Below are 54,901 nucleotides of genomic sequence, written 5' to 3'. Positions count from 1 at the left end.
CGTGGCCAAGCGTGAACTGCTCGAGACCATCCGCGAAACCCTGCTCGCCCCGCGCGGGCTCGACTACAAGGTGCAGTTCCCCGGCCCCACGGGCGCCAACGCGGTCGAGGCGGCGCTGAAGCTGGCCCGCAAGGTCACCGGCCGCAAGACGATCCTGAGCTTCACCAACGCCTTCCACGGCATGACGCTGGGCGCGCTGTCGGTCACCGGCAACGCGGCCAAGCGGGCGGGCGCCGGCGTGCCGCTCGAGCACGCCACCCCGATGCCCTACGACGGCTACTTCGACAACACCATCGAGGACTTCGGCTGGATGCAGCGGGTGCTCGACGACAGCTCCTCGGGTTTCGACCGCCCCGCGGCGGTGATCGTGGAGACCGTGCAGGGTGAGGGCGGTGTGAACCTGGCCCGCGCCGAGTGGCTGCGCCACCTGGCCGGCCTGTGCGCCGCGCGCGACATCCTGCTCATCGTCGACGACGTGCAGATGGGTTGCGGCCGCACCGGCCCGTTCTTCTCCTTCGAGATCGCGGGCATCACCCCCGACATCGTCACCCTGTCCAAGTCGATCGGTGGCTACGGCCTGCCGATGGCGCTGGTCCTGCTCAAGCCCGAGCACGACCAGTGGGCTCCCGGTGAGCACAACGGCACCTTCCGCGGCAACAACCCCGCCTTCGTCACCGCGACCGCCGCGCTGCGCGAGTACTGGTCCGACGACAAGCTGGCCCGGCTCACCGCCGCCAACGGCGAATACATCGGCCGCACGCTCTCGGCCGTGGCCGAGCGGCACGAGGGCATCACCACCCGCGGTCGCGGCATGGTGCACGGCATCGTGTTCGACGACCCGTCGCAGGCGGGCAAGGTCTGCCGTACCGCGTTCGAGCAGGGTCTGCTGGTGGAGACCTCGGGCTCGATGGACGAGGTCGTGAAACTGCTGCCGCCGCTGACTCTGCGCAGCGACGAGCTCGACCGTGGTCTTTCGGTGCTGTCGGACAGCATCGACACCGTCTGTGGTGGTGCCGCATGATCGTGCGCACCACCGCCGAGATCACCGGAACCGACCGCGATGTGGCCGGTCCCGGGTGGCGAAGCAAACGTATCGTGCTCGCGGGCGACAAGGTCGGGTTCTCGTTCCACGAGACCACGATCCAAGCAGGCACCGTGCACCGGTTCCACTACCAGAACCATGTGGAGGCGGTCTGGCTGGTCGAGGGCGAGGGTGAACTGCTCGACCTCGAGGACCAGACCGTGTACCCGCTCGGTCCCGGCTCGATGTACCTGCTCGACGGCCACGAACGTCATCAGGTCACCGCCCGCACCACGCTGCGGATGTTGTGTGTGTTCAATCCGCCGGTCACCGGCCGCGAGGTACACGACGAGAACGGGGTGTATCCGCTGATTATCGAGGAGGATGCCAGTGTCTGATCGGTCCGACCGCTACCCCACGCGGTTGTCCGAGCCCGCCCCCCACATCGAGCGCACCGATCCGACGGTGTGGGGGCAGGTGAGTACACCCGAGCTGGCCGAGTTCGACGCGAACGGTTTCGCGACGATCCCGGATCTGCTCAGCGCGGACGAGGTGGCGGCCTTCGGGGCCGAGATAGGGCACCTGGCGGCCGACCCGGTGCTCTACGGCGACGAGCGAGTGATCGTGGAACCCGTTGCCGGACAGGTCCGTTCGGTGTTCCAGGTGCACCGGCTGAGCAAGCCGATCGCGGAGCTGCTCGCCGAGTCGCGCATCGTCGGGCTCGCCGAGCAGATCCTCGGTTCGCCGGTGTATCTGCATCAGAGCCGGGTGAACTACATGCCGGGTTTCGGTGGCAGCGGGTTCGGCTGGCACTCCGATTTCGAGACCTGGCACGCCGAGGACGGGATGCCGACTCCGCGCGCGGTGAGTCTGTCGATCGCGTTGACCGACAACTACCCGTTCAACGGGTCGCTGATGGTGATGCCGGGCTCGCACCGCACGTTCGTGCCGTGCCTGGGTGAGACGCCGGAGGGTCATTACCGGGAGTCGTTGCGCGAGCAGCGCATCGGCATCCCGACCAACGACGACATCACCTTCCTCGCCGCGCGCTACGGCATCACCCAGTTCACCGGCAAGGCAGGTTCGGCGCTGCTGTTCGATTCCAACCTGATGCACGGGTCGTCGAACAACATCACGCCGTATGCCAGGTCGAACATCTTCCTGGTGTTCAGCAGTGTCGAGAACGCCCTGGTCGAGCCGTTCGCGGCGCCGCGGCGCAGGCCGGAGCACATCGCCGCACGTGATTTCACGCCCGTGCGGTCGTTACCCGCCGAGCGGCACCTGGTGGATCAGGTGCGCTGAGGCAGCTCGGCCAGGCAGGCCGCGGCCCGGGGATCCTCGTGGGCCGCGGCCTGCCACCAGGTGCGGGCGGCGCCGATATCGCCGACGTGCAGGGCGAGCAGGCCGAGGTCGTAGGCGGCGGCGCTGCATCCGGCCTCGGCGGCTTGGGCCCAGAGCACACGAGCCGAGTCGTGTTCTCCCCGTGCGAACATGGCCGAGCCCAGGTCGTGCAGCGCGCGTCCGACGTTCTGCTCCGCGTATGGCTGCGCGGTCGGTTGGGCGGCTACGGCCGACTGGGCACGCGCGGTCGGCCGGGCGTACAGGGACGGCTCGGCCCGTACGAGTGGCTGGGCGCCCACCCGTGGCAGCTGATCGGTCGGTGCGGGGTCCGCGTCGGCCCGGGTGAGTTCGACGACGAGTTCGTTGAAGTCGGGGGTACCCGGGCCGGTGCTGCACCACAGCGTCGACGCGCCGTCGGGCAGCAGGTCGACGACCATGCCGTAGTTGCCGGTCCACGACTGCTGCGGGCCCGCACCGGCCACCCAGACGGGCGTGAGGGTGAACAGGGCCTCGGGCGCCTCGGCGGTGACGGTGATGTCGATGCCCGCCGCGAGCGCGTCGGACCAGATGTCCACGCCGCCTAGGGTTCGCCCGCCCAGATTCACATGGCCGTCTGTGACGGTGAGCCCCAGACCGAGACCCGACACGTCGGCGGGCGGCATCACCGACAGCGCACGCAGCCGTAGCGCGGTCGTCCCGGTCGGTAGTGCCTCGGTGTACATCGGGTACACGTCGGCGCCGCACCAGTCGATGGGATCGGCCCCGGTATAGCGGTGCTCGAGCGGCACGTCACCGGGGCGCTGTGCGCCAGAACGATTCATCGGTGCAGCCCACCCTTTCCGACGTAGTACCCCCTGCATCGGTCGCGCGCTACACCGTACCCGCGTCCCACCCCGAACGCGGCCCGATTCATGACACGGAATCGGTCATCGCACCTCCTCGTGATCCGTTATGGCGCGCACGTCACCCGACTCAGACGGCGGCCGATTCGCCGATCTCCTCCTCGACCGCCCGCTCGCTGACCGGCGCAGGGGCATGCCGGGCCTCGTACTTCCCCGCGACGGCGACGAGCAGCGCGCCGACCGCCAGCCACACGAACAGACCGCCGAGGCGTGCGCCGAAACCGGCGCCGCCGTCGAAGTACAGCAGGCTGCGCAGACCTTCGACGAAATCGGCACCGTTCCAGAACGAATGCAGCGCACCGAAGAATCCGTTCTGCAGTTCCGGCCGGTAGACACCGCCGGAGGTGGTGAAGTTGAGCATCACGAACAGGGTGATCAGGGCGAGCGTGGTCCAGCGCTTCAGGAAGGTGTGCAGGCCGATACCGATCAGGATGATGCCCGCGGCATACAGCCAGGCGATGCCGAACACGCTCGCGAAGTCGCGGTCGATCACACCGAACACCGGGCCCGCCACCACGACACCGATCAGGCTCACCACCAGGGCAGTCACCACGCCGATCGCCGCGCGCACCCGCATCCGCAGCATCGCGCCAGCGGCGCCGATCACCGCGACACTGCCGTAGGAGCCGACACTCAACGCCACCAGCAGGAAGAACAGGCCCTGCCCGGTCGGATCGCCCTCGGCCTTGCTCGTCACGTCGGTGACCACCAGCGGCACGCCCTGATGGTCGGCGACCGATCGGAACGCCACTTCGGCGGCCATCGCGCTGGTGTCCGAACCGGCGGTGGCCACGAGCAGTTCCGGGCGCGCGGCATCGGGCACGTAGGCGCCGACGAGGTCGCGCTCGTGCAGCAGGTCCGTCGCGGCCTCGCGGGTGGGCACGGTGATGACGTCCACGCCGGCGCCACCCCGGTCCTTCATCGTCTGGGCGAGCACCATCGACTGGGGAGAATCACCGACCACCGCCAGCGCCAGATGGTTCGGCGTGGGTTGATGGAACGCGCCGAGATAGGCCAGGGCCATGCCGAGACACATCAGCAGGGGAGTGAGCAGGTGGGCGGCGACGTGTCGCAGCTGGGTGCCGGTCATCGAGGGAAGACTCCAAGAAAGTTGGTAAATACAACTATAATTGTTGTATCGTACAACCATGAGTGAGCCAGAGGCAAGGGACGATGCCGTCGATGTCATCCAGCGGGAGCTGACCGCCTTCTCTCGCCGCGCCCGTGGCCGCGCCGCCGAACTGCACCCGGAATTGAGCCTGGTCGCCTACAGCATCCTCGACCTGGTCCTCGAACGCGACGGCTGCCAGGCCGCCGACGTGGCCGCACAGTTCCTGCTCGACAAGTCGACCGTCAGCAGACAGGTCGGCGCGCTCGAGCAACTCGGTTACCTAGCACGCGAGATCGACCCCGCCAACCGGCGCAACCACATCCTGCGCGCCACCCCCGAGGGCCGCGCTGTCGCACGCGAGGCCGAACGCACCCGCCGAGCCGCCTTCACCGCCCGTTTCGCCGACTGGTCCGACGAGGATGTCCGCACCCTGGCTCGCCTGCTGGTCCGCTACAACCAAGGCTGAACGGGGTGTCGTGCGCGTCACTGCCGCCGAAGGTCGGTGCCCCGACTCGGGCGCTCGGTCGGTATAGTCGCCGCGGATGAGTAGTGACACCACCCACCCCGCGCAACCGACCCCACGCCCGATCAATCGAGCCTGGTGGCTGGTGCCGGTGTTGCTCGGTGTCGTCGCGGTGGTGTGCATGCGGACCCCGCTGTGGCCGTTCGAACCGTACTCCGGCGCCTTCATCGACCTGCAGGTGTATCGCCTCGGGATCGAGGCCATGCGCGACGGCGCGGACATGTACGGCCAGCTCCCCAAGACCAGTGTGGGGATCGGACTGCCGTTCATCTATCCGCCGTTCGCCGCGATCGCGCTCGCGCCGTTCGCATTGCTGCCGTGGGGTGCGGCCAAAACCCTCTACGTCGCGGTGTCGGTCGCCGCGCTGGCCTGGACCCTGTACCTGGTCGCCCGCCGCTACAACCCCGAGCGCAAGCAGGTCGCCCTGCTGGTCACCGCCTGTGCGCTACCGGTCGCGATGCTGCTCGAACCGGTGCGCGCCACCATCGACTTCGGGCAGGTGAACCTGCTGCTCATGGTCCTGGTGGCCACCGACTGCCTGCTGCCCAAGACCCGCTACCCGCGCGGCATGCTCATCGGCCTGGCCGCCGCCGTGAAGCTCACGCCCGCCGCGTTCGTGCTGTTCTTCCTCGTCCGCAAGGACTACAAGGCCGCCGCCACCGCGGCCGCGACCGGTGCGATCGCCACGCTCGCCTCGTTCGCGATCCTGCCGACGGAGTCCGTGCGCTACTGGTTCGGCGGCCTGGGCAATGTCTCGGGCCTGAGCGGTTCGGCCTTCCACACGAACCAGTCGATTCAGGCGGTACTGGCCCGTCTGCACGTCACGGGTCTGCCGTTCGACGCCCTGTGGTTGTTCTTCGGCGCCCTGCTGCTCGCCCTCGTCGTGGTCGCCATGCGCAAGGCCGCCGACGCTCCCGCGATCGCCCTCGCCCTGAACGCCGTCTTCACCCTGCTGCTGTCGCCGATCTCGTGGTCGCACCACTGGGTGTGGATCGCACCCGCGCTGCTGGCCATCGTCTGCCACGCCCGCACCCTGCCCGCCGCGAGCGCACGCGGCTGGTACGCCACGGCCGTCGTGGTCGCCGCCGTCTTCGTCATCGCCCCGCACAGTTTCCTGCCCGACGGCGAACACCGGGAAACGTCGTGGACCTGGGATCAGCACCTCATCGGCGATACCTATGTGTGGTTGGCGGTGGCGCTGGTTGTGCTGTTCCTCGTCACCGGCAGACGCGCGGACCGCAAGTCCGTCGCGGTGGAGCCCGCCCGTCCGGAAGTCATCCCCGCCGCCTGAGGACCCGCCCTGTTTGAGGCCGGTCCGCCCGGGTATTTCGGCAGCCGTTCGAGGAAACTGACGCAGGTCGCTTCGGCGCCCGGAAAGGTTCCGTGATGGTGACTACCGATGTGCAGCGGGTCGAGCGAGCGTTGTCGGAGGTGGATTTCCCGGCGAACAAGGACGACCTGGTGCGGTGCGCGACCGACGCGAAAGCCGACGAGGACACGGTGCGCGCCCTGCGCGCCATCCCACCGGTGGCCTACGCCAACATGACCGAGGTCCTGCAGTCGGTGACCCTCGACGACGGACGAACCGAGGCACAGCGAATGGCGCAGAGCCGCGATCACGCGCACCCCGGTGTCGCCGAGCGGGACCGCGAGGTACCGCCGAACCCGATCGTGGCGGAACTGGGGGAGAACCGGGACAGCTGACGGCACTCTCGGCCAGGGCTATTTCGCGGCCGGGATCCGCGAGGTATCCGCCAGCCCGGTTCCCGTCACCAGCGGGAGGTCGAGCGTGGTGCGGATGCCCGCCGGTGCGGCGACGACGGCGGGGATGGCGTTGACCAGGCGCATCGCGGTGCCGACGAGGCTGGCGTGATTGTGGTCGCCGTGGTCGCTGAACATGGCCAGATCCAGGGTGTAGTTCGGCTCGCCGGTGACCTCCACCCGGTAGGAACCGCCGGTCCGGGCGGGCTGAGGCCAGTCGGGTGCGAGATCGGCGCGCAACCGGGTGACGTGCTCGAGCACCGTGACGGCGCGATCACCCACCATGCCGCGCACTTCGAACCGCAGTGCCGCCGCCGTACCCGCCTCGACGGTGCCGGAGTCGATGTCGAAGGTCTCCGGGGCGGGCAACCGCTGGTACTCCTGGGTGACGGCATCGAGTTCGATGCCGAGTCCGGCCGCGAGCTGACGCACGACGCTGCCCCAGGCCAGCGACAGCACCCCCGGCTGCAACAACAGCGGCGTCTCGGTCATCGGCTTGCCGAACCCCATGATGTCGAACATGACCGCCGGATTGTCGTAGGTCGAGTAGTCGACGATCTCGAGGCAGCGCACCTGCTCGACGTACCGGCAGGTGCCGAGCAGGGCGAGGGGGAGCAGATCATTGGCGAACCCGGGGTCGATCCCGTTCACGAACAGCGACGAATCACCCTGTGCCGCAGCCTGTTCGATGGGATCGAGCAGCTCCGTCGGAAGCACACCCCACGGGTACTGCAGGAACACCGGTGCGCTGGCCACCACATCGATGCCCGCGGCGAGCAGTCTGCGCAGGTCTTCGAGCGCCTCGGGTAGCCGGTTGTCGGTCATCGCGGTGTAGACGACACAGTCGGGACGGCGCGCCAGCACCTCTTCGATGCCGGTGGTGGCCAGCACGCCGGACGGGGTGGCGAGTCCGGCCAGTTCGGCCGCGTCGAGGCCGACCTTGTCAGGTCCGGAAACATGGACCCCGACCAGCTCGAACCGTGGGTCGGCGAGCACACCCGCCAACGCGTGCCTTCCGACATTGCCGGTGCCCCAGTGGATTACGCGAACAGTCATGATGTGGTCCTCACAGATCGGGAAGCGGAATCGTCAGATTGGGCGCGATCAGGCCGCCGTCGACCTCGAGCACCTTGCCGGTGAGAAACGACCCGGCGGGCGAGGCGAGATACACCGCCGCCGCCGCGATATCGGTGGGCTCACCGAGGCGGCGCAGTGGCGTCGCCTGTTCCATCTGGCCGCGCATCTGCTCGTTGCCCGCGACGACCGCCAGCGCCGAGGTGAGGATCGAACCGGGTGCGATGGCGTTGACCCGCACCCGCGGGCTCAGATCGGCCGCGGCGGTGCGCGTGTAGTGGGCAAGCGCCGCCTTGGCCGTCGCGTACGCGGCGAACGCGCGGCCGGGCAACCGGCCCATGGTGGAGGTGATGTTGATGATCGAACCGCCCTCGGCCGTGGCGAGCATCCTCGGCACCGCGGCCCGCACCAGGGCATGCGCGGTGCCGACATTGAAGGTGAAGGCCTCGGCCAGGTCCTCGGGAGTGGTGTCCAGCAACGGTTTCGGCAGCGCCCCACCGACATTGTTGACGGCGATGTCGAGGCGCCCGAACCGCTCGACCGCCACCTCGGCGAGCGCGGCGGCGGCCGCCGGGTCGGCGAGGTCGGCGACGACGACCTCCGCCCGCCGGCCGGTGGCCGCCACCTGCTCGGCCACCGCACGCAGATCCGACTCGGTCCGCGCCGCTATCACCACATCGGCGCCCGCCTCGGCGAAACCGACGGCGATCGCGGCCCCGAGTCCGCGTCCTGCCCCGGTGACGACGGCGACGCGGTCGTCGAGCCGGAAGTGATCGAGAATCATGAAAGCCCCTCAGGCGTCGAATATTCGACTAATGTGTGGCGAATAGTCGAAGCAGTGTAGGGCGGGGCGACCCCGCGGACAAGGGGTTGTCATGGCGCAGTCGGCATCGCCGCCGACCCGGCGGGTCGTCGAGGTGATGGAGTTGCTCGCGAGCACGGGCAAGCCGCTCACGGCCTCGGAGGTCGCGACGGCACTGTCACTGGCGCGCGCCACGGTCACCGCCGTACTCACCGAACTCGCCGCGGCCGGATGGGTGCGCCGCGACGGGGAACGCCGCTTCCGGCCCGGCCCGGCCTTGGCGGCCCTGTCCCCGGTGGAATCCGAACTGCCCGAAGCGGCCGTACGGGCCGAACTGCGGGCGCTCGCGGTCGCGGCGGGCTGCGGGGTGACGCTGAGCAGAATCGAACGCGCCACCCTGACCGTGGTCGCCAAGGAGTACGCACCGGATGCCCGTGTGGTGCCGGGACTCGCTGTGGGTCAATCGATTCCGCTGGCCTACCCGGCGGGCGCGGCCGTCATGCCGTGGCGCGCGGAGGCCGAGCGTGCCGCCTGGTCGAAGACCGCTCCCGGCGAGGCCGCGGCACTGCTGGAATTCGTGCGGGCCAACGGGTGCGCGGTCTTCCGTCCCGACTCCGACGACGCGGGCGTTGTCGACGTGCTCGCCGACCTGCTCGGCGCCCTCGGCGCGGAACTCCTGCGACCCGACCTGCGCGCCCGCGTCTTGCGCCAGCTCGCCCGTCTCACCGCCCGCCCGTATCGCGACACCGAATTCACCGGTGACGATCCGCTGCCCGTGAGCTACCTGTCGGCCCCGGTGTTCGCCGGCGGCGCCGCACCCTACGAACTGCAGCTCGGCCCGCTGCGCCCGGCCGTGGGCCGCGCCGAGCGAATGGTCTACGTCGAGGCGATCACCGCAGGGGCCCAGGCGATGTCGGGCGTGCTGGGAAGGTAGTTCTCAGGCAGGCCGAGGCGTCAGGATCACCACCGGTATCCGGCGTTCGGTCCACGCCTGATAGGTGTCGAAATCGGCGTACAGGTCGACCAGCGCCGGCCACAGCCGAGCCCGCTGCTCGTCGTCGGCGACCACCGCCCGCACGGCCCGGCGCTCACGCCCGATCTGCACGTGCGTGTCCGGGTGTACGCACAGGTTCCGGTACCACTGCGGATGATTCGCCAACCCGCCCTGGGAGGCGACGACCACGATGTCGGCGCCGTCGACGAGGTAGAGCAGCGGAACAGTGAACTGCTTGCCCGTCTTACGGCCGCGATGCTCGAGCAACAGGGTGGGCACCGGCTTGCGGAAACCCGCGCCGATGCGCCAGGTACCGCCGATGCGCCCACCGGTGCGCCGGTAGATCGCCACCTGTGCCCGGCCGACGATCCGGAAGATCTTGGGCAGCACCGGATGATCGAGTTGACGCGGTCGTGGCGGTATGGTCACCCACCGACCATACATAGCGCTGCTCGATTGTATGGTCTGTTTCTCGTGCCCCGCCGTGAGTCGGCTGCGTCGAGCTGGTGACCGCCCGCTTCTGGACTCGTCGGTAACCGCACCTTCCGCTGGTGTAGTAACAGTGTTACTCTTCCTCGCGGCGCAGGGTGTGACGGGCCTCATGGATCCCTCCACCTGCGGCGTGAATCACTCCGGCGACGTCGCCGGGCGGTGGAAGGAAGGGTTCTCGATGGATCAGCAGGGTATCGGGCGAGGACGGCCGAAGACAGGCCGCGTCGTCCTGGGAGCAGCCGTTGCCTGTGCGATGGCGGCCACCGTCATGGTCGCGCAGACCGATACCTCGTCGGCCGAGCCGGTGGGCTCGTTCTACACCCCGCCCGCGCAGATCCCGCAGGAACCCGGCGCCATCGTCAAGACCGCCCCGATGACCCTGCTCGCCACCCCGCCCACCGAGAAGGGCTGGCCCGGCGCCGCCCAGTACGTCATGTACACCTCGCGCCTGCAGGACGGGTCACCCGTCGCGGTGTCGGGCACCTACCTCGAACCGGCCGGCCCCTGGCTCGGTGCCGGCCCACGCCCGACCGTCGTCATCGCACCCGGCACCTCGGGCCAAGCCGACCGGTGCGCCATGTCGCAGGCGTTCTCCACCGGCCTGAGCGTGCACACCGACCCGGCGCTCGGCTTGTCGGCGAACCAGGAACTGCCGTCCTCGGCGGTGTGGAGCCAACTCGGCGCGCGCGTGCTCGTCACCGACTACATCGGCCTCGGAACCCCGGGCATCCACACCTACGCCAATCGCATCGAGAGCGCCCACGCGGTGCTCGACGGCGCACGCGCGGCACATCGCCTGGCGGGTGTCGGTCCGGAGACACCGGTGGTGCTGTGGGGCTACTCGCAGGGCGGCGGTTCGACCGCGGCGGCCGCGGAGATGGCGCCGGACTACGCACCGGAACTCACGGTGAAGGGCACCTGGGCAGGTGGCCCCGTCGCCGACCTGTCCGCGATCCTCGCCAAGATCGACGGCGCCCTGATCAGCGGTGCCATCGGCTTCGCCGTGAACGGCATGGTCGCCCGCTATCCCGAGCTGAACCAGGCCGTCGACCGGGTCATCAGCCCGTCGGGCCGCGACATGCTCGCCACCCTGAGCGACTCGTGCATCGCCGACCTCATCACCCGCCACCCGTTCCTGAAGACCACGACGCTGACCAAGGACGGTCGCACGCTGACCGAGCACCTGGCCGAAATGCCCGAAGCCACCGCGGCTCTGGAAGAACTCCGGGTCGGCTCGATGACCCCGGCCACGCCGGTGCTCATCACCAGCGGGCTCAACGACGACACCGTGCCCTACGGCCAGGCCCGCGCGCTCGCCGAGACCTGGTGCGCCAAGGGTGCGACGGTCACCTTCCGCACCAACGAGCTGCCGCCGATCCTGCCCGGGACCACCATCCCGAACCATTTCGGTCCGGAGATGATCGACGGTTTCGGTCCCGACAACGCGATCACCTATCTGCTCGATCGCCTCGCGGACAAGCCGGTCACCGGCTGCACCTTCGACTGACTCCGGCGAGGATATCCCGTGAATACGTTCTCTCGCCGCAGTGTGCTCGCGGCCGGGGCGGCGCTGGGCGGCATGCTGCTCGGCGCCCGCCCGGGCCTCGCCGCGCCGATCCCGGCGCGCACCGGCACCATTCCCCTGACTCGTGAGGACCATCGGGTCGTCGTCATCGGCTCCGGATTCGGTGGCGGCGTCAGCGCTCTGCGGTTGGCGCAGGCGGGCGTGCCGGTCACCGTGCTCGAACGCGGGCTGCGCTGGCCGACCGGCCCGAACGCCGAAACCTTCCCGCGCGCATCCGCGCCGGACAAGCGGATGCTGTGGTGCCGGTCGAGCCCGAACCTGTTCGGGCGCCCACTGCTCGTCGAGCCCTATGCCGGGTTGGTCGAGGCAGTGCCCGGTGAGAACATGACCGCCCTGTGCGCCGCGGGTGTCGGCGGTGGTTCGCTGGTCTACCAGGGTATGTCGCTGCAGCCCGCCCAGGATGTGTTCGAGGCGCACTTCCCGCAGGAGCTGGATTGGGCGCGGATGAACCGGGTCCACTACCCGAGGGTGGCGGCGATGCTCGGCCTCGCCGAGGCGCCCGACGAGTTGGTGAACACCGAGAACTACCGCGTCGCGAGGATCTTCGCCGAACGGGTGCGCCAGGCCGGGCTGCCGCTGTCGAAGATCCCGATGCCCATCGACTGGAACTTCGCCCTCGCCGAACTGCGCGGGGAGATGAAGGCCTCCTACACCAACGGCGACGGCGCGATGGGAGTCAACAACGGCGGCAAGCATTCCGTCGACGTCACCTATATCGCCGCCGCCGAGGCCACCGGCAACTGCCGGGTGGAGACCCTGCACGAGGTCACCGACGTCGAGCGCGCGGCCGACGGCCGCTGGGTCGTGCACGTGCAACGGCTCGATTCCACCGGTGCCGTCGTCGAGCACAAGATCCTCACCACCGGTGCGCTCATCATGGCCGCGGGCAGCCTCAACACCACCCGCCTGCTGGTCCGTGCCGGTGCCAAGGGGCTGATCCCCGACCTACCCGACGACCTCGGCCGAGGCTGGGGAACCAATGCCGACCGCATCTACGTCTGGCGCGATCCGGCCGCGAATTTCGGTGCGGCACAGGGTGGTCCGGTGGTCTACGGCAGCAAGAACTGGCACGACCCGCACACCGCGCACACGGTGATCCAGGCGTCCATCCCACCCGTGTCCTTCGACGCGGGCAGCACGATGCTCGTCGGCTACGGCGTGAGCGACAGCCGTGGCGCCTTCACCTACGACGCCGCACGCGACGAGGCCGTACTGCGCTGGCCCGCCGACGGTGACCGGACCATTCAGGACAATCACATCGGACCGACGGTCGCGCGCATCGCGGGCCCCGGCGCCACGCTGCTCGACACCAACACCCTGTTCCCCTCCACCTGGCACCCGCTCGGCGGGGCCAATATGGGCGCCGTGTGCGACCTGAACGGCCGCGTACACGGCCAGCCGGGGCTCTACGTGCTCGACGGCGCGCTGCTGCCGGGCAGCGCCGCCGCGTGCAATCCGTCCATGACCATCGCCGCCGTGGCCGAACGGGCCATGGACGCCGTGGTCGTCGAAGACATCGGGGCTCGCATCTGAGTTCCGTGCACTACCCTGTCCGGGTGGCACGAAGGGGCGAAGGCGATCCGGCGCGCAGGATCACCGAGGTGACCCTCACGCTGCTCGAGACCGAAGGGTACGAGGCGGTGCAGTTGCGCACCGTCGCCCGGCTCGCCCACGCATCGCTGAGTACCGTCTACAAGCTCTACGCCACTCGCGACGAGCTCGTGCTAGCCGCCGTCGCGCAGTGGATGGCCACCAACACTTACACCGAACTCGAGCCGCCGCGCCCGGGGGAGTCACTGGCCGAGGTGCTCATCCGGGTGATCCGCTACGTCTTCGAACCGTGGGAGCGTCATCCGCGGATGCTGGCCGCCTACCATCACGCCAGGTCGGGTCCCGGCGGCCAGCGCCTCGACAATCAGGGCTTCGCCGCCATCCTGCCCGTGGTCGCCCCGATGTTCGCCACCCTCGACAAGGACTACGCCGCCGATCTCGCGCTCGTCCTGTCGAACATGGTCTTCGCCTTGCTCGCCCGCTTCGCGCACGGCGATCTCGATATCGCCGACATCGTGCCCGCCCTCGAGCGCACCATCACCCGGCTCACCGGTGACAACACGCCACTGGCCGCCGCCGCGCTCCGGGTGACCACCGCCGACAGCGGTGACTTCGCGTGGAACTCGGGTTTCGGTTCGCCCTACTCGCCGGGCGCCGCGACCGACGAGTCGTAACTCCATCTCCCACACGCTCTACGCACATCGATGGGCCATTGCTGTCCGCGCGCGTCGGTGATACTGTCCAGACAGGTGTCCAGCTCGGTGTCTCGCAGCTGAGAACGCCTGGGCGACAGGGGAAGGCGGGCGACGAGATGAGCAGACGCATCGTCGTTGATCTGGATCTGTGTCAGGGGCACGCCGCGTGCCAGGAGGAAGCGCCGGAGGTGTTCACGGTGCCCAAACGCGGGAAGGTCGAAATCCTCGTCGAACGGCCGTCGAGCGCCCAGCACGCGGCCGTCGCCGACGCGGTGACCTACTGCCCCACGCGGGCGCTGTCGATCGTCGACGACAGCGCGTCCGACGACGAAGGAGAATGACATGACCGGTTTTTCGCGCGGCGAACTGGAAGAGATGGTCCAGCGCTGGCTGGATGCGAACAAGCGCTGTGAGGCCGAAGGCGACTGGCGGCCGCTGGCCGACATGTACACCGAGGACGCCACCTACGGCTGGAACTACGGACCGAACCACGAGTTCATGGCGGTGGGTCGCGAGCAGATCCGTGAGATCGCGGTCGGCCAGGAGATGGACGGCCTCGAGGGCTGGACCTACCCGTATCAGCACGTGGTGATCGACGAGAAGACCGGTGACGTCGTCGGATTCTGGAAGCAGACCTCGAGCGCGACCCGTCCGGACGGCAGCAACTATCAGGTGCAGGGCATCGGTGGCAGCTGGTTCCGTTACGGCGGCGACTTCCAATGGTCCTGGCAGCGCGACTTCTTCGACTACGGCAACGTCGGCGCCTTGTTCATGGAGATGATGACGAACAAGGCGATGACCCCCGGCATGCTCACCCGCATCAAGAAGGCGACGACCGAGCAGCCGCTGCCGGGGTGGTACCCGATCGGGAAAGCACCGGTTCCGCTGTGGTGACACCGAATTCGCGACAGTCCTACGCCGGGCTGTCGCGCGCGCAACTGGCCACGCTCGTCCCGGAACTGCTGCTGTGCGGTCACCTGATCGACCGGTCGGGCATGCCGCACACGATCGGCGCGTTCGGTCGCGAGGGCATGACCGAGGTCGCCATCGACGAGTGGCAGGTCGCCAGTCCTGTCTACACCCGGCGGATGCAGGCCGCGCTCGGCTTCGCCGGTGAGGGTGTCGAAACGATCTTCAAGGGCCTGCAGCTCGATATCGGCGCCCCGCCACAGTTTCTCGACTTCCGCTTCCGCGTCGAGGATCACGATCACGGCGAGTTCTGGCTCGACCACTGTGGTGCGCTGGCCGATGTGGAACCGCTCGGCGACCAGTTCGTGCGGGCCATGTGTCACGACATCGAGGATCCGACCTTCGACGCGACCGCGCTGGCCACCAATCCGCACGCCCAGGTCCGTCCGATCCACCGCCCGCCGCGTGCGCCCGCGGACCGCGAGCCGGTGTGTGCGTGGCGGGTGGATATCGACCCGGCCAACGTACCGCCGCCGATTCCGCGCAATGCGGGGCTGGTGGCCGGGTCCGTCGCGGCGACCGTGGCGTTGTCACCGATCGACCCGGCCGACGACGGGACCGCCGACTACCGTGGCCCGTTGCTGAGCGATCTGCGGTTCGGCGATTTCTCCCGGTCGGCGCTGATCCGCATCGCCGAGGAGGTCGCGCTGCAACAGCACCTGCTAGTCGCCGGTTTCCTCATCGCGATCCGCGAACGGGTCGACGCCGAGCGTGTGGCGGAGATCGGGCGCAAGCAGTTCGCCGGTGTGGCGGGGGTGGCCGCGGAGCGGATCAGATCGGCCTTGGGTCTGGGTGGTGACCCGGAGTCGCTGGTGCGCGTGCTCGACCTGCATCCGGCGCTCAATCCGCGGCAGTACGTCGGCGCGAGAGTCGAAAGGTCCGGTGCAGGAGTGAGTCTCGTGCTCGAGCGTGGGTGCGGTGCGATCACCGACGGTGTGTGGCCCGCCCTGCTCGACCCCGACCATCTCGCACCGCTCGACGCGCTGGTGCGCGGTGTCGACCCGCACTACACCTGCCACACCTCGAAGGTGACCGACACCGAACTCGTCGTCGATGTCGTGCGTGCCGAGGAACCGGCCGCCGAGGCGGTGGAGGTGGCGCTGACCAGGATCAGCACCGGGGCCGCCTTCACCTTCACCGATCGCGGAATCCCGTTGCCGTTGACCGTCGTAGATTCAACTGGAGTGCGCAGTGACCGTTGACATGGAGACCTCGATCCCGTTCGACCCGTACGACTACGCCTTCCACGAGGACCCGTACCCCACCTACGCCCGGCTGCGGGCGGAGGCACCGGTGTATCGCAACGCGTCGATGGACTTCTGGGCGCTGTCGCGGCACCGCGATGTGCGGGCGGCGCTGCGCGACAGCGCCCGCCTGTCCAACAGCTGGGGTGTCTCGCTCGACCCCACCGCCTACGGGCCGGAAGCACACCGGTCCATGTCGTTCCTGGCGATGGACGACCCCAAGCACGCGCGCATCCGCAAGCTGGTGTCCAAGGGTTTCACCCCGCGCAGGCTCGCGGACCTGAGCGAACGGATCGCCGAACTCACCCGCAGCCACTGGGATCGGTGCCTGCAACTGGGCGAGTTCGACTACATCCGCGACTTCGCCGGGCTGCTGCCGATGGACGTGGTCTCGGAGATGCTCGGCGTCCCCGAATCCGACCGCGCCCACCTGCGCACCCAGTCGGATCTGCTGCTGCACCGTGAGGAGGGCGTGCTCGACGTGCCGCAGGGCGCGATCATGGCCTATCTCGAACTCACCGGTTACTACCGCGACCTGCTCGAAGGACGCCGCAATAACCCCGGCGAGGATCTGGTGTCGGTACTGATGGACGCCGAGATCACCGACGGCGACGCGGGCGCCACCCGCCTGTCCGACGCCGAGATCATCGGCTTCCTGATCCTGATGGTCGTCGCGGGCAACGAGACGACAACCAAACTGCTCGGCAACGCCATGTACTGGGGTTCGCGCTTCCCCGACGAGGTCGCCAAACCGTTGGCCGACCCGTCGCTCGTGCCGGACTGGACCGAAGAGACACTGCGCTACGACAATTCGACCCAGATCCTGGTGCGCCGTGTCCTCGCGGATGTCGAATTCGGCGAGCACACCATCGCGGCGGGGGAGCGGGTGCTGTTGCTGCTCGGCTCCGCCAACCGCGACGAGGACGTCTTCGACGACGCCGCCGAGTACCGTATCGGCCGCGACAGCTCCCAGACCCTGCTGAGTTTCGGTCTCGGCGTGCACTTCTGCCTCGGTGCGCACCTGGCGCGAATGGAGGCCAATATCGGCCTCGGGCAGATCGCGGCCTCCATCCGCGGCTACGAGATCGACACCGCCGCTGCCGAGCGGGTGCACTCGGTGAGTGTGCGCGGCTTCGCCACGCTGCCGATGTCGGTGCGGGCGCGGTAGGTCACTTCAGCGGCAGGGCGTTCTGCAGCCCACCGACATCGGCGATCCGCCAGTCCGCGTTGCGGTCGACCGTGAGCGAGTAGGCCACGGTGGTGAGGGTGCCGGTGGGATTCTGCACGCTGGTGGAGTTGACGGTGAGATAGGCGTTCACCTTGTACACCCCGCCCGACTCGGACACGACGCCCGCCGACAAGGGTGTCGCCGTCGAGGTCCATTGCAGCGGCAGCAGGATCTGCTCGAGTTGCGGCGCTGTCGCGTCGAACTTCCCCGAAAGCTGCGGTGTGGTTCCGGTTTTCAGCCGGGCCAGCCACGCCTTGGCGTCCCGGTAGTCGATGGTCGACGCCCCGAGCGCGTAGTCGAGGGCGATCTGTTCGACCCGGCGATCCTCGGCGACGCGCCGGTCGTGGTCGGCGATGGTGGTGCGCGCCGACAGATACAGCATTGCGAAGGCGGCCGTCGCGACCACCAGCGCCGCGACGGCACACCCGGTGAGCACGCTCGACAACCGGATCGAGAGGGTGCGTGGCCGAGTTCCGCCGGTGGCGGGCGTGTGGGGGCGGGTCTCGAGGTCAACGGTCATGGGGTGCCGGTCCTTTCTTGCCTATTTGATGCCGATGCGCAGATGCACCGTGTCGTCGCCGAGGCCGTGCAGGGCCTGGTCGAGCAGGGCGCCGAGATCGAGATCGGGTGCGGTGGCCACCGCGTCGCGCACCACCGGTTGCAGCATCGGGCCCAAGGCCGCGGCGCTCGGCCCGATCTTCGCGAGCAGCGCGTCGAGTTCGCGCACGAACACCAGCACCCCGCTCCCGGAGAAATAGTCGGCGACCGGACGGCTCTCGACCAGGGCCGACCCGGACTGCACGATGGCGCTGAGGGTGATGCCGAACTCGCCGAACAGCGGGCCCGCTGTGCTCAGCGACGGCCCCATCCAGTCGATGTCGGCGCCGAGGAATTGCAGGTCGGCGAACAGCTGACGCAGCCGGTCGGTGCGGCTGAGCAGCGTCGCCGCCAGCAGCGTGGTGGAGCGGCGCAGGGTCTGCATGGTCGCCTCGGTGCCGGCGAGGGCGCGGTCGAAGGTGTCGACCAGGCCTGCCATCACCTCGGGGCGGATCTGATCGAGCAGGTCGATGAGCCGGGTGGACAGGGTGGTGATGGTCATCGGCGCGGGCACGCGGTGCGCCGGAATGCGTTGTCCGTCGGTGAGATACGGCCCGGCATCGTCGGTGGGGTCGAAACCGATGTAGGGCTCGCCGAGTGCCGAAAGCTGTTCCACGCGGATCCGGCTCGCCACGGGAATCGGGTACCGCTCGTCGATCCGCAAGGCGACGAGCACCCCGTTCGCCTGCTTGCGCACCGACTCGGCCCGACCGACCGCGATCCCGTTGAGCAGCACCGGCGCGCCGGGACCGAGCCCACCCGAGGTGCTCAGTTCCAGCTCGACGGACAGGTAGTCGCGACGCGGGTCGATATTCAGCACCCCGAACGTCATGTACGCGACGCCGAGAACCAGCACGGCCGCGATGGCCGACAGCGACAGTGTGGCACGGGTATTCATCGGACGGCTCCGATCATCCGCAGCAGGTCGACGATTCGCGCGGTCTGCTCGTCGGTACTCATCGTCCCCGTGACCACGATCTCGATCACGTCGAGCTTCGGCCCGCGCTGGGCGAAGGGCAGCACCTTGGTGTGGATCAGGTCGACCAGCGTCTTCAGGTTCGACGGCGACGAGGTGTCCAGTGGCCTGCTGCCGAACAGCATCGGCACCACCGCGGCGGTCGTGGCGTCGAGCGAACCGAGCAGCGGCCCGAGCCAGGCGGCGCTCGGCGCGACCGGGCCGAGCGCGGTGAGGACGAAGATGACACCGATCTGGGCGTTGATCGCATCGGTGGTCTGGGTGACGCCGTAGGGCGTGAGCAGCTCGGCCAGTACCGGGGCGTTGTCGAGAACCCCGTCCTCGAGGGTGGCACCGAGACCGTCGAGGATCGCGTCGACCGAGTCGAGGTGGTCGGCGAGGTCGGACAGGTCCGTGCCGAGGGTTTCGGAGAGGCGGGCGGTGTCGCGCGGATCGGCGGGTAGCACGCCGTTCATCGTGGTGACGATGTCCTGCAGATCGGTGACCGCGCCGGTGCCGATGAACACCGACAGGGTGGCGAGGATGTCCTCGATGGCCGGGGCGCGGGTAGTGTCCGCCAGCGGGATCGTCGCGCCCGGTCCCAGTGTGCCGGTGGTGGGTTCGCTGGGTTCGGTGAGCGCGATGTGCACGTCGCCCAGTGGGCTGTTCTGGCGCAGCTCGGCCGAGGTGCCAACCGGCAGCCGAACCGTGTCGTCGATCTCGACTTCCGCTGTGGCATGGCCGTTTTCGCTGAGAGCGACCGACGAGAGCTTGCCCACCCGGACACCGTCGGCGATCACCTTCGCGCCCTGCGGCAGGTTGAGGACACTGGCGAACTCGATGTGCAGCCGATAGGTGGGTTCGCCGGTGCCCGGCAGAGCCGTTCCGCATCCGAGCAGGGTGCAGGCCACTACGACGATCAGGAACAGGTGTCGGAGCCGACCGCGTCTCCCGAGCGGGAGCTGTTTCCACACCCGGCACGTCGTCGACGTCATCGCGTACTCACCGCCGCGAGCAGGGCCGGAAGCGCGGGCAGGGTGAGTGTGCCGTCCGGCGCGAGCGCACACGGTTGCCCGGTCACCGCCTGGATCGCCGCACACAGGTGCGGTGAGTCGGCTTGGGGCACAGCCAGTTCCGGAGGCGCGTACCCGATGGTGGGGCGCCCGCTGTCCGGATCGATACTCGCGGCGAAGCCCGAGGCGAGCGCGGGGGTGAGCCGGATGACCTCGGCAACCGAGCCGAATCCCGCTGTCAGCAGCGCGGGCAGGTCGGCGATCGTGTCGAGCGCACGGACCGCCGGGGTGCCGATCATCATCATCACGTCGTTGAGCTGGGGCAGGACCTGGATCAGGTAGGTGACGATGTCGATGATCGGTGGGAAGGCGATGGTGACGATGTCGTCGAATGTCCGCGGCAGCTCGATCGTCATCGCCCGCACGGTGTCCCACCCGTTGCGGGCGTGCCGTACCAGCTCGGTGAGGGCATCGATGAGGTTGCCGAGGTGCCCGATCGCGGCATCGGGGGCGGCCAGTGCCCGGCCGAGTCGGTGCAGGACCGCGTTGATGTCCTCGCCGGTGCCCGCGGTCGCCCGATCCAGCGCCGACAAGCCCGAGCCGAGGGCGGTGCGCTGCGTGGGATCGTCGGCGGCGTTCAGTTCGTCGGCCAGCCCGGCGAGTGCGTCGAAGGTCTCCGAAAGGCTCAGCGGCGTCAGTGTTCTGGTGATGCACGTGCCCGGGTCCCAGCCACCGGTGGCCGGTTCGTCGCCGACGAGAGCGAGATGGCGATCGGCCACCAGGGTGTCGCTCACGGTCACCGCACCCACATCCGGGGGCAGCCGGCGATCGGCGCGCACAGTGAACCGCACGCGGGCCGAGGCGCCGTGCGGCTCGATGCCGGTGACCTCACCGACCGGGATGCCGAGCACGGTGACGGAGCTGCCCCGGTAGAGCCCGACGCTGTCGGGCATGTCCGCGCAATAGGTGTGCACCGACGGCGCGGGCCGTGACAGCTGTAATGCCACCGCGCCCGCGAGGACGACGACGAGCACCACCGCCGTGGACATGAACCCGCGCGAACCGAGCAGGCGTGTCATCATCAGCACCCACCTCCCGGCACCGGCACACAGATACGTTCCGGCACGATCGTCACCGCCGAGTGGTCGATGCTCACCCCGTCGCCACCGGCGAGCAGCGGCGTCAATCGTTGTTCCAGCGCCACCAGTGCTTCGAAGAGCGAACCCAGGTGCGTGCCCAGGTTTTCCAGGCCCGCGACGGCGTCGGCGAGCGGTTGCGCGCGGGCTCGCAGGTCGCGGTCCCAGGCCCGGCCGAGCGGGGACGCCTTGCGCAGCACATCGGACAAGTCCCCCAGCGCCTGGCTGACGATGGCCTTGTTGGTCTGCACCAGCGTCTCGAGGGTGTGCAAATTGCGTACCAATTGGGCGAGCACCTGCGAACTCCCGTTCAGCGCGGTGAGGTACTCGTCGGCGAAGGCGAGCGCTCGGGAGATGTCGGCGTTCTGGGTGTTCAGCACCGCGACGAGGTCACCGGCGGCGCGCAACGCCGAGCGGAAAGCGTCGGGGCTGTCGTCGAACGAGGTGGACAGGGCGGCCAGGTTCTGTCGCAGCACCGCGCCGTCGATCTCGCGCACGGGTCGTACCGCGTCCTGGAAGACCTCGGTGAGGTTGTAGGGCAGGATCACTCGCTCCCGGGGGATCACGGCCGAACCGAGGGGAGCGGTGCCCGCCGGTCGCAGGGCGACGTAGTAGCCGCCCACCACCGTCAGCATGCGGATCTCCAGGATCGTCTGATCGCCGACGGCCACGTCCTCGCGCACGGTGAACGTCATCCGTACTCGATCCGCAAGCAGGGCCAGCGTCCGTACCCGGCCGACACCGATCCCCGCGATCCGCACATCGTCGCCTTCGCGCAGCGCACCCGCGTCGGTCAGTTCGGCGTGGTACACCCGCTCGGCATCCGTCCCGACCACCGCGACCACACCCAGCGCGATCATGAGCAGCACGGCACCGCACAGTCCGGCCAGCCCCCAGCGCAGGTCACCCGCACGCCCGTCGGTGCGCCGGCCGAGCAAGGCACGCAGTCGTCTCATCGGGTGCGGCACAGCGTCACCCCCTGCCCGCCGAACAGCACCCGCAACGGCTCCGGCGCCTCCGCGACCCCATGCGTGCACGTGCCTGCCGCGACACTCGGGGGAACGGTGCCTGCCATGGTCTGGATCAGGCCGGGCAGTGCGGCGAAGACCTCGGCCGCCACCTGTGGATCGGGAAACGCGTTGCGCAACACCAGGTCCAGATCGCTGCCCTCGTCGCCGGTGATGCCCGCGACGGTCAGCATCGACCGAATCGGCTGCAGCACCGGCGGAATGGCGACGGAGAAATCGACCAGACCGGGCAGCTTGTCGGCGATGGCGGTGAACAAACCCGTGAGGTTGGTCAGCACCCGCACCGCCTGCGCCGACTTACCGCCCAGGCGCTCCGCGATCACGGCCAGATTCCGCACCAGCGTCGACAGCACGACCTGCCGGTCGGAGGCGTAGCGGCTCAGGGTGTCGACCGCGTCGAGAGCGGGACCCAGACCGGCGCCGTCACCCTGGATCACGGCGAGCAGACTGGTGGTGAACCGGTTGATCTCCTCGGTGGACAGCTGCGCGAGCACCGGCTGCAAACCCTTGAACAGCGTGGTGATGTCGAACGAAGGAACGGTCTCGGCGGTCCCGAACACCTGCTCGGGGGCGCGCGGTGTACTCGGTCGCTGCGGTGCGACGATCTCCAGATAGCGGAAACCGGTGAGGTTCTGATACCTGACGGCGATGGTGGCTGCCGTGTCGACGGGGTGCGCACGCAGCACGGTGAACCGGACGCGGGCCAGTGCGCCGTCGAGCTCGATCCCCGACACCTTGCCGACCGCGACACCGTGCAACCGCACGTCGTCGCCCGTGCGCAGCCCGTTGGCGTCGGTGAACAGCGCGGTGAACGACTCGGTGTCGCCGCGCACCGGTCGCTCGATCAACCGGAAGATCCCGGCCAGCGCGACGGCGGTGAGAGTCAGTGCGATCGCCACGCGCACGGCGAGCCTTCGAGTCCTCATCAGCGGCCTCCGTTCGGCAGCAGTGCGGACAGCGGCCCGGCCAGACCTGGGACGGTGTCGAGTTCGACCGAGACCCGCAGCACGGGACCGTCGGGGGTGTCACGGAACGCGGCGCCGAGGCGTTCGAGCAGCGTGGTGAGCTGATCCGCCGATCGACCCGGTGGACCCATGGTCGCGGTCACCTCGTCGAGCAGCAGCGTGGCCATCGGCATCATGTCGCCGAAATGTGTGCGCGCGGTGGTCATCAGCGCGGTGACGGCGGGCAGGAGCTGGTATTGCATATCGCCCCAGAACTGCCCGAATCGTGCGATGTTCGCCGGCGAGCGCAGGTACTCGTTGGTGTAGGCGGCTTCGAGCACGTCGACGGCGCCGGTCAGCATCGGCGGCATACCGGCCAGCACCGAACCGAAGGAACTCGCCAGCTCCGACGGCGGCAGTTCGCGGGTGTCGGCGTAGGCGCGCAGGGTGGCGCCGAGTGCTTCCAGCAGCGGGGTGAAGGCACGCAGGTCACCGGCGATGGTGTGCAGCAGTGCGGCCAGTTTCGGGGTGAGTACCTGCTCGACGAGTCCGCCGGTGGAGCGCAGCAGCGCCGCCAACGTGGCGTCGCGGACGCGGCCGTCGTCGAGGTCGACCGAGGAACCGTTCCCGAGCTCGGTGCCACCGGGCCGCGCGACGAGATTCAGCGCGCTGATGCCGAACAGATTGCCCGGCGCGAACTCGACATCGACGGTGTCGGTGAGCCCGAACAGCTGCGGCCGGTCGAGCACCAGGGTGAGGTGTTCGCGCCCCAGACCGGCCGGTGCGATGGCCTCGACCGTCCCGACCCGCACTCCGTCGAGACGGACATCGGTGCCGGGGGCGATGCCCGCGCCGACCCGCTCGGTCCGCAAGGTCACCCGGATGTGCTCGGCGGCAAGGGATTCCGGCCACACCTGCCAGGCCAGCACGCTCGCCAGCGCGACCAGGATCGCGCAGAAACCGAGGACGCGGGCGCGCATCGGCCCGACCTCGGTTCCGGGAAGTGCGTACGGCGGCATGCGCGTCACCCCGTGAACGTGATCGGGGAGCGCCAGCCCCACAGGACGACGGTGGCCACCATGTCGAGCGCGATGATCGCCACCAGGCTGGCGCGGATGGCCCGCCCCGAACCGATACCGACACCTTCGGGCCCGCCGACCGCGAAATAGCCCTGATAGCAATGGATCAGGACCACCGCGACGGCGAACACCACCACCTTCACGGTCGCGGCGAACACATCCCAGCCGAGGACGAACTGGTCGAAGTAGTGGTCGTAGGTCCCGGTCGGCACCTCGTGGATCGATGTCACGATCAGCTGACACGACAGATAGCTCAGGATCAGCGCCACCACGAAAGCCGGTGCCACCGCGACGATCCCGGCCACCACCCGGGTGGTCACCACGAACGGCACCGACCGGATCCCCATCGATTCGAGCGCGTCGATCTCCTCCGAGATCCGCATCGACCCGATCTCCGCCGTCATCCGGCAGCCCGCCTGCGCGGCGAAACCCACCCCGGCCGCGATCGGTGCCAGCTCCCGGGTCACCCCGAACGCGGAGATGAGCCCGCTGAGCTGACCGAGTGCCAGCGCGTCCAGGGCGTGATGGGCCTCGATCCCGATGGAGGCGCCCATCGCCGCACCCATCAGCAACATCAGCGGCACCACCCCGCCGCCGACGATCACCGAACCGCGCCCCCAGGTCATATCGGTGATCGCGGTGAGTGTCTGGCGCCGGTAGTGCGCCAGGGTGTACGGCACCGACGACAGCACCTGCCAGCAGAACCCGATCACGAACCCGAGCGACTCCACCGGTCGCACCGGCCCGACGCGGCGACGCAGCCGGCCGATCCAGCGCAGTCCGAACGGCAGATAGGGGCTCGCGGTCATCAGGCCGCTCGCAGTGGAACGAAGACCGTGACCACCTGGGTGACAACGGTATTGAGCACAGTGATCGCCGCGACCGACATCACCACCGCCGCGTTGACACCGTCGGCCACCCCGCGTGGCCCACCCCGTGCCTCCAGCCCGCGCTGACAGGCGATCACCACCACGAGGAACCCGAACATCAACGACTTCACCAGCGACACCCACACATCCAGCGAGGTGGTGAACGCGCCGAAGGAGTCCCAATAACTGCCCGGCGTGACGTCGAGGGCCGTGACCGCCACGCCGTATCCGGCGGCGATCCCGACGACGATGATGAGCACGTCGAGCAGTGGTGCGATCAGCATCATCGCCGCGATGCGCGGAACGACAAGGCGCTGCACCGGATCCACGCCCATCACGCGCATGGCGTCGACCTCCTCGCGCACGGTGCGCGCGCCGAGGTCGGCGGCGATCGCGGCAGCGCCCGCTCCGCCGAGCAGGATGCCCGCGGCCATCGGCGCGCCCTGTTTGATCACCCCGAGCCCGCCCGCCGCGCCGATCATCGAGTCGGCGCCGAGCTGGGACACGATATTGCCGACCTGGGTGGACAGGATCACCCCGAACGGCACGGCCATCAGCACGGCCGGGATCGCGGTCACCTTCACCAGGAACCAGGCCTGTTCCAAGGCCTCGTGCACCGGAAACCGCAGGCGCACGGCATCGTTCGCGCCGATCCGCACGGCCGAGGTCCCCATCCGCAGGGCGCGGCCGAAGGTGGCCAGCGCCGACAGCACGGTGTCGGCGAAGTTGCGGCGCAGCACCGCGCCCGCTGTGCGTGGCTGCGCGAGTGGCTCGGCGTCGGTGGAATGGCCGTGCTCGGCTCGCGATGATGTGGTCCGCCCGAACAATGCGCACCCCCTCGGTGTTCGAATGCCCGTTCAATTGCCTGGACACCAGTCTGGACGGTACTACGCCTGACTTCGGCGGAAGGTCGTAATCGCGAATCACTCCGAACGAGAGTGCTTCTCCGTATGATGGACACCTGTCCGGACAGAAATTCAGAAATAGCGAACCGGCATCGAGTTGCGAGGCACTGCATGGTTGGTTTCAGTTTGTCGAACGTATTCGCGACCGTGGCCGCGGCGATTCCGGAGCGCGAATTCATCGTGCATGGTGACCGCCGGATCTCCTACGCCGAAACCGAGTGTCGGGTCACGGGATTCGCGAAATTCCTGGCCGCGCGGGGGATAGGTGCCGAGGTCGAGCGGACGGCCCGGCATTTGTCCGGGCAGGACCATTTGGGCGTCTATTTGCGCAACGGCACCGAGTACCCGGAGATCTTGATCGGCGCCTACCGGGCGCGCGCGGTGCCGTTCAATATCAACTACCGCTACGTCGAAGAGGAATTGCTGTATCTGCTCCGTGACGCCCGGGCACGAGTGCTGGTGTACCACGCCGAATTCGCCCCACGGGTGGCCGCGGTACTGCCCACGCTGACCGATCCGCCGCTCCTGATCCAGGTCGCCGACAGTAGCGGCAACGACCTGTTGCCGGGCGCGATCGACTACGAGACCACCGTCGCCACCACCGAGGGCGAGCTGCCGGAGCCCGACGGCGACGATCTGTACCTGCTCTACACCGGCGGCACCACCGGGATGCCCAAGGGTGTGCTGTGGCGTCAGGACGACATCTACCTCGCCGCCATGGGCGGCACGCGCTTCGGCACCGGCCTGCAACTGAGTTCCTATGCGGAACTGGCCGATTCGGCCACGGTCACCGGCGGCGCCTACCGCTTGGTCGTCGCCGCCCCGTTCATGCACGGCGCCGCGCAGTGGTTGCTGTTCCAGTGCGTCACCAACGGCGGAACCCTGGTGCTGCCCAGCGTGGTCGACCGCTTCGACGCCGCATCGGTGCTCGCGGCCGTGGCCGCGGAAAAAGTGATCGCCCTTCCGCTCGTCGGTGACGCCATGGCGCGACCGATCCTCGCCGAACTCGAGCGGCGCCACTACGACCTGCCGTCGCTGGCCGCCGTGCACAACGCGGGCGCCCCGCTCACCCCGGCCGTGCGACAGCGATTGATCGCGGCCTTCGGTAAACCCGTACTCGTCGTCGACTCGGTTGGCTCCTCGGAGTCCGGCATCCAGATGACCCAGGTCTACGACGCCGACGCCCGAACCGCACCGGGCAGTTTCGTCCCCGCCGACACGGACACCGCCGTGCTCGACGAGGACCTCACCCGGCTGCTCGACGAACCGGGCGCCTCGGGCTGGCTGGCGCGCAAGGGCCGTATCCCGCTCGGCTATCTGGGCGACGAGGAGAAGACACGGCGCACCTTCCCGGTCGTCGACGGTGTGCGCTGGTCCATCGCGGGTGATCGCGCGAAGGTGCTGGGCGACGGCCGGATCGAACTGCTCGGCCGCGACAACCTGACGATCAACTCCGGCGGCGAGAAGATCTTCGTCGAAGAGGTCGAGCGCGCCGTCGCCGCCCACGCGAGCGTGCTCGACGTGGTCGTGGTCGGCAGACCGTCGCAGCGGTGGGGCAGCGAGGTCGTCGCCCTCGTGCAGATCGACGACGAGACCGTCACCGATGCCGAGCTGCTCGACGAATGCGCCAAGCACATCGCCCGCTACAAACTGCCCAAAGCCATTCTGCGTTGTCGCGAAATCCTGCGCTCACCCACCGGCAAGGCCGACTACCGCTGGGCGCGCGGCGTCGCCACGCGGATGTGAGGAGATCACGATGCCCCCGCTCACCCTGCCCGCAGGCCTCGACTTCTCCGACCCGGGCCTCTGGGCCCAGCGCACGCCTGTCGAGGAATTCGCGATGTTGCGCAAGGCCGCCCCGGTGTGGTGGAACGCGCAGTCCGACGACATGTGCGTGCCCCACGACGACGGCGGATTCTGGGTCGTGAGCCGTCACGAGGACGTGCGAACGATCTCGCGCAACCCCACTCTGTTCTCCGCGAGCACCAAGGGTTCGGTGATCCGCTTCCCCGGCACGGTCACCGCCGACACCTTCGAAGCGACGAAATCCATGCTCCTCAACATGGATCCACCCAAGCACTCGGCCGTGCGCCGCATCATCTCGCGCGGGTTCACCCCACGCGCGGTCGAGGCGCTGCGCGCCGCGCTCGCCGAACGCGCCGAGGCCATCGTGCACGCCGCCCGTGCGACCGGCGGCGGCGACTTCGTCCACCAGGTGGCGCGCGAGCTGCCGCTGCAGGCCATCGCCGAACTGTTCGGCATCCCGCAACCGGATCGGCTGCGCCTGTTCGACTGGTCCAACCAGATGCTCAATTTCGACGACCCCGAATACGGCGACCCCATCGGCGCCACCGCCGATCTGCTCGGCTATGCCTGGCAGCTGGCCGAATCACGGCGCCTCGACCCCGCCGACGACCTGGTGTCGAAACTGGTCACCGCCGATATCGACGGCGGCTCACTGACACCCGACGAATTCGGGTTCTTCATGATCCTGTTGACCGTCGCGGGCAACGAGACCACCCGCAATGCCACCACCCACGGCATGAAGGCCTTCGTGGATCATCCGGAGCAGTGGGAACTCTTCCGCGCGCAGCGCCCACGCACCGCCGCCGACGAGATCGTCCGCTGGGCCACCCCGGTGATCGCGTTCCAGCGCACCGCCACCGAGGACACCGAACTGAGCGGTCAGCCGATCGGTGCCGGGCAGCGGGTGGCGATGTTCTACAGCTCGGCCAATTTCGACGAATCGGCCTTCGGCAACCCCTTCACCTTCGACATCCTGCGGGACCCCAACCCGCACCTGGGTTTCGGTGGCACCGGACCGCACTACTGCGTGGGCGCGAACCTGGCGCGGCTGCAACTGGAACTGATCTTCGGGGCCATCGCCGACGCCATGCCCCGGCTGCGGCAGGTCGCCGAGCCGACCAGGTTGCGGTCGAGCTTCGTCAACGGCATCAAGCACTGGCACGTCGCCTACGAGTGAGGCGGATCGCCGGTCGGCACGACGTATTCGTAGTAATGTCCAGACAGGTGTCCAGGTACCGTCTGGACGGAAGGAAGGTGTGGCCATGCCACGATTCGAACCCCACCCACCGGTGCGACCCGCCGTGGTCACCGGCGGCTCGTCCGGCATCGGCGCCGCCACCGCGAAAGCTCTCGCCGAACTGGGTCATCCGGTTGCCCTCGGCGCGCGACGCGAGGCCGAGTGCGAGGCCGTCGCGGCGGCCATCCGGGAGAAGGGCGGCACCGCGTTCGCCCACCGGCTCGATGTCACCGACGACGACTCGGTCGCGGAGTTCGTGGCCGCCGCGCAGCGCGAACTCGGCGATATCGAGATCCTGGTTTCGGCCGCCGGGGTGGTGAAATTCGGGTGCGTGCACGAGCTGTCCTCGGCCGACTTCGTCCGCCAGCTCGACGTGCACCTCGCGGGCCCGCAGCGCCTGCTGCGCCTGCTCGTGCCCGGCATGATCGAACGGCGGCGCGGCGATGTGGTGCTCATCGGCTCGGACTGCTCGGTGACCCCACGTCCGCGCACCGGTGCCTACAGCGCCGCCAAAGCGGGCATCGAGACCCTGGCCACCCAGATGCGGATGGAACTGGAGGGCACCGGCGTTCGCGTGTCGCTGGTCCGCCCCGGTCCCACCGCCACCGAGATGGGCACCGACGCGACCGTCGAGGACATCGAGCCGCTGCTGAAGGACTGGTCGCGCTGGGGCTTCGCGCGCCACCCCTACATGCTGCGCTCCTCCGACCTGGCCGACGCCGTCACCGCGGTGGTGTCCACGCCGCGCGGTGCCCATGTGATCGTCAGCGAGGTCCAGCCCGAGTCGCCGCTGCGCTGACGCGGAGACGTCGAAAGCCGCCCCGAACCTTTCGGGGCGGCTTTCGCGTGTGACGTCAACGGCGCCTGCGGTAACGCACCCGGCACGGCTGCTGCAACTGCACGACCATCTTGGAGTGATCGTTGCGATAGCTCTCCGGCGGCTGCGCCATCTCGAACTCCCAGTCGCGCAACAGGATCGAGAAGATCGCCTTCATCTGCATGAGGGCGAACGCGGCACCGACGCAGCGATGCCTGCCCGCGCCGAACGGGATCCAGGTCCAGCGGTTGACGATATCGGCCTGTTCGGGGTCGATATAGCGGCCGGGATCGAAGGCGTCGGGGTCGGGGAAACATTCGGGCAGCCGGTTGGACACCGCCGGGGTGGCCGCCACCAGGTCACCCGGGGCGATGCGGTGCCCGCACACCTCGAACTCGTCCCTGGCCACCCGCATCAGGATGATGAGCGGCGGATGGAGCCGCAGTGTCTCCTTCAACGCGGCTTCCAGCCGCGGAATCTCGCGCAGCGCACGGAAGCTCACTTCGGTGTCGCCGACGAAGAGGCTGTCCAGTTCCCCGACCACATCGGCGAGCGTGTCGGGGTGGCGCAGCAGTTCGATCATCGTCCACGCCGAAGTCCCCGAGGTGGTGTGGTGACCGGCGAACATCATCGAGATGAAGATGCCGGTGACCACCGAGGCCGAGAAGCGCGGCGCGCCATGCTCGTCGCGCACCGACACCAGCACGTCGAGCAGATCGCGTTCCTCCTTGCCCTGGGGAGGTGCGGCGATGCGGCGATCCATGATCTGGCCGACCAATTCGACGAGTTCACGCCGCGATTCGTCGCGTTTACGGAAACTCTCGATCGGCATATACGGGTCGACATAGGCCAGTGCGTCGGTGCCGCGCTCGAGATCGTGATAGAGCTCGGCGAAACGGCTGTCGAGCTCATCGCGGAATTTGGTGCCGATCAGGCAGGCCGAGGACGTGTAGATGGTGAGCTCGGCGAAGAAGTCGAGCAGATCTATTTCGCCGGAATCGCCCCAGTCCGCGATCATCCGGTCCACCTCGTGCGAAATCGTCGCCGCGTGACCGCGCATGTGATCGCCGCGCAACGCCTGATTGTGCAGCATCTCCTTGCGCCGCTCCGGGCTGGCATCGAAGACGACGCCCTCCCCGAAGATCGGCTTCATGAAGGGATACGCGGCCTCCTGGTCGAGGTCCTCGTCGCCGGCGCGGAAGAAGAATTCATTGGCCTCGGCGCCCGAGAGCAACACCACGTCACGCCCGGCGAGCTCGAAAACGCCCACGTCGCCGCATTCCTCGCGCACCCGGCGCATGAGGGCGATCGGATCGGAACGCAGTTCCTCGAGGTGACCGTGCTCGTGTTCGCCGCCGGAGACCCGTCGCGGTTTCAGAAGCGTCATCGAAGACCTCTCAATCTCTGGGTCATATAGACACGTGTCCAGACGGTACTACAGTTCTCGGGCGCGGCGCAATGCGCGAAAAAGCCGCCACCCGGTTGACCGGATGACGGCTTCTGTTGTCGCGGAGCCTATTTCAGGATCAGATAGACCGATTTCTCGATCCGGTCGGCCATTTCGTCGTAGGTTCCGTATCCCATCCCGGCACGCACCAACGCACCCGCGTAGAGCAATTCGAACGCCTCGAGCACATCCGGATCGTGGTCGGGGCCCAGCGCCCGCGCGATCCGCTGCCGGATCTCCAGGCCGATCCGCACCCGCAGATGCGACACGTCGGGGTCCTGGCCGAGCAGGGCGCTGGTCACGGCACCCGCCAGCTCGTTCTCCCCGCCGACCATCAGCGACACCTGCCGCAGCGTCTCGACGACCCGTTCGGCCGCCGACTTGTCGTCGTCGTGTTCGAGCTGCGGCGTCTGCAGCAGGCGACGCCAGAACACCTCGGCGACGAGGTGTTCCTTCGACGAGAAATAGGTGTAGGCGGTCGCGGTCCCCACGCCCGCGGCGGCGGCCACCTGGCGCACGGTGAGTCCGGAATAACCCTGCTCGGTGATGACGTCGACGGCGGCGCGGGTGAGCCGGTCGACCGTATCGGCCTGTTTCTCGGTCAGGCGCCTGCGCGTGGCCTCGAGAATCGCGGGATCAGAATGGTTTTCGGACACAATTCCATATTAGTCGCAGGTACATGGGATACCTATTTGGGCCTGCGCATGCGCGGTTCGCCGCCCCCGCGCGCCCGTTCGGAAACGGTGCTGATCGCGGTATCGAGCCGGGTCCCGTTGGGCCAGCCGACATAGTGGCACAGGAACAGGGCGATTTCGCGGAGCTGTTCCTCGGTGAGTTCTTTGTTGTGCAGGGCGGCGTGGATCTGGATTTCGGCGGTTTCCATGCGGCCCTGGGCGGCGAGCGCGCCGAGCAGCAGCAGCCGGCGGTCGCGGTCGGTGAGGCCGGGGCGCGACCAGATCTCGGCGAAGAGGTGATCGACGGTGGTGGCGAAGAACGCGCCGTCGATCTCCGGCGGTTGCCAGCCGTAGACCTCTTTCATGCGGGCCAGGCCGCGGGCGCGGGCGTCGTCGGTCATGTGCTGCTCCTGTCGGATGTGGGGACCCGAAGGCCGAGGCCTTCGGCGAGATGCTCGAAACCCGTTCGGGCGAGCGGTAGTTCGACGCCGAGCCGCGCGCCGAGGTCCAATGCCAGCGCCAGATCCTTCTCGCCGAGGTCGCGCACGTGCGACATGATCGGCAGCCACGGATCGCCCTCGACGAGGCGAGCGGTGCTCTCACGCCACAGGATGGCACCGGGTCCGCCGGTGACGGCGTCGGAATGGCGAACCACCTCACCGAGGCGGCGGATGTCGAGCCCGGCCGACTCGGCCAGGCGCGAGGCCTCGGCGGCGGCGGCGAAGGCGACGAAGTGCACCAGATTGCGGGCGAGCTTCATCCGGGTACCCGCACCCACCGGGCCCGCGTGCACCACGAGATCGGCGAAGCGCGCGAACGGCGGCCGCACCGCCTCGAACGCGGCCTCGCTGCCGCCGACCATCACCGCGAGGCGCCCCTGTTTCGCGCCCGGCGCGCCACCGCTGACGGGTGCGTCGACCAGCTCCACCTCGTGGCGCGCGCATTCCTCGGCCAATTCGATCGCCGTGCTGTCGGCGATGGTCGAGTGCACGGCGACCACCGTGCCCGCGGCGGCTGTCGACAGGATCCCCTGCGGGCCCGTCAGCACATCACGGACCTGGGCATCGTCGAGGACGGTCACCGAGATCACCGCCGCACGGGCCGCGACCTCGGCCGGTGTCGCGGCCACGGCGACGCCTGCGGCGGCGAACTTCTCGGTGGCATCGGCGCGCGCGTCGCACACCACCAGCCCGCCCGGCCAGTCGACGAGCCTGCGCGCCATGGGCGCACCCATATTGCCCAGCCCGATGTAGCCGAGGCGTGGCTCGGCGGTCATGAGCGGATCACCTGACCGCCGTCGACATTGAAGATCTGCCCGGTCACCCAGGCGGCGTCGTCGGAGAGCAGATACAGGCAGGCGCCGACGAGATCCTGCGGAGTGCCCATCCGCTTGAGCGGCAACCGCTTCACCATGTCGTCGACGATGACCGACGGCGTGATCGTCTTGGTCGCCTCGGTGTCGATGGGGCCGGGGGCGATGGCGTTGATCCGGATGCCGGAGCTGCCGAGCTCGTGGGCCAGCTGCTGGGTGAGACCGTTCACGCCGACCTTGGCCAGCCCGTAGAAGCTCGAATAGGTCCACGCGGCGGTGGAGGACTGGTTCACGATGGACCCACCACTGGCGCGCATCGTCGGCCAGACTGCGCGGGTCACGTTCAGCGCGCCGTCGAAGTTCACGCTCATGAAGTGCTTGTAATAGTCCCACGGCACCGTGAGCAGCAGGTTCAGCTTCATGGTCCCGTAGATGGCCGCGTTGTTCACCAGATGGTCGATGCCGCCGAACTTCTCGACGGTGAACGCGGCCAGCGCGGCCGCGGAATCCGGGTCGGCGACATCGACCTCGCGGAAAGCGGCGACACCGCCGGCCGCGGTGATCTCCTTGGCGACCGATTCGCCCGCCTCGGCATTGATGTCGGCAACCACGACGCGGGCGCCCTCGGCGGCGAGTGCCTTGGCGTAGGCCGCGCCGATACCCTGGGCCGCGCCGGTGACGATCGCGGTCCGGTCGGTGAAACGTGTCATGTCTGTTCTCCTTCAGGCCGGGTAGGCCACGAGTTTGGTTTCGAGGTATTCCTCGAAACCGGCGACGCCCATCTCGCGTCCGATGCCGGACTGCTTGTAGCCGCCGAAGGGCGCGTCGACCGAGTACCAGGTGCCGCCGTTCACGCCGAGGGTCCCGGTGCGGACGGCGGAGACGACCCTGTCGACGCGGGCGGGATCGGTGCCCCACACCGAGCCCGACAGGCCGTAGGGGGAGTCGTTGGCGATGCGGATCGCGTCGTCGTCGCCGTCGTGCGGCAGGATCACCAGCACGGGCCCGAAGATCTCCTCCCTGGCCACCCGTGACTGATTCGTCAGCCCGGCGATCAGGGTCGGCTCGACGAAGTAGCCCGCGTCCACTCCGGCCGGACGACCGCCGCCCACGACCACCTCACCCCCCTCGCTGCGAGCCAGCGAGATATAACCCTCCACGCGTTCGCGCTGCTGCTCGGAGATGAGCGGACCGCACACGGTGCGCCGATCGCCCGGGTCGCCCGCGCGGATGCCTGCCATGGTCCTGGCTGTCGCTTCGAGAGCCACCTCGTAAGCGCTGCGCGGTACCAGCAACCGGGTGGACAGCGCGCAACCCTGACCCGCGTGCACACACACCGAGAAGGCGGCCATCGCGCAGGCCGCGGCGATATCGGCGTCGTCGAGGACGACGAACGCGGACTTGCCGCCGAGCTCGAGGAACACCTTCTTCACCGTGGCCGCCGCCGCGGCCATCACCGACTTCCCGGTGCGGGTGGAACCGGTGAACGACACCAGATCCACGTCGGGATCCTCGGCGAGTTGGGCGCCGATCCGGTGATCGGAGCCGGTCACCACATTGAACACACCGGCGGGGATATCGGTGTGCTCGGCGGCCAGAATCCCCAGCGCCGCACCGCACCACGGGGTATCGGGGGCCGGTTTGAGCACCACGGTATTGCCCGCCGCCAGCGCGGGCCCGATCTTGGCCAGGTTGATCTGATGGGGAAAGTTCCACGGCGTGATCGCCCCGACGACGCCCACCGCCTCGCGCCGCAGTTCCCTGCGGGTACGCATCCCCATCGGTTCGGCGATCGGCATCTCGGTGCGCCAGGAATAGGATTCGGCGAGATCCGCGAAATAGCCGAGATCGTTCACCGGTCCCTCCAGATGAGGTCCCGCCGTGAGCATCCGGGGCGCGCCCGCCTCTTCGATGGTGATCTCGCGTAGTTCCTCGATGTGCTCGCGCATGGCCTCGCGCAACTGGTGCAGGCAGCGCGCCCGGAACGCCGGATCGGTCGACCACCCGGTGGTGTCGAAGGCGGTGCGGGCCGCGGTGACGGCCGCGCGCATGTCCTCGGTCGTGGCGTCGGCCGCCCAGCCGAGGCGCTCGCCGGTGGCGGGGTTGCCGGTCGCGAACACCCCGCCCGATCCCCGGCTCAGTTTTCCGTCGATCAGCAGCGTGCAGCCGTCCTCAGGACGCAGATTGCTCGGCACTGTGTCTCCCTCACTGTCTGGACAGGTGTCTAGACTGTATTTCACCGTACGCCCGGTGAGCAAGGGCGCATCGGCCGGAACCGTTGCCCGCGAGAGGAAATGCCATGAAGACCAGACTGCGATGCCCCTGTGGAGACCTCATCGTCGGCACCGACGAGGACGACCTGGTCGAGCACGCGAACGCGCACCTGGCGGCGAACCATCCCGACCACGACTACACCCGCGAGGAGATCCTGCTGTTCGCCTACTGACACGACAGCGGGCCCGCACCGTGTACCGGTGCGGGCCCGCTGTCGTGGGTCGGGTCAGGGTTTGCGCGCGACCCCGCCGTACGCGGAGATCGGCTGGACCTCGCCCACCTGGGCATTCTCGGGCCGCCACTGGGTGATCGAGGTGAAGCCGGGCTCCACGAACTCCAGGCCGTCGAACACCGCCTGGATCTGGGCCTGCGTGCGCGGAATGTAGGGGGTGCCGCCGGTGCCGGTGTAGTTCTCGCACAGCGTCACATAGGCCTGGCTGTCGTCGGTGCCGTCCCACATGATGAGATAGCTGCCCGACGGGACCGCACCCAGCACGGTGCCGACGATGCGGAGCAGGTCCTCGTAGGTCTTGGCGTGGCCGAGCACGCCCATGAACATCACCGCGATGGGCTCGTTGAAGTTCAGCACGTTGCGGGCGTCGGCGACGATCTTCTCCGGCTCGTGGAAGTCGGCGTCGATGTAGGTGGTGACACCCTCGGGGGTGGTGCTGGTGAGCAGCGCCCGCGCGTGGGTGAGCACCAGCGGATCGTTGTCGACGTACACCACGCGGGCGTCGGGGGTGACGCCCTGGGCGACCTCGTGGGTGTTCTGCATGGTCGGCAGACCGGTGCCGATGTCGAGGAACTGCCGGATACCGCGCTCGCGGGCCAGGAACCGCACCGCCCGGATCAGGAACTGCCGCGACTGCACCGCCATGGTCGAGATGTCCGGGTCGACGGCCAAGCCCGCGTCACCGGCGATCTTGTCGATGTCGTAGTGGTCTTTGCCTCCCATCCAGTAGTTCCAGATCCGCGCCGAATGCGGGATGTCGGTCCTGATCTGTGGGGTGTCTACGTCGGCCATGGGTCTCGTTCCTCTGCGAATCGACTGTGACTTAGCCGGCCCGCCGGTCCACACCGCCGGCGCGGGACAGCATCTGATCTGGTTGCGACAGTACAAGATTGACGCCGTGCTCGAGCAGATTCGTGGTTCACCTGTTGGGGCCGATCGAAACCGGTCCTCGCACTGCGGATCTCGCGCCCGAGAAGGTGGTCGAGGGCGGGACGGTCAGGTCGTATTCCCGCCGGTAACCCGATTCGCGGCTCCCTACGGTCGGTCGAGTGAACCCTGATACCTGGGCAGAGACCCCTGTGACCGACCGGCTCCCCCGTCCCCCGCTCCTGTTCATGGCACTCGCGGCCGCCGTCGGTACATCGACGATCTATCCGATGCAGCCCGCGATCGCTGACGTGGCGGATTCGCTGGGCACCCAGATCACCGCTGTCGGATTCGCCCTGGCCTGCGGGCCGATCGGTTACATGCTGGGACTCGGCCTGCTGGTGCCGCTGGTCGACCGCTTCGCTCCCGGCCGCGTCCTCGCCGCTCAGTTCGGAGTCCTCGCCTGTGCGCTCGCGGCCAGTGCCGCCGCGGGCAGCGCCACCGTGCTGGCTCCGATGATCGGTCTGGTCGGCGCCTGCTCGGCGGTCGGGGCGGGGCTGAGCTCCGTCGCCGGCCGGTCAGCGGAGCCGCACCGGCGCGCGACGGTCCTGGGGGCGGTGACCGCGGGCATCTCCGTCGGCATCCTCGCCGGCCGGATCGTGGGTGGGTGGCTCGCGGACGAGATCGGCTGGCGCGCGATGCTGCTCGTCTTCGCCGCCACCTGTGGCCTGCTCGCCGTCGGCTGCCTCACCGCGTTGCCCGCCCTGACCGGCACCGCTGAGCGCGGCTACTTCTCGACGTTGCGGTCCCTGCCCGGATTGTTCGTCCACCACGCGACACTGCGGGTCGCCGCCGTGCGTGGCTTCCTGTGGTTCTTCGCCTTCTGCGCGGCCTGGGCAGGCATCGCCGTGGCACTCTCGGAGCCTCCGTACTCCTACTCGGCCGAACGAATCGGCCTCTACGCGTTGGCGGGTCTCTCGGGCATCCTTGCCACCCGGATCGCGGGCACACGGACCGACCGCGACGGTGCTCGCCCGGTGATCCTCGCCGGCCTCGCCCTCGCTGGGACCGCCACCGTCGTCATGGGTTTCGGCCTCGCGAACACATTCGTGACGCTGGTCTGCCTGGCGGCCTTCGACGCCGGGCTCTTCGCTGCCCAGGTGGCCAACCAGAGCACGATCCTGGCCATCGAACCCGACGCACCGGCACGCTTCAACAGCGCGTACATGCTGGTCTACTTCACCGGTGGCAGCCTCGGGACCGCCTTCGGCGCCGCGGCGGTCGAGTGGTTCGGGTGGCAGGCCACCGCCCTGATCGCGGCGACAGCCATCGTCGGCGCCGCGATCGCGACCCGGAATCCGCCGACCGTGGTGGTCGTCGGGCCGGGAACGCGGGCGTAGTCCGCGAACGAGCTGAGCAGGCGGGCCGGGACGCATCCCGATACGCACCGCGCGCTACGTCACCGGCCGCCGCCGACACCGCGAACCGACCTCGACGCGCGTAGCTGCAGCGCCCAGGCCAGGGTGTTGGCTGCCAAATCGCTGCAGCGCAACGCGGTGTACGCCATGCCCGAACTCGCGGCGGCCTCGAGGGCTCGGGTTAATCTGAGTCGAACGGACATGGGGGAGTCGATGGACGACGCGGGTTTCGATCGCAAACTGGACGCATTCGAACGGTGGCAGTCGACCCCCTGGGGGAGGCTCCGATACCGCATCGCCGCCGCGAACCTCGCCACTCATCTCCCGGCCGGACCCGGCCTCGCGGTCCTCGATGTCGGGGGAGGCAACGGGCTCGATGCCGTAGAGCTGGCCGCTCTCGGTCATCGGGTGACCATCGCCGACCTCTCACGGCCATCCCTCGCCGCGGCCGAGGCGCTCGCCGCCGAGCGCGGGCTCGCCGACCGCATCGCCACCGCACCCGTCGCCATCGACGACCTGGCGGCCGAATTCGGGCACGCGAGGTTCGATATCGTGCTGTGCCACAACGTGATCCAGTACCTACCCGAATCACCCATATCCGCCCTCGCGGCCCAGCTCGCGCCCACGGGTCTGCTTTCCGTCATCGCTCCCAACGCCGCCGCGGACCCCCTTCTCGCCGCAGTCCGTTCCCGGAACCTCACCGAGGCGCTGCGCCTACTCGACGCCCCGACCCGAGTGACCGTCACCTACGACACCGAAGCGCGAGCCTGCTACGCCGACGACATCGCAGGCAACCTGCGCGACGCGGGCCTGGAAGTGCTGGCCCACAGCGGAATCCGCGTCGTCTGCGACCTCGTCACCGACGACGCCTGTAAATCCGACCCCGACTTCTATGCCGATCTGGAACGCCTGGAGCTGGCCTTGGCCAACCGGGCGCCGTACCCCCACGTCGCCCGCATGTTCCAGCTCATCGCCCGTCCGTCGCGTACACGCTGAAACTCTCACCGTCGGCGATCCGGCGCATCGCCGCCACCTGATAGGCGATGGCGTCACCGGGAATCTCGCTCATCTCCCGCCATGTCAGCTCGGAGCACTTGTGCGGTTCGCGGTTGACCACGTCTTCGTCCCACCGTTCGGCGCGGAAGAAGAAGCCCACCCTGTGCGGCTGATCTCCGTATCGGTGCTGCATGACGTGCACGCAGGTCAGATCCTCGGGGCGCAACCGGATCCCCACTTCCTCCTCGGCCTCCCGAATGGCTGTCTCGACCACATCCTCGCCCTCTTCGAGGTGCCCGGCCACCAATCCCAGCTCCCCGTCGGCGAATCCGGTGTTCGACCGCCGCGACCACAACAAATTCCCGTCGCGCACCAAGACCAGATGCACATCCACCACGCTCCGAAACCGTTCGACCATGCTTGTCTCCCAACAGCTCCCGGTGGACGCGACCGAGCACGATCGTATTTCCCGCAGGCGCCGGCCGGTCCGGGAATGCGCGTCCATTCACCGGTCTGTGTATTCGGGCGCTGATCCGACGAACCGGTTCACGGCCGAAGATCAACGCGCGTCCCCGCGTTCGCTGACACGTCACCATTTCCGCTGGTCAACCCACACGCCGCCGCTGATCGGCACGACACCCCGACTCGACCGCTCCACACCTGATCCAGGGTAGCGATTGCTGGATGATTGCGGTTGCGCGCGCCGGACGGAGAGCAAACTCCGGACCCACAGGCAGGCGATCAGTGTTCGGCTGTGTCCGGAGTCATGGAGGTGTCCGACGGTATGGGTGTGCTCAATTCTACTGCCCCGAAGGGCATTCCGTGTGGCCGTGGACCGCCGGTGCGGTCGGTGGTTCGTGTACGGGACCGGGGCCGCGCCGTTGTGCTGGTGCGGATTCTCCCCGGACATCGGATCGGGTGTCTCCCCGTGAGCACGGGGAGACACCCGAAAGAGCTCTGCGTGGCGGTCGCCACCGCCGCGCGGAGCAACGCAGACACTGGGAGAGCGCTGCTGTGACCACACTAGATGTTCCTGTTGTTCCCGTGTGCCCGGATTCGGCCCATCGGCCGCTCACGGCACCGGCCGACCCGACGGTCGAGTCGTTGCGAACGGCGATTCTCGGCGATTCGCGTGCGACGCACCGCCGGGTGCGCGCCACGACCATCGCCCTGAACGACCGGCCACGATCGGGACTCACCTCGGCGGCCGAGGCCGCGCTGGCACCGGATCTGCTGCGCGCGACGATCGCGGCCCTCGGTGGATCGGCAACGGCCATCGCCGCCGACCCCCGGTCGCGCGGTGCGCTGTGCGAGTGGGCGGCTGTCTACGCCCCGCATCTGTTGCCCGTGCTCACCGGCCATCTCGACTTGGCGATCGGGGCGATCACCGCACTCGGCAACGGTTCGGCGTACCAGCGGGAACTCCTCGCCGAGCTCGACACCGGGGAGGCGATCGGCCTGCTGCTGCTGACCGAGCTCGGTGGCACCAACGGCGCCGACCAGCAGACCACCGCTACCTGGGACGGCGCCCGTGGTGGATTCTGGCTCGACTCGCGCGAGACCGCGAGCTGGAAGTTCATGCCCAACATGGCTGATCCGACCACCCGCAAGACGGGTGTGGTCACCGCCCGCCTGATCGCCGACGGTCGCGACGAAGGTGTGCTGCCTTTCCTGCTGAGGTTGCGTACCGGGCAGGGCCTCGTGCCCGGTCTGCACGTCGCGCCGCTGCCCGACAAGGGCTGGGCGCCGATGGATCACGCGCTGATCCGGTTCGACGCGGTGTTCGTCCCGGCCGACGCACTGCTGGGCGGCCGGTGGGCGGTGCTGGGCGCGGCCGGATTCGAATCGACAGTGCCGGTGCGGCAACGCTTCCACCGCGCGATCGCGGCTTTGGGCGAGGGCAGGCTCGATCTCGCGGGCGCGGCTGCCGCCGGTGCGCGTGCGGCCTTGGCCGTGACGGTGAACTACGCCGATCAGCGTCGCCCGGGCGGCCGGACCTCGATGGCCGAGCGGGGAACGGTTCGCCGTGATCTGGTCTGCGCACTGGCCTCCACCTACGCCACCAGCATCCTCGGCCGCCGCATCCAGGACCTGCGTGCGGGCGCCGCCGAATCGTTCTGCGCGCTGTGGTCGATGCTGGCCAAACCGTTGCTGGCCTACACCGCCCACGACGTGCTGCTGACCTGCCGTCAGCGCAGTGCGGCGCAGGGATCGCTGCGCACCAACCGGATCGTCGACTGGATCGGCAACACCGAAGGCATCATCACCGCCGAGGGCGAGTCCCAGCTGCTCTGGAAGCAGGCCGGGTACCTCATCGCCCGCGCGGAAACCGCCCTGACGCTGCCGGCCACGCCGGACTTTCTGCCCTGGTACGTCCGCATGCTCGCCGAGCGGGAGTCGACGCTCGCCGCCGCACTGCGCCGTGGTGACATCGCCGTCGCGAGCACCGCGATCGACCGCGACACCGCCGCCGTCGAGCTCGCCGCCGCTACCAGCGAAAGGCTCGCCGCCATCGCGTTGTTCCAGGCCTGTGTCTCGGCCGACGACGCATCGGCCCGCCGGCTGCTCGAGTCCGCCTGCGTGGTGTACGCACTGGAGCGAATCCGCGCGCACGGCAGCTGGTTCGCTGCCCACGGGCAGCTGACGCCCCGGCTGGCCCACCGCGTGCACGAGGAATTGCGTTGTGGCATCGACTCTCTCGGTGCGCACCTGAAGGTTCTGGTCGACGGCTTCGACATCGAACTCGAGCCCTTCGACGCGCCGATGGCTTCGCCGGACTATCTGCGGTGGTGGGAGACCTGGGCGGGCGGGACGACGGCGCCGTTCGGCGAGGTGTTTCGCTCGATCACCGGGCAGGTGCGGGCATGACCGGACACGGTGTCGAATACGAGGTCGTCGTCGTAGGGGCCGGGTTCGGTGGGCTCACCATGGCGTGGGAACTCGAAGAGGCAGGTGTGCAGAACTTCCTGATCCTCGAGGAGGGGCCCGAGGTCGGCGGTGTGTGGCGGGAGAACACCTACCCGGGCTGTTCCTGCGACGTGCCGGCACACCTGTATTCGTTCGCCTTCGACCCCTACCGTGACCCTCGGGTGCGCTACCCCGACGCGCAAGCGATCCTGTCCTACCTGGGTGCGGTCACCGACCGGCACGGGTTGCGTCCTCGTCTGCGCTGCGACACCGCCGTGGTGAGCGCCGATTACGACGACGACCGCACCTGGTCGCTGACCACCTCGGCGGGAGACCTGATCCGCACCAGGGCGGTGGTGTGGGCGGTCGGCCAGCTGCACCGGCCCGCTGTCGCACAGCTGCGCGGAGCCGACACCTTCGGTGGCCCGATGTTCCACTCCGCGCGCTGGGATCACACGGCCGACCTCACCGGACACATCGCGGTGGTCGGCACCGGATCCTCGGCGGCACAGATGATTCCGGAGCTGGCTCGCACCGCATCTTCGGTAGCCGTCTACCAGCGGAGCCCGTCGTGGGTACTGCCCAAGCCCGCCGCGTCGTTCGGAACGATGTCGCGGTGGGCGCTGACCCATGTACCCGGCCTGCACGCCTTGTACCGCGCGGGACTGTACCGTGCGGCCGACCTGGTGCTGGCCCCGACCAGTCATGCCGGGTGGTCGGCCAAGTCGCTGGAATTGGTTGCACGAGAGCATCTTCGACGCCGGGTACGCGATCCGGAGCTGCGCCGGAAGCTCACCCCGGACCACCGGATCGGGGAGAAGCGCATCCTCGTCGACAGCGGGTACTACCGGGCGCTCACCGAGCCGCACGTAGAACTCGTCACCGATTCGATCGACCGGATCGTCCCGGACGGCATCCGCACCGTAGACGGCATCGAACGCCGCGCCGACCTCATCGTCCTGGCCACCGGCTTCCGCGCCCGGGAGTTCCTCGACGGCGTCCGGGTGCGTGGGCGGGGTGGTGTCGAGCTGCACGACCGGTGGCGAACCGAGGGCCGCCCGACCGCCTTCTACGGATTGGCCGTTCCCGGCTTTCCCAATCTCTATCTGATCGCGGGACCGCACTCCTTCACCCCCACCAACAGCAATCCCGCCGTCAAACAGCACCAGGTCCGCTACATCATGCGCTGCCTGGCCCTCAGCGCCCGGCTGCGCGAACCGATCGAGGTCACCGAACAGGCGATGGCGAGCTACCTGGACCACCTCGACGACGCGCTCGACCGCACCGTCTGGCGCGACGGCAAGGCAACGACCTGGTGGAAAACGGCCGAGGGCACCGTCACCAATGCCTGGCCGGGGACGGTAGCGGCTTTCGGGAAGGCACTCGCCGCGAACAACCCGGCCCTCTCGTTCACGGTGCCGAACTCACCGGGACGGCTCTCGGGCAGCCCGCGACCACGTCCACACGACGAACCGTGCCGAACGGGATAGTGGCGCCGATTCGCGGAATCAGCCCCGGGTGGAGCTGATCGCACCGCGCACGCCCCCGAGGAGATCGCATACTCCTCGAGGGCGTCGCCGGTGTGACCCGATCACTCCTCGGCAGCTGCGGATCGTGCGTGCTGCGAAACAATGTTCGCGACCGTCCACATGACGTCGACGAGCGGTTTACGCCGACGATCCGTACCAGTGGCGTCACCGACCGGCAGCCCGACGGCCGCCATCGTCGCGATCTCCCAATAATCGGGCACCGTGAACTCGTGGTGCAGTCCGTCCCGGTCGAATGCCCGGAACTGATGCACCTGGAGTCCGAGTTCGTGTGCCTGAAAAGTCAGGTGCGCCACGGCCTGTCCGAGGTCGTAGTCGGCGAACTCGGAGTACTCGAAGTCGGTGTCCTCCACCCGCCGCTGCACGAGGTTGGCGACGAGGAGGCTCGCATCCGGTGCCCACGCCGCGGAACTTCGCGCGAGGAAACCGGCGAGCCGCCGATGAACAGCGTCCCCGCGCACCCCGGCGATGAATCGCCACGGTTGCGAATTGCCTGCCGAAGGCGCGCGCCGCGCAGCTTCGAACAGCGAGCGGACTTCGGCCGCCGACAGCGTGTGGTCACGGCGGAAACGCTTGGGGCTGTAGCGCTCGAGAACGAAAGGGTGCAGGGCGGAGGCGTGGACGGTCACACGAAAGGCAACCACTCGAGCGGACCTGACCTTCCCGGACACACCTGAGGCTCGGGCCGTCCGACCGGGCATGCGACCATACAGAGGTTGTCGGAGGTCGTCGCTATGCTCGGTGTCACCACGGCTCGAAGCCACTCCCAGGGGGAATCCATGACCGACCTACACCCGCGCACGTCCGGCCGTCCTCCGGAACCCGCTCGCACCGACGAGGTCGAGCTCGCCGTGTCTTCGAACGCTGTCCCGTTGTTCAGCACCCCCGACCACAACGAACCCACGGCGGCGACGCCGACCACCACTGGACACCAGTTCCCGACTTTCCTAGCCCCCGCGCACCACCGGTCCGACGACGACCCGCAACGCTAGAGCTGTTCCTCAGCCGTCGCGACGGCACCTGAGCGAGACGTTAAGCGACGCTCCAGATCTCGACGGCGGAGTGCCCCGCCCCTGCACGCCCATGCCGCGCGGTGAGATCACGCAACGGCATCCCGTGCGCAGACAACAGGTCAGGCGTGCCGCTGGGCGGGTTCGATCGAGTGGCGCCGCACCAGCAGGGTGATCGCCAACAGTGGATACACCAGGATCGGGAAGATGGTGCCGGGATAGAACTCCTGGTCGACGAGAATCGCGGTTCCGGTGAGCAGGCTGAAGTCGAACAGGCCGTGGATGACGGAGTTGGCGATGTTGCCTCGGGTGACGCGGCGCGTGAGATAGAAGAAGTAGCCCGCGAGACTGACGACGACCGCCTGGAAGATCGCCGACGCCCCATGGGTGATGCCGTTGGCCAGGTGTACTGCGCCGAATACGAGACTCGACCACAGCGCGACACGGCCCTCGGCGAGACCGTGATCGCGCAGCATCACCACCCCGATGCCGCGGAACATGCCTTCCTCGCCCCACCCGACGAACTGGGTGGCGATCAGCAGGACGACGACGAACAGCCACCCCTTCTCCGCGAGCGCGGTGTAGCTGATACCGCCGGCGACCGCGACCAGAAGAAGGATCGGCACCACCCGAACCCACGATCGGGTCGGCCGGTCGTCGCGCAGTACCGGCCGCAACCAGCCGAGGTACGTGATGACGGCGTAGGTGAAGATCAACGCGGCACCCAGCGGGATGATCATGCCGTAGAACAGCGCCCTGGTGGAGCGGAAGTCGTCCTCCCCGCTGAGGTGCTTCGTCAGAATGCCCCCACCCTGGATGATGGCGAGGTAGACGAGGACTATGACAGCGAACATCGGGTACGAGAGGTGCCGACGGGCCGCAGTCCTCGTCCGCGCTGGGATGTGCGGTGTGTTCATAATCGAATCCAAGCGCATGCGCCGCCGATCCTGTTGCACCCGACACCGCGACATCGCGGTGGATCGGTTCGGCGAAATCTCTGCAGAGCACCGATCGGATTGCGGCCACGATACGACGCTCGCCCCGAAACCAGCAAGACCGAGGAGGGGCCGTCCTCGGTGGCCTCGATGAACCGACCCGAGCGGGCCGGGCCGCAGGTAGCGGGTAGGCTCACCAGGTGAAGCAACTGTGAAAGACCTGACCGTCGGCGTCGTCGCGACCTCCCGCAAGGAAAACGAGCATCGGCTGGCCATCCATCCGGCCCACCTCGACCGCATCGACCCGGGACTGCGCGGGCAGATCTTTCTCGAACGTGGCTACGGTGACCGTTTCGGTTACTCCGACGAGGCGCTCGCTCCACTGGTCGCCGGATTCCGCACGCGCGCAGAACTGTTCGCCGAATGCGATGTGCTGCTGCTGGCCAAACCGCTGGCCGAAGACCTCGAGCAGATGCGGCCCGGCACGATCGTGTGGGGCTGGCCGCACTGTGTGCAGGACGCGCGAATCACCCAGCTGGCCATCGATCGGGAGCTGACCCTGATCGCGTGGGAGGCGATGAACCACTGGACGAAGGCAGGCGTGTTCAGCGTCCACGTCTTCCACAAGAACAACGAACTGGCCGGCTACTGCTCGGTGCTGCACGCACTCCAATTGCGTGGCGTCACCGGTGATTACGGTCGCCGGATGCGAGCCGCGGTGATCAGCTTCGGTGCTACCGCGCGCGGTGCGGTGCGGGCACTGTCGGCGCTTGGCATCAGCGATGTGACGGTGCTGACCCAGCGCAGTGTATCCGCGGTGGCCTCACCTTTCGCCTCGGTGCGGATGCAGCACTTCGAGCGCGACCCGGCCACCCCGAGCCGTACGTTGGCACTGAAGGCTCCGGAACCGGGACCGCTCGCGGAGATGCTGGCCGGTTACGACGTGGTCGTGAACTGCATGTTCCAGGACACCGAGGCGCCACTGACTTTCGTGACGAACGACGACCTCGATCTGTTCTCGCGCGGCACGCTGTTCATCGACGTGTCCTGCGACGAGGGGATGGGCTTCGAATGGGCGCGCCCCACCTCGTTCGCCGACCCCATGTTCACCGTGGGTACCGAGCTGCACTACTACGGTGTCGACCACAGCCCGTCGTTCCTGTGGGACTCGGCGACCTGGGAGAACTCCGAGGCGCTGCTCGAGTACCTCCCGGTCGTGCTCGCCGGTCCCGGCGCGTGGGACGCCAGCGACACGATACGCCGCGCCATCGAAATCCGAGGTGGTCGCGTGCAGAACCCACGGATCCTGTCGTTCCAGAACCGTTCCGACTCCTACCCGTACGCGGTGAACTGACGCAGGCCACCATCTCCGTCGCGCACGTCGCGTAACTCGCCCGATTCGGGTGCGCGCGGTGGTCTGCGAGGCATCTACCTGGTTGCCTTCGCTGTTGACGACGTAGATGGTGGGCGCGCGAGGGACGGAGTCGGGCGTGCGCGCTTCGTCGCAGTCGGTGTGGTGGTGGCGGGAGGTGGCCGCGTCGTTGTGGTTGCCGGTGGCGCGGTGGTGGTCGAGGTCGTGTGGGGCGGCGCTGTTGTCGTGGTGGTCGGTGTGGCGGTGGTTGTGGATGGGACGGTGACGGTCGGGGGATCAGCCGTTACCGTCACTGTGCTCGGCCCCACTGTCGTGGTATCCGAGGGAATCGCGGTGACGGGCACTGTGGCTTCCGGGACCGACGCGATACCCGGGTCTTGTGGCGGTGGCGTGGCCTGAACCGAAAGGCTTGCCGTGACAGACAAACTCATGCTGACCGAAGTATCCGGCGAATCCGCAGGCAAGGGATCGGTGGTCATGATGGTCGTCGTTTCCGGTGCGGGCGCGGTGCTCGGCGTTTCCGCGTTCGGTGCGTCGAATCCGGCATCGGCATCCGAGGCGACATCAGGAACGGCGAGCTCGCTCGGTACGTCGGCGGCCGCGCCGGAATCGACCACAGTGGGACTGTCGTCGACGGCGCAGTAGCCGGAAGTCCGTACGGACGGTTCGTCCGAGAAGGTCGCCGCATTGTTCGCCGGTATCGGCGAGCTCGAATCCGTCGGCGCTATCAGCGCTATCCCGATTCCCGTGACGACGGCCGCCGCCGCGACGCCCGTCCGCGACATCCGCCGCCGGTACCGATCGGCGGGTGCCGCCGAGGCGTGCCGTCCGTATCGACGCAGAACCCGAGGCCGAATCCCGGATTCGATTTCGCTGTTGTCGACGGATTCCATCCTGCGTTCTCTCTCGAGGTATGCCTACCGTGCGAACCGGTGGCAACAATGCGGACGTCGCGGCCCATTTCAGGGTTTCGAGTAGGGATGCACCTCGCGTAACCGTTGCCGGTGTATTTGTTGCAGTTCACCCGCGCGCGTCAGAAAGTCGGCGATGATTTCGAGTTCGGCGGTGTTGTAGTAGCTCAGCAACATCTTGTAACTCTCGACGATCATGGGTACGACGATTTCCTGTACCCGATGGGCCGCGAGTTCGGTGGCCATCACTATCACCCGACGACGATCGGTCGGGTGCAGCGAGCGGACGATATAGCCTTGCTTCTCCAGCCGGTTGAGCATGATCGTGACGCCCGCCGCGGTGAGGCCGAGCCGTTCGGCCAGCCTTCCCGGAGTGGTGGATTTCTCGTCCTCGAGCAGCACGATTTCGAGTGCGCGTCGATCGGTCTCGTTCACGCCGAGCACTCTGATCAATTCGCGAATCAGATCCTCGACGGATCCGTGATAGAACTCCAGCGCCCTTTTGAGCTCGACCGAGATCCGGGCGGGTTCGCTAGTTGTGGGGCACACGAGCTTTCCCATCAGCAGTCACCGATCAGGGCTTCCCTACGGGCGGGAGGATCGCCGCCGGGCGTTCGAAGGGGGCATGGTGGCTCCTGTCGATCGAACATCACGAGAGCGGCACCACCGCGGCCGCCGAAGTGAACCGTGGCTGTGTCGGACATGCAGCGTACGACACGATGGCGGGTGCGATACGCTCATCGGACTTTTCGGTCGAAATGGTTACCCACACCAAACCCTAAGTGGGGCAACCATTGTCGATAATGATGTATATGGTCTCGCCAGGACCGGGCCGCTCGCGCGACCCGGTCCGGACATCTTCACCACGGATTGTCGGCGCGGGCGCGGGTCATCGTGCCGTAGCGCCTGTCCATGTGCCTAGGTGACGGTGGTTGTGGTCAGGGTCGGGGAGGGGTTCGGGTAGCACGAAGTCGCTACGTTGCCGACGAACGAGACGTTGGTGGTCATGGTCATACCGGGACTGGTGTAGCTGGTTCCCGCGTACTTGCTGGTGATCGACGTTCCCGCGGCACCCGCGGTGACATTGATGGTCACCGCCGGCGGGGTAAAGCTGGTGCCGCCGGCGATCGGCCCGGGAATGGTGAGCACGACGTTCCCACCGGACGTCGCGACAGTGCCCGCCACGCTACCCCCGGAGGCGGTAGCCGAAACCAGAGTCGAATTCGCCGGGGTGGGAATGGTCATCTTCAGGTTGCTGATGTTGTTCACCGTGAAGCCGGAAGCCGAACTCGGCACCGACGACGCACCGGGTGTGATGGTGATGGCCACGGCGGATCCCGATGCCGCCGAGCCCGGGGCCGTGCCGGTGACCGTCGTGTTCATGCTCGAGGTCTGGCTGATCCCGAGGACGGTGCCCCGGCAGGCCCAGTTCACGCTGACCGGCGCCGCATTGACGGGTGCGGCCAAACAAAAGACGGTAGCGACGGCCACCGGAGCGATAAAGCCCGCACGAAACAGGGAAGTAGTCGATATCATGGCGATCTCCAGGAAATGTCGAGCAGCGGTGTGACGGTATGCCCAACTGCAAAGTGGGTGTTTTAAAAATATAGCTCGCCATCTTCTTTCCGTGGCTGAAATCGCGAATCGATACACCCCGGAATATCGTTATCCGCTATTAGTTATTTTCTCCGGATAGTTAATCGCGGAAAGGTTTCCGGTTCTTTCGGAACTGCGGAATGAACTGGTCCAGGGTGCACCGGCGGCGATGGCCGCCCGCGCCGCGCGGAGTTCCCGAGGCCTGGCCATCGCGACGGCGCCGACGGGTAGGCCGTCGCGGACGGCCACGGCGAGGAAGTCCCGGGATTCCAGGCTGCCTTCGACGAGGAGGTCGTCGTGCGGGTGGACCCAGCCGGCGAATTGCAGGGAGAGCCCGTGCTGATCGGTCCAGCCCCAGGGGATTTCGACGGGGACGGCGGGCCGGCCCAGGATGGCCCTGGCCGCGGCGGCTCCCGCGGACATCGCCGAATTCCACTGTCGGCCGCTCTCGAACTCGCCGCGGTGGGAGTTGAAGGCGGTGGTCGCATCGCCCGCGGCGAACACTCCCGGTGCCGATGTGCGGTAGTGCTGATCGATGACGATGCCCTCGTTGACGGCCAGGCCGGCGGCTTCGGCCAAGGCGGTGTCGGGCGCCGCTCCGATGGCGACCAGAACGGTCCCGGCCGACCAGCTGCGCCCGTCGGCCGCCGTGGCCGTCACACCGTCGACAGTGTCACCGAGATGCGTTGTGCTGACATCTGTTTCGATGGCGACGCCGTGCTCCCGATGGATGTCGCGCAGCAGGCTCGACACCGCCCGCGGCACCACCCGGTCGAGCAGCGCGGGGCCCGCGTGCAACAGCGTCACATCGGCGCCGAGGCCGCGGGCGGTGGCGGCCACCTCGCAGCCGATCAGCCCGCCGCCGATGATCAGCAGCGACCCGCGGGCATCGATCGCCGCTCGCAGCGCCGTGATGTCGGACAGCGTCCGCAAGGTGTGCAGGCGGGTGGACGCGGTGTCGATGGGGCGTGCCCGCGCGCCGGTCGCGAGCAGCAAGCTGTCGTAGCCGAGGTCTTCACCCGTGCTCAATCGCACCGACGCGCGATCGATGTCGATTGCGTCGACCCTGGTCGCCGGTCGCAAATCGATGACATTGTCGGCCCAGAACTTCGCCGGCTTCAGCAGGGTGCGTTCCACCGAGGCAGTGCCGGCCAGCAGTTCCTTCGAGACCGCGGGCCGACGATATGGCAACGTCGGTTCCGCGCCGACGATCACGATCTCGCCGGCATACCCCTCGCGGCGCAAGGTGTGTGCCGCGGTGGCACCGGCGACACCGGCGCCGACGATCACGATCCGCCCGCTCATCCGCGACTCACCTCACGCATGTCGAAGTCGGCCTTGGCCGCACCGCAGTCGGGGCAGGACCAGTCGTCGGGAATGTCGTCCCATCGGGTGCCGGGTTCGATCCCGTCCTCCGGCCAGCCGAGTGCCTCGTCGTACTCGAATCCGCATTGGACGCACTGGAACAGCTTGTAGTCCTTCATCGTCGGAGTTCCTTCGGTTCGAAATCGACCTTCTCGCGGACACCGCAGTCGGGACAGCACCACTGTTCGGGAATCAGCGACCAGGCGGTGCCCGCGGCGAAACCTTCACGGGGAGCGCCGAATCGCTCGTCGTAGACGTAGTCGCACACGGGGCAGAGGTAGGCGGCCATCAGAGCGCTCCGTACCGCGCGAGGATCTTCGCGCGCTTGCTCGGCTGGATATTCACCCGGCTGATGTCGCCGTCGTAGTGCGCGAGCACGCGATGGTCCATCACTTTGCGCCACAAGGGGGTCAGGTAGGCCAGGCCGATCAGGCTCGCGTACCCGCTGGGCAGTTCGGGCGCGCCGTCCATATGTCGCAGGGTCTGGTAGCGCCGGGTGGGATTGGCGTGGTGGTCGCTGTGGCGTTGCAGGTGGTAGAGGAAGATGTTGGTGACGATGTGGTCGGAGTTCCAGCTGTGCTCGGGGGTGCAGCGCTCGTAGCGACCCGAGGCGGTCCTGCTCCGCAGCAGACCGTAGTGCTCGAGGTAGTTCACGGTCTCGAGCAGGGAGAATCCGTAGACGGCCTGGATCACCAGGAAGGGCAGGATCGCGGGACCGAACACCGCGACCAGCGCCACCCACAGCACCACCGACATCGACCACGCGTTGAGCACGTCGTTGTGCAGCGAGAACGGGCTCTTGTCGAGCCGGCGCAGGCGGGTGGCCTCCAGCCCCCACGCGGACTTCAGGCTGCCCCAGACGCTGCGCGGCAGGAAGCTCCACAACGATTCGCCGAAGCGGGCGCTGGCCGGGTCCTCCGGCGTCGCGACGCGCACGTGGTGGCCGCGGTTGTGCTCGATGTAGAAGTGCCCGTAGAAGGTCTGGGCCAGCGTGATCTTCGACAGCCAGCGCTCGAGTTCGTCCTTCTTGTGGCCGAGTTCGTGGGCGGTGTTGATGCCGACGCCACCCATCGCCCCGATGGTGAACGCCAACCCGATCTTCGAGGCCAGGCCGAGACCGCCGTCGATCCCGAGCCAGGACAGGTTGTCCGCGGTCCAGAGGTAGCAGGCGAAGACCAGGCTGAACAGCTGCAGCGGAATGTAGGCGTAGGTGCAGTAGCGGTAGTACCTGTCGTCCTCCAGCTGTGCCATCACCTCCTCCGGCGGGTTCGCACCGTCGGGCCCGAAGAAGCGGTCGAGGGTCGGCAGCAGGACGTACACCAGGATCGGGCCGAGCCACCACCACACCGGCGCCACCAGCTGCCAGCCCAGCTGGTTGAACGCCCAGACGAGCGCCGTGGCCAGCATTGCCGCGCTGGGGGCGACGAGGCCGAACAACCACAGATAGCGCTTGGGATCACGCCATTGCAGGGCCGTGGCCGGTTCTTCGTGATTTCGCGATGTCGTCATCTCGTTCTCCTGATCACCGAGACATGTCCCGGGTGCTGTCGAGCAAATTTACAACTGATGCCGATGTGTGCTCAGTAAATACACACACGCCTTAGTTGTCAACGAAGCTGCCACTTCGGGCCACATGTACGATGACTGGGTGGCCGAATCGCCGAACTTCCAGTCCGAGATGCGTCAGCTGTTGCGCGACCGCATGCTCGACGCCGCCCGCACCATGGTCGTTTCCGAAGGGTGGGGCGCGGTGAACATGTCGCGCATCGCAAAGGAAGTCGGCATCAGCAGGCCGGTCCTCTACAAGGAGATCGGCACCAAGCAGGCATTGGCGGATGCCCTCATCGAGCGCGAGACCGGCATCTACCTGAGCGGGGTGGCCGAGACGCTGGCCGAGCATCCGGCCGACCCGCTCGCCGGGATCACCGCCGCTGCCGAGTACACCCTGCGCACCGCAGGTGACAACACGCTGATCAAGGCCGTCCTCTCCGCTCGCCAGGACGCCGACACAGCCCTGCTGCCCGCCCTGGTGAGCGACGCGCAACCCGTGCTCGTCCGGGCGGTCGACGCGCTCACGATCACGGTGCGCGACTACTACCGACTGCCTCAGCTGTCCGACGAGGAGATCGCCACGATCGTCGAGATCATGGTCCGGCTCACCCTGAGTCATCTGTTCCAGCCCACCGGCAGTGTGGACCGAGCGGTGGCGCAGATCGGTGCTGTGTTGGCCGGTGTGTTCCCGGCCTGAGTCGAACGCCGTGCTGCGGGCAGGCCACTGCGGAGCAATAATTCCTGACTGATTGGTTTGAAAACGAATTAGTTCAAATCCAGTGTTGAGCAAGAAGTTTCGTTGATACGGTCACCTGGCTGGGCCGTTTTGCCCGGTGCGTCTCGCGGCACGACGGTCCAGTCGGTCGCCTGATGCGTTCTCTGGCTTGATGAATCGAGACCACTATGTTCGGAATGCGCACCAGCCACCTTCTGGCAGCGATCACCGTGGCCGCACCTTTGCTCGCGACCGCCGCGCTCTCGGCGCCCGCGCACGCGGCAACCACCACCTGGACAGTCGTCAACCCCAACAGCAACGGCGCCTTCTCGGCGGTGTCGGGACCGCTGGTCGTGAAGAACAAGAGCGGGGCGACGCTGTTCACCTGTCCGAGCCTGTCCGCTTCGGGATCCCTGCCCGCAGGTACTCGAACGACGTCAGGACTGGGCGCGATCACGAGCATGGTTCCGCCGATCACCTGCACCAGCCCTGACGGCACGGCGTGGCAAGGGGCGTTCACCGCGGCGGCAGGCGCCTCGAACTTCACCGGTAAGTCTTACAACGCGACCACCGGAACCACCTCGATCGTCAACGGCGACCTCTTCAATTCGATCAACCTGATCTTCCGGACAGCCGTCGGGTATTCCTGCGGGTTCTGGACTCATCACACCGCGATGACGTACACGAACGCCACCTCCACTCTCAAAGCGACGACGGCCGTGGTGAAGTTGGCTACGGCCGAGGGGACGCCGACGTGTCAGGGACTCCTGACGCAGGGTGAGACGATCACCTTCGCCACCGAGTACAAGGTGACACCGGCGATCAAGATCACCGCCACGGTCAGCTGACCTGGCACCAGGCTGCCCTGACTATCGGCTCGGCTGTGTTCTCGGCGCCGGGATGTCGTGAATTCCATCCCGGCGCCGATCGTCCGAGTACAGCATCGACCGCGAAGTCACCGGCAGAGTGCGCGTAAGCCCGGTCCCGCACTGTGCCGGATGAAATCGCAGTCGGCGAGTCGCTCAACCGAGCCGAAAGCAACTGTGAGACTGGCGGATTCGGCGATCCGATAGGGTCGACTCGCCACCACCGAACCGAGCGTTCGCCGCAATCGGGAAATCTCGGCCCGGACCGCGACGGCGTGGTCCGCATCGCCGAACAGCGCTTCGCTGAGCCGTCCGACCGTCATGCCCTGCCGGCCGTGCAGGTGCAACAGCAGCAGGATCTCGGCATGGCGCGCCGACAGTGCGCAGCACCAGGCGGATTCGCCACCGAGTGCGCGCAGGGTGGGCGGGCCGGACAGGTCCAGTTCCAATCGGGTGAGCCGGGAGCCGGAGTCCGGGCGGATCAGCCATCCGTCGGCGAGTTGTTCGGCGGTGCACAGACCGAGCCCGGGGACGGTGATCGGGTGGTCGGGTCTCGGCACGGCCACCCGGTGCGTGGCTCCGACACCGACGGCCTGGGCCACCCAGCCGTTGTCGTCGACGACCAGGGCGGGGCCGGACAGTCCGGCCAGGGCGGGGCCCGCCGCCGAACGCAGCCGGTCGAGTCGGGTCTGGTGATGACGCCACAGTTGCGCTTCGGCGAGCCGCACGCCGGTGCTCACCAGCGCGGTGACGGCCGGATGCAGCGCCAGGGCGGGACCACTGATGTCGACGATGCCGAGCAGGGTGCCGGTGCGCGGGTCGTGGATCGGGGCCGCCGTGCAGAACCAGGGGTGCTGGAACTGCTCGAAGTGCTCACCGGAGAACAACTGGACCGGATTGGCCTCGGCCAGCGCGGTGCCGATCGCGTTGGTGCCGACCGCGTCCTCGGTCCAGCGCGCGCCTTCGCGGAATCCCAGGGTGTCGGCCCGGTGGCGCACCTTCACCGAACCGTGCCGCCACAGGATCACGCCCTCGGCGTCGGCGACCACCAGCATCAGCTGGGAAGCGGTGTCGGCGATGTCGGACAGCGCCTGCGTGAGGTCCTCGATCACCGCGGTGAGCGAGGATTCGCGGCGCCGACGTTCGACATCGTCGACGGCCAGCATCGAGCGCGCCCTCGGCCGGTCGGGCACCAGACCCGCCGCCAGCACCCGCGACCACGACCGG

General features: G+C 68.2%; 58 protein-coding genes (2 of these 58 cut by a window edge). 27 read left to right on the top strand and 31 right to left on the bottom strand.

What is annotated here, in order from left to right:
- The 3 genes in view from ectB to thpD are tightly spaced (each overlapping or abutting the next) and all read left to right on the top strand, a layout consistent with a single transcriptional unit that may run on beyond the window.
- On the top strand, positions 1 to 1,021 hold the 3' portion of the coding sequence (gene ectB / locus AB0I35_RS18080) for a diaminobutyrate--2-oxoglutarate transaminase (protein ID WP_357397373.1). The gene continues 248 nt to the left of window position 1, outside the view; 1,021 of the gene's 1,269 nt are visible here — the last part of the coding sequence; its start codon lies beyond the left edge, outside the window; its stop codon occupies positions 1,019 to 1,021.
- Complete coding sequence (locus AB0I35_RS18075) at positions 1,018 to 1,419, top strand: ectoine synthase (RefSeq protein ID WP_357397199.1); 402 nt, start codon at positions 1,018 to 1,020, stop codon at positions 1,417 to 1,419. Before ectB ends, AB0I35_RS18075 begins: the two co-directional genes overlap by 4 nt.
- A complete protein-coding gene (thpD, locus tag AB0I35_RS18070) occupies positions 1,406 to 2,323 on the top strand; it encodes an ectoine hydroxylase (protein ID WP_357397198.1) in 918 nt (305 codons plus the stop codon). The genes AB0I35_RS18075 and thpD overlap by 14 nt, the downstream gene beginning before the upstream one ends.
- On the opposite strand, the gene AB0I35_RS18065 is transcribed toward thpD, so the two are convergent.
- Together AB0I35_RS18065 and AB0I35_RS18060 are read right to left on the bottom strand one after the other, a co-directional pair.
- Positions 2,311 to 3,183, bottom strand: a complete 873-nt coding sequence (locus tag AB0I35_RS18065; protein ID WP_357397197.1) for a hypothetical protein — start codon at positions 3,181 to 3,183, stop codon at positions 2,311 to 2,313. The genes thpD and AB0I35_RS18065 overlap by 13 nt on opposite strands.
- 151 nt (positions 3,184 to 3,334) lie before the next feature.
- Positions 3,335 to 4,354 carry a hypothetical protein gene (locus tag AB0I35_RS18060; protein ID WP_357397196.1) on the bottom strand — a complete coding sequence of 340 codons (1,020 nt, stop codon included), beginning with the start codon at positions 4,352 to 4,354 and terminating at the stop codon, positions 3,335 to 3,337.
- Between the two features lie 58 nt (positions 4,355 to 4,412).
- On the opposite strand from AB0I35_RS18060, the gene AB0I35_RS18055 reads away from it, so the two are divergent.
- The 3 genes from AB0I35_RS18055 (at position 4,413) to AB0I35_RS18045 (ending at position 6,602) form a co-directional block, all read left to right on the top strand.
- Complete coding sequence (locus tag AB0I35_RS18055; protein ID WP_357397195.1) at positions 4,413 to 4,841, top strand: MarR family transcriptional regulator; 429 nt, start codon at positions 4,413 to 4,415, stop codon at positions 4,839 to 4,841.
- 76 nt (positions 4,842 to 4,917) lie between these two features.
- Positions 4,918 to 6,189 carry a glycosyltransferase 87 family protein gene (locus AB0I35_RS18050; protein ID WP_245655186.1) on the top strand — a complete coding sequence of 424 codons (1,272 nt, stop codon included), beginning with the start codon at positions 4,918 to 4,920 and terminating at the stop codon, positions 6,187 to 6,189.
- Positions 6,190 to 6,284: 95 nt separating this feature from the next.
- Positions 6,285 to 6,602, top strand: coding sequence for a DUF2795 domain-containing protein (locus tag AB0I35_RS18045; protein WP_357397194.1), 318 nt, complete (start codon positions 6,285 to 6,287; stop codon positions 6,600 to 6,602).
- A gap of 18 nt (positions 6,603 to 6,620) precedes the next feature.
- Here AB0I35_RS18045 and AB0I35_RS18040 read toward each other — a convergent pair whose 3' ends face one another.
- Together AB0I35_RS18040 and AB0I35_RS18035 are read right to left on the bottom strand one after the other, a co-directional pair.
- Positions 6,621 to 7,715: a diacylglycerol kinase gene (locus AB0I35_RS18040; RefSeq protein WP_357397193.1), complete on the bottom strand. Its 1,095-nt coding sequence runs from the start codon at positions 7,713 to 7,715 to the stop codon at positions 6,621 to 6,623.
- A gap of 10 nt (positions 7,716 to 7,725) precedes the next feature.
- Positions 7,726 to 8,517: an SDR family oxidoreductase gene (locus AB0I35_RS18035; protein WP_357397192.1), complete on the bottom strand. Its 792-nt coding sequence runs from the start codon at positions 8,515 to 8,517 to the stop codon at positions 7,726 to 7,728.
- A gap of 91 nt (positions 8,518 to 8,608) precedes the next feature.
- Between AB0I35_RS18035 and AB0I35_RS18030 the strand changes: the two genes are divergently transcribed.
- Positions 8,609 to 9,469 (top strand): helix-turn-helix domain-containing protein, encoded by an 861-nt coding sequence (locus AB0I35_RS18030; RefSeq protein ID WP_357397190.1) that lies wholly within the window; start codon positions 8,609 to 8,611, stop codon positions 9,467 to 9,469.
- 3 nt (positions 9,470 to 9,472) lie between these two features.
- Here the strand turns inward: AB0I35_RS18030 and AB0I35_RS18025 are convergent, their stop codons facing one another.
- A complete protein-coding gene (locus AB0I35_RS18025; RefSeq protein ID WP_357397189.1) occupies positions 9,473 to 9,958 on the bottom strand; it encodes a nitroreductase family deazaflavin-dependent oxidoreductase in 486 nt (161 codons plus the stop codon).
- A 316-nt stretch (positions 9,959 to 10,274) separates the two neighbouring features.
- On the opposite strand from AB0I35_RS18025, the gene AB0I35_RS18020 reads away from it, so the two are divergent.
- From AB0I35_RS18020 to AB0I35_RS17990, 7 genes are all read left to right on the top strand, one after another.
- On the top strand, positions 10,275 to 11,528 hold the full coding sequence (locus tag AB0I35_RS18020) for a lipase family protein (RefSeq protein ID WP_357397372.1): 1,254 nt from the start codon (positions 10,275 to 10,277) through the stop codon (positions 11,526 to 11,528).
- Positions 11,529 to 11,546: 18 nt separating this feature from the next.
- Positions 11,547 to 13,139: a GMC oxidoreductase gene (locus AB0I35_RS18015; RefSeq protein ID WP_357397188.1), complete on the top strand. Its 1,593-nt coding sequence runs from the start codon at positions 11,547 to 11,549 to the stop codon at positions 13,137 to 13,139.
- A gap of 23 nt (positions 13,140 to 13,162) precedes the next feature.
- A complete protein-coding gene (locus AB0I35_RS18010; RefSeq protein WP_357397187.1) occupies positions 13,163 to 13,831 on the top strand; it encodes a TetR family transcriptional regulator in 669 nt (222 codons plus the stop codon).
- Between the two features lie 137 nt (positions 13,832 to 13,968).
- Complete coding sequence (locus AB0I35_RS18005) at positions 13,969 to 14,193, top strand: ferredoxin (protein WP_357397186.1); 225 nt, start codon at positions 13,969 to 13,971, stop codon at positions 14,191 to 14,193.
- 1 nt (position 14,194) lies between these two features.
- Positions 14,195 to 14,746 (top strand): nuclear transport factor 2 family protein, encoded by a 552-nt coding sequence (locus tag AB0I35_RS18000; protein WP_067487481.1) that lies wholly within the window; start codon positions 14,195 to 14,197, stop codon positions 14,744 to 14,746.
- Entirely contained in the window at positions 14,740 to 16,023 is a 1,284-nt protein-coding gene (locus AB0I35_RS17995) for a hypothetical protein (protein ID WP_357397185.1), read from the top strand. Before AB0I35_RS18000 ends, AB0I35_RS17995 begins: the two co-directional genes overlap by 7 nt.
- 1 nt (position 16,024) lies before the next feature.
- Positions 16,025 to 17,233: a cytochrome P450 gene (locus tag AB0I35_RS17990; protein ID WP_357397371.1), complete on the top strand. Its 1,209-nt coding sequence runs from the start codon at positions 16,025 to 16,027 to the stop codon at positions 17,231 to 17,233.
- Between the two features lies 1 nt (position 17,234).
- Here the strand turns inward: AB0I35_RS17990 and AB0I35_RS17985 are convergent, their stop codons facing one another.
- Genes AB0I35_RS17985 through AB0I35_RS17945 form a run of 9 tightly spaced genes read right to left on the bottom strand, consistent with a single transcriptional unit; the run spans position 17,235 to position 25,588 of the window.
- Positions 17,235 to 17,813 (bottom strand): hypothetical protein, encoded by a 579-nt coding sequence (locus AB0I35_RS17985; protein ID WP_357397183.1) that lies wholly within the window; start codon positions 17,811 to 17,813, stop codon positions 17,235 to 17,237.
- Between the two features lie 21 nt (positions 17,814 to 17,834).
- On the bottom strand, positions 17,835 to 18,788 hold the full coding sequence (locus AB0I35_RS17980; protein ID WP_357397182.1) for an MlaD family protein: 954 nt from the start codon (positions 18,786 to 18,788) through the stop codon (positions 17,835 to 17,837).
- Positions 18,785 to 19,840: an MlaD family protein gene (locus AB0I35_RS17975; protein WP_357397181.1), complete on the bottom strand. Its 1,056-nt coding sequence runs from the start codon at positions 19,838 to 19,840 to the stop codon at positions 18,785 to 18,787. Before AB0I35_RS17975 ends, AB0I35_RS17980 begins: the two co-directional genes overlap by 4 nt.
- Positions 19,837 to 20,940: an MlaD family protein gene (locus tag AB0I35_RS17970; protein ID WP_357397180.1), complete on the bottom strand. Its 1,104-nt coding sequence runs from the start codon at positions 20,938 to 20,940 to the stop codon at positions 19,837 to 19,839. Before AB0I35_RS17970 ends, AB0I35_RS17975 begins: the two co-directional genes overlap by 4 nt.
- Positions 20,940 to 21,950, bottom strand: a complete 1,011-nt coding sequence (locus tag AB0I35_RS17965; RefSeq protein ID WP_357397178.1) for an MlaD family protein — start codon at positions 21,948 to 21,950, stop codon at positions 20,940 to 20,942. The genes AB0I35_RS17970 and AB0I35_RS17965 overlap by 1 nt, the downstream gene beginning before the upstream one ends.
- Positions 21,947 to 22,948 (bottom strand): MlaD family protein, encoded by a 1,002-nt coding sequence (locus AB0I35_RS17960; protein ID WP_357397177.1) that lies wholly within the window; start codon positions 22,946 to 22,948, stop codon positions 21,947 to 21,949. The genes AB0I35_RS17965 and AB0I35_RS17960 overlap by 4 nt, the downstream gene beginning before the upstream one ends.
- Positions 22,948 to 23,985, bottom strand: coding sequence for an MlaD family protein (locus AB0I35_RS17955; protein WP_357397175.1), 1,038 nt, complete (start codon positions 23,983 to 23,985; stop codon positions 22,948 to 22,950). The genes AB0I35_RS17960 and AB0I35_RS17955 overlap by 1 nt, the downstream gene beginning before the upstream one ends.
- 5 nt (positions 23,986 to 23,990) lie before the next feature.
- Positions 23,991 to 24,854 (bottom strand): ABC transporter permease, encoded by an 864-nt coding sequence (locus AB0I35_RS17950; RefSeq protein ID WP_357397173.1) that lies wholly within the window; start codon positions 24,852 to 24,854, stop codon positions 23,991 to 23,993.
- Positions 24,854 to 25,588, bottom strand: coding sequence for an ABC transporter permease (locus tag AB0I35_RS17945; protein ID WP_312032647.1), 735 nt, complete (start codon positions 25,586 to 25,588; stop codon positions 24,854 to 24,856). The genes AB0I35_RS17950 and AB0I35_RS17945 overlap by 1 nt, the downstream gene beginning before the upstream one ends.
- A 342-nt stretch (positions 25,589 to 25,930) precedes the next feature.
- Between AB0I35_RS17945 and AB0I35_RS17940 the strand changes: the two genes are divergently transcribed.
- The 3 genes from AB0I35_RS17940 to AB0I35_RS17930 all read left to right on the top strand — a co-directional run bounded on the left by AB0I35_RS17940 (position 25,931) and on the right by AB0I35_RS17930 (position 29,661).
- On the top strand, positions 25,931 to 27,565 hold the full coding sequence (locus AB0I35_RS17940) for an acyl-CoA synthetase (RefSeq protein ID WP_357397172.1): 1,635 nt from the start codon (positions 25,931 to 25,933) through the stop codon (positions 27,563 to 27,565).
- A 10-nt stretch (positions 27,566 to 27,575) separates the two neighbouring features.
- The gene (locus AB0I35_RS17935) at positions 27,576 to 28,802 is read left to right on the top strand and encodes a cytochrome P450 (RefSeq protein WP_357397170.1); all 1,227 of its coding nucleotides are present in this window, start codon (positions 27,576 to 27,578) and stop codon (positions 28,800 to 28,802) included.
- An 85-nt stretch (positions 28,803 to 28,887) separates the two neighbouring features.
- Positions 28,888 to 29,661, top strand: coding sequence for an SDR family oxidoreductase (locus AB0I35_RS17930; protein ID WP_357397169.1), 774 nt, complete (start codon positions 28,888 to 28,890; stop codon positions 29,659 to 29,661).
- A 55-nt stretch (positions 29,662 to 29,716) separates the two neighbouring features.
- On the opposite strand, the gene AB0I35_RS17925 is transcribed toward AB0I35_RS17930, so the two are convergent.
- The 6 genes from AB0I35_RS17925 to AB0I35_RS17900 form a co-directional block, all read right to left on the bottom strand.
- Positions 29,717 to 31,066 carry a cytochrome P450 gene (locus AB0I35_RS17925; RefSeq protein ID WP_357397167.1) on the bottom strand — a complete coding sequence of 450 codons (1,350 nt, stop codon included), beginning with the start codon at positions 31,064 to 31,066 and terminating at the stop codon, positions 29,717 to 29,719.
- A 128-nt stretch (positions 31,067 to 31,194) separates the two neighbouring features.
- A complete protein-coding gene (locus AB0I35_RS17920; protein WP_067487504.1) occupies positions 31,195 to 31,782 on the bottom strand; it encodes a TetR family transcriptional regulator in 588 nt (195 codons plus the stop codon).
- Between the two features lie 32 nt (positions 31,783 to 31,814).
- Entirely contained in the window at positions 31,815 to 32,201 is a 387-nt protein-coding gene (locus AB0I35_RS17915; protein WP_067487507.1) for a carboxymuconolactone decarboxylase family protein, read from the bottom strand.
- Positions 32,198 to 33,076: an NAD(P)-dependent oxidoreductase gene (locus tag AB0I35_RS17910; RefSeq protein WP_357397165.1), complete on the bottom strand. Its 879-nt coding sequence runs from the start codon at positions 33,074 to 33,076 to the stop codon at positions 32,198 to 32,200. Before AB0I35_RS17910 ends, AB0I35_RS17915 begins: the two co-directional genes overlap by 4 nt.
- Positions 33,073 to 33,822 (bottom strand): SDR family oxidoreductase, encoded by a 750-nt coding sequence (locus AB0I35_RS17905; protein ID WP_067487511.1) that lies wholly within the window; start codon positions 33,820 to 33,822, stop codon positions 33,073 to 33,075. The genes AB0I35_RS17910 and AB0I35_RS17905 overlap by 4 nt, the downstream gene beginning before the upstream one ends.
- Before the next feature lie 12 nt (positions 33,823 to 33,834).
- The gene (locus tag AB0I35_RS17900) at positions 33,835 to 35,307 is read right to left on the bottom strand and encodes an aldehyde dehydrogenase (RefSeq protein ID WP_357397164.1); all 1,473 of its coding nucleotides are present in this window, start codon (positions 35,305 to 35,307) and stop codon (positions 33,835 to 33,837) included.
- A 104-nt stretch (positions 35,308 to 35,411) separates the two neighbouring features.
- On the opposite strand from AB0I35_RS17900, the gene AB0I35_RS17895 reads away from it, so the two are divergent.
- Positions 35,412 to 35,558 (top strand): DUF1059 domain-containing protein, encoded by a 147-nt coding sequence (locus AB0I35_RS17895; RefSeq protein ID WP_357144812.1) that lies wholly within the window; start codon positions 35,412 to 35,414, stop codon positions 35,556 to 35,558.
- 54 nt (positions 35,559 to 35,612) lie between these two features.
- On the opposite strand, the gene AB0I35_RS17890 is transcribed toward AB0I35_RS17895, so the two are convergent.
- Complete coding sequence (locus AB0I35_RS17890) at positions 35,613 to 36,410, bottom strand: SAM-dependent methyltransferase (protein ID WP_357397163.1); 798 nt, start codon at positions 36,408 to 36,410, stop codon at positions 35,613 to 35,615.
- A 257-nt stretch (positions 36,411 to 36,667) separates the two neighbouring features.
- Between AB0I35_RS17890 and AB0I35_RS17885 the strand changes: the two genes are divergently transcribed.
- Together AB0I35_RS17885 and AB0I35_RS17880 are read left to right on the top strand one after the other, a co-directional pair.
- Entirely contained in the window at positions 36,668 to 37,885 is a 1,218-nt protein-coding gene (locus tag AB0I35_RS17885) for an MFS transporter (protein WP_357397161.1), read from the top strand.
- A gap of 126 nt (positions 37,886 to 38,011) precedes the next feature.
- A complete protein-coding gene (locus AB0I35_RS17880; protein ID WP_357397160.1) occupies positions 38,012 to 38,899 on the top strand; it encodes a methyltransferase domain-containing protein in 888 nt (295 codons plus the stop codon).
- Here the strand turns inward: AB0I35_RS17880 and AB0I35_RS17875 are convergent.
- The gene (locus tag AB0I35_RS17875) at positions 38,871 to 39,317 is read right to left on the bottom strand and encodes an NUDIX domain-containing protein (protein WP_357397159.1); all 447 of its coding nucleotides are present in this window, start codon (positions 39,315 to 39,317) and stop codon (positions 38,871 to 38,873) included. The two genes, AB0I35_RS17880 and AB0I35_RS17875, sit on opposite strands and share 29 nt — an antisense overlap.
- A 596-nt stretch (positions 39,318 to 39,913) precedes the next feature.
- Here AB0I35_RS17875 and AB0I35_RS17870 point away from each other — a divergent pair.
- Together AB0I35_RS17870 and AB0I35_RS17865 are read left to right on the top strand one after the other, a co-directional pair.
- The gene (locus tag AB0I35_RS17870; protein WP_357397157.1) at positions 39,914 to 41,767 is read left to right on the top strand and encodes a hypothetical protein; all 1,854 of its coding nucleotides are present in this window, start codon (positions 39,914 to 39,916) and stop codon (positions 41,765 to 41,767) included.
- Positions 41,764 to 43,296 (top strand): NAD(P)/FAD-dependent oxidoreductase, encoded by a 1,533-nt coding sequence (locus AB0I35_RS17865; protein WP_357397156.1) that lies wholly within the window; start codon positions 41,764 to 41,766, stop codon positions 43,294 to 43,296. Before AB0I35_RS17870 ends, AB0I35_RS17865 begins: the two co-directional genes overlap by 4 nt.
- Before the next feature lie 101 nt (positions 43,297 to 43,397).
- Here AB0I35_RS17865 and AB0I35_RS17860 read toward each other — a convergent pair whose 3' ends face one another.
- Positions 43,398 to 43,997: a nitroreductase family protein gene (locus tag AB0I35_RS17860; protein ID WP_357397155.1), complete on the bottom strand. Its 600-nt coding sequence runs from the start codon at positions 43,995 to 43,997 to the stop codon at positions 43,398 to 43,400.
- Between the two features lie 488 nt (positions 43,998 to 44,485).
- Positions 44,486 to 45,217 (bottom strand): CPBP family intramembrane glutamic endopeptidase, encoded by a 732-nt coding sequence (locus AB0I35_RS17855; RefSeq protein WP_357397154.1) that lies wholly within the window; start codon positions 45,215 to 45,217, stop codon positions 44,486 to 44,488.
- 292 nt (positions 45,218 to 45,509) lie between these two features.
- Here AB0I35_RS17855 and AB0I35_RS17850 point away from each other — a divergent pair, with 292 nt between their 5' ends.
- Both AB0I35_RS17850 and AB0I35_RS17845 read left to right on the top strand, forming a co-directional pair.
- Entirely contained in the window at positions 45,510 to 46,652 is a 1,143-nt protein-coding gene (locus AB0I35_RS17850) for a N(5)-(carboxyethyl)ornithine synthase (RefSeq protein WP_357397153.1), read from the top strand.
- 432 nt (positions 46,653 to 47,084) lie between these two features.
- The gene (locus AB0I35_RS17845; protein WP_357397152.1) at positions 47,085 to 47,315 is read left to right on the top strand and encodes a hypothetical protein; all 231 of its coding nucleotides are present in this window, start codon (positions 47,085 to 47,087) and stop codon (positions 47,313 to 47,315) included.
- Between the two features lie 317 nt (positions 47,316 to 47,632).
- Here the strand turns inward: AB0I35_RS17845 and AB0I35_RS17840 are convergent, their stop codons facing one another.
- Both AB0I35_RS17840 and AB0I35_RS17835 read right to left on the bottom strand, forming a co-directional pair.
- Positions 47,633 to 48,142 carry a MarR family transcriptional regulator gene (locus AB0I35_RS17840; protein ID WP_357144778.1) on the bottom strand — a complete coding sequence of 170 codons (510 nt, stop codon included), beginning with the start codon at positions 48,140 to 48,142 and terminating at the stop codon, positions 47,633 to 47,635.
- Positions 48,143 to 48,499: 357 nt separating this feature from the next.
- Positions 48,500 to 48,676: a hypothetical protein gene (locus AB0I35_RS17835; protein ID WP_357397151.1), complete on the bottom strand. Its 177-nt coding sequence runs from the start codon at positions 48,674 to 48,676 to the stop codon at positions 48,500 to 48,502.
- On the opposite strand from AB0I35_RS17835, the gene AB0I35_RS17830 reads away from it, so the two are divergent.
- Positions 48,669 to 49,151 (top strand): hypothetical protein, encoded by a 483-nt coding sequence (locus AB0I35_RS17830; RefSeq protein WP_357397150.1) that lies wholly within the window; start codon positions 48,669 to 48,671, stop codon positions 49,149 to 49,151. The two genes, AB0I35_RS17835 and AB0I35_RS17830, sit on opposite strands and share 8 nt — an antisense overlap.
- A 95-nt stretch (positions 49,152 to 49,246) precedes the next feature.
- Here AB0I35_RS17830 and AB0I35_RS17825 read toward each other — a convergent pair whose 3' ends face one another.
- The 4 genes from AB0I35_RS17825 to AB0I35_RS17810 are packed head-to-tail and all read right to left on the bottom strand — an operon-like array spanning position 49,247 to position 52,051.
- The gene (locus tag AB0I35_RS17825; protein WP_357397149.1) at positions 49,247 to 50,482 is read right to left on the bottom strand and encodes an FAD-dependent oxidoreductase; all 1,236 of its coding nucleotides are present in this window, start codon (positions 50,480 to 50,482) and stop codon (positions 49,247 to 49,249) included.
- On the bottom strand, positions 50,479 to 50,661 hold the full coding sequence (locus tag AB0I35_RS17820; protein ID WP_357397148.1) for a rubredoxin: 183 nt from the start codon (positions 50,659 to 50,661) through the stop codon (positions 50,479 to 50,481). Before AB0I35_RS17820 ends, AB0I35_RS17825 begins: the two co-directional genes overlap by 4 nt.
- Positions 50,658 to 50,831 carry a rubredoxin gene (locus AB0I35_RS17815; protein ID WP_067635371.1) on the bottom strand — a complete coding sequence of 58 codons (174 nt, stop codon included), beginning with the start codon at positions 50,829 to 50,831 and terminating at the stop codon, positions 50,658 to 50,660. The genes AB0I35_RS17820 and AB0I35_RS17815 overlap by 4 nt, the downstream gene beginning before the upstream one ends.
- Positions 50,831 to 52,051 carry an alkane 1-monooxygenase gene (locus AB0I35_RS17810; protein WP_357397147.1) on the bottom strand — a complete coding sequence of 407 codons (1,221 nt, stop codon included), beginning with the start codon at positions 52,049 to 52,051 and terminating at the stop codon, positions 50,831 to 50,833. Before AB0I35_RS17810 ends, AB0I35_RS17815 begins: the two co-directional genes overlap by 1 nt.
- Before the next feature lie 139 nt (positions 52,052 to 52,190).
- On the opposite strand from AB0I35_RS17810, the gene AB0I35_RS17805 reads away from it, so the two are divergent.
- Entirely contained in the window at positions 52,191 to 52,790 is a 600-nt protein-coding gene (locus AB0I35_RS17805; RefSeq protein ID WP_357397146.1) for a TetR family transcriptional regulator, read from the top strand.
- Positions 52,791 to 53,005: 215 nt separating this feature from the next.
- Positions 53,006 to 53,656: a hypothetical protein gene (locus tag AB0I35_RS17800; RefSeq protein WP_357397145.1), complete on the top strand. Its 651-nt coding sequence runs from the start codon at positions 53,006 to 53,008 to the stop codon at positions 53,654 to 53,656.
- 107 nt (positions 53,657 to 53,763) lie between these two features.
- On the opposite strand, the gene AB0I35_RS17795 is transcribed toward AB0I35_RS17800, so the two are convergent.
- Positions 53,764 to 54,901: the 3' portion of a transcriptional regulator gene (locus AB0I35_RS17795; protein WP_357397144.1), read on the bottom strand. 140 nt of this gene lie beyond the right edge of the window; the window shows 1,138 of its 1,278 coding nt (coding positions 141–1,278); the start codon falls outside the window, past its right edge — the gene reads right to left on this strand; it ends in the stop codon at positions 53,764 to 53,766.

The sequence above is a fragment of the Nocardia sp. NPDC050378 genome (genome assembly GCF_040655675.1).
In the GTDB taxonomy this organism is placed as follows: Bacteria; Actinomycetota; Actinomycetes; order Mycobacteriales; family Mycobacteriaceae; genus Nocardia; species Nocardia coubleae.
The sequence above is the reverse complement of the archived record's forward strand: the minus strand, read 5'-3'. Positions and strand labels throughout refer to the sequence as shown.

What these genes read in the sequence shown, in the direction of transcription:
- AB0I35_RS17890 (WP_357397163.1), bottom strand. Translation starts at nt 36,410, where the DNA reads ATGGCCGACGTAGACACCCCACAGATCAGGACCGACATCCCGCATTCG.
- AB0I35_RS18065 (WP_357397197.1), bottom strand. Translation starts at nt 3,183, where the DNA reads ATGAATCGTTCTGGCGCACAGCGCCCCGGTGACGTGCCGCTCGAGCAC.
- AB0I35_RS17800 (WP_357397145.1), top strand. Translation starts at nt 53,006, where the DNA reads ATGCGCACCAGCCACCTTCTGGCAGCGATCACCGTGGCCGCACCTTTG.
- AB0I35_RS18000 (WP_067487481.1), top strand. Translation starts at nt 14,195, where the DNA reads ATGACCGGTTTTTCGCGCGGCGAACTGGAAGAGATGGTCCAGCGCTGG.
- AB0I35_RS17935 (WP_357397170.1), top strand. Translation starts at nt 27,576, where the DNA reads ATGCCCCCGCTCACCCTGCCCGCAGGCCTCGACTTCTCCGACCCGGGC.
- AB0I35_RS17970 (WP_357397180.1), bottom strand. Translation starts at nt 20,940, where the DNA reads ATGATGACACGCCTGCTCGGTTCGCGCGGGTTCATGTCCACGGCGGTG.
- AB0I35_RS17930 (WP_357397169.1), top strand. Translation starts at nt 28,888, where the DNA reads ATGCCACGATTCGAACCCCACCCACCGGTGCGACCCGCCGTGGTCACC.
- AB0I35_RS18035 (WP_357397192.1), bottom strand. Translation starts at nt 8,517, where the DNA reads ATGATTCTCGATCACTTCCGGCTCGACGACCGCGTCGCCGTCGTCACC.
- AB0I35_RS17910 (WP_357397165.1), bottom strand. Translation starts at nt 33,076, where the DNA reads ATGACCGCCGAGCCACGCCTCGGCTACATCGGGCTGGGCAATATGGGT.
- thpD (WP_357397198.1), top strand. Translation starts at nt 1,406, where the DNA reads ATGCCAGTGTCTGATCGGTCCGACCGCTACCCCACGCGGTTGTCCGAG.
- AB0I35_RS17815 (WP_067635371.1), bottom strand. Translation starts at nt 50,831, where the DNA reads ATGGCCGCCTACCTCTGCCCCGTGTGCGACTACGTCTACGACGAGCGA.
- AB0I35_RS17925 (WP_357397167.1), bottom strand. Translation starts at nt 31,066, where the DNA reads ATGACGCTTCTGAAACCGCGACGGGTCTCCGGCGGCGAACACGAGCAC.
- AB0I35_RS17960 (WP_357397177.1), bottom strand. Translation starts at nt 22,948, where the DNA reads ATGAGGACTCGAAGGCTCGCCGTGCGCGTGGCGATCGCACTGACTCTC.
- AB0I35_RS17945 (WP_312032647.1), bottom strand. Translation starts at nt 25,588, where the DNA reads ATGGGGACCTCGGCCGTGCGGATCGGCGCGAACGATGCCGTGCGCCTG.
- AB0I35_RS18050 (WP_245655186.1), top strand. Translation starts at nt 4,918, where the DNA reads ATGAGTAGTGACACCACCCACCCCGCGCAACCGACCCCACGCCCGATC.
- AB0I35_RS17810 (WP_357397147.1), bottom strand. Translation starts at nt 52,051, where the DNA reads ATGACGACATCGCGAAATCACGAAGAACCGGCCACGGCCCTGCAATGG.
- AB0I35_RS17915 (WP_067487507.1), bottom strand. Translation starts at nt 32,201, where the DNA reads ATGACCGACGACGCCCGCGCCCGCGGCCTGGCCCGCATGAAAGAGGTC.
- AB0I35_RS17855 (WP_357397154.1), bottom strand. Translation starts at nt 45,217, where the DNA reads ATGTTCGCTGTCATAGTCCTCGTCTACCTCGCCATCATCCAGGGTGGG.
- AB0I35_RS18055 (WP_357397195.1), top strand. Translation starts at nt 4,413, where the DNA reads ATGAGTGAGCCAGAGGCAAGGGACGATGCCGTCGATGTCATCCAGCGG.
- AB0I35_RS17820 (WP_357397148.1), bottom strand. Translation starts at nt 50,661, where the DNA reads ATGAAGGACTACAAGCTGTTCCAGTGCGTCCAATGCGGATTCGAGTAC.
- AB0I35_RS18045 (WP_357397194.1), top strand. Translation starts at nt 6,285, where the DNA reads ATGGTGACTACCGATGTGCAGCGGGTCGAGCGAGCGTTGTCGGAGGTG.
- AB0I35_RS18030 (WP_357397190.1), top strand. Translation starts at nt 8,609, where the DNA reads ATGGCGCAGTCGGCATCGCCGCCGACCCGGCGGGTCGTCGAGGTGATG.
- AB0I35_RS17840 (WP_357144778.1), bottom strand. Translation starts at nt 48,142, where the DNA reads ATGGGAAAGCTCGTGTGCCCCACAACTAGCGAACCCGCCCGGATCTCG.
- AB0I35_RS18075 (WP_357397199.1), top strand. Translation starts at nt 1,018, where the DNA reads ATGATCGTGCGCACCACCGCCGAGATCACCGGAACCGACCGCGATGTG.
- AB0I35_RS18060 (WP_357397196.1), bottom strand. Translation starts at nt 4,354, where the DNA reads ATGACCGGCACCCAGCTGCGACACGTCGCCGCCCACCTGCTCACTCCC.
- AB0I35_RS17985 (WP_357397183.1), bottom strand. Translation starts at nt 17,813, where the DNA reads ATGACCGTTGACCTCGAGACCCGCCCCCACACGCCCGCCACCGGCGGA.
- AB0I35_RS18020 (WP_357397372.1), top strand. Translation starts at nt 10,275, where the DNA reads ATGGCGGCCACCGTCATGGTCGCGCAGACCGATACCTCGTCGGCCGAG.
- AB0I35_RS17955 (WP_357397175.1), bottom strand. Translation starts at nt 23,985, where the DNA reads ATGCCGCCGTACGCACTTCCCGGAACCGAGGTCGGGCCGATGCGCGCC.
- AB0I35_RS17965 (WP_357397178.1), bottom strand. Translation starts at nt 21,950, where the DNA reads ATGAGACGACTGCGTGCCTTGCTCGGCCGGCGCACCGACGGGCGTGCG.
- AB0I35_RS17975 (WP_357397181.1), bottom strand. Translation starts at nt 19,840, where the DNA reads ATGACGTCGACGACGTGCCGGGTGTGGAAACAGCTCCCGCTCGGGAGA.
- AB0I35_RS17940 (WP_357397172.1), top strand. Translation starts at nt 25,931, where the DNA reads ATGGTTGGTTTCAGTTTGTCGAACGTATTCGCGACCGTGGCCGCGGCG.
- AB0I35_RS17830 (WP_357397150.1), top strand. Translation starts at nt 48,669, where the DNA reads ATGGTCACCGCCGGCGGGGTAAAGCTGGTGCCGCCGGCGATCGGCCCG.
- AB0I35_RS17865 (WP_357397156.1), top strand. Translation starts at nt 41,764, where the DNA reads ATGACCGGACACGGTGTCGAATACGAGGTCGTCGTCGTAGGGGCCGGG.
- AB0I35_RS17980 (WP_357397182.1), bottom strand. Translation starts at nt 18,788, where the DNA reads ATGAATACCCGTGCCACACTGTCGCTGTCGGCCATCGCGGCCGTGCTG.
- AB0I35_RS17905 (WP_067487511.1), bottom strand. Translation starts at nt 33,822, where the DNA reads ATGACACGTTTCACCGACCGGACCGCGATCGTCACCGGCGCGGCCCAG.
- AB0I35_RS17990 (WP_357397371.1), top strand. Translation starts at nt 16,025, where the DNA reads ATGGAGACCTCGATCCCGTTCGACCCGTACGACTACGCCTTCCACGAG.
- AB0I35_RS17950 (WP_357397173.1), bottom strand. Translation starts at nt 24,854, where the DNA reads ATGACCGCGAGCCCCTATCTGCCGTTCGGACTGCGCTGGATCGGCCGG.
- AB0I35_RS17895 (WP_357144812.1), top strand. Translation starts at nt 35,412, where the DNA reads ATGAAGACCAGACTGCGATGCCCCTGTGGAGACCTCATCGTCGGCACC.
- AB0I35_RS18040 (WP_357397193.1), bottom strand. Translation starts at nt 7,715, where the DNA reads ATGACTGTTCGCGTAATCCACTGGGGCACCGGCAATGTCGGAAGGCAC.
- AB0I35_RS17875 (WP_357397159.1), bottom strand. Translation starts at nt 39,317, where the DNA reads ATGGTCGAACGGTTTCGGAGCGTGGTGGATGTGCATCTGGTCTTGGTG.
- AB0I35_RS18005 (WP_357397186.1), top strand. Translation starts at nt 13,969, where the DNA reads ATGAGCAGACGCATCGTCGTTGATCTGGATCTGTGTCAGGGGCACGCC.
- AB0I35_RS17825 (WP_357397149.1), bottom strand. Translation starts at nt 50,482, where the DNA reads ATGAGCGGGCGGATCGTGATCGTCGGCGCCGGTGTCGCCGGTGCCACC.